We start from the raw sequence: 57671 nt of genomic DNA, 5'->3' as shown, positions 1-57671 counted from the left end.
TGCACGTCGTGGCCCTCGGCCACCTCCGACTCGGCCTCGATGCCGGTGCTCTCCCAGGCCAGCCGCACGGCCAGGGCGAGGTCGTCGCGCAGCTTGCCCTGGTCCTCGGTGCGCAGGTCGAGGGTGATCAGCCGGAGCGGCACGTCGAGCCGCAGTGCCGCCTGCGCCACCCGCTCGACCGCCGCGTCGCACTGCGGCCGGTGGACGTAGGCGAGGGTGAGCCGGGCGGGCTCGTCGGGCGGCACGTAGCCCGAGGGCGCCAGCATCACCGCCTCCGGCGACAGGTGCAGCAGGTGGTCGGCGGTGCTCCCGACGGCGATGCGGCCGTACTGGCCGCCGCTCGCCGAGCCGACCACGATCAGGTCGGCCCTGATCCTGCTGGCCAGCACCGACAGCCCGCGCCCGGGGCCCCGGCTCTCGAACGCCATGTACTCGGCCGGGACGACGCCCAGCTCCTCGCCCGCGTGCGCCAGGTTGGCCTGGGCCTCCACGGCCAGCCCCGGGCTGCCCGGGGGATAGATCGACGCCACCGTGAGCTCGCCCCCGGTGAGCCGGGTGATGGCGGCCCCGAGCGCGAGCGCATCGCGCCCACCGGGGTCGTTGCTGTAGCCGACGATCACGTGCTCTCCGATCACGTTTGCCCTCTTACCCGCTCTGACCTGGGAATACGCGGTCTCTCTCGATGCGTTTGAAACGATTGGAGGCGTAAAAACAGTGAAGATCACCCTTGACACCCGTTTCAACGGGTCACTCGGCCCCGTCACCCTTCGTGAAGCGGTTCAGCAACTCAAAGAGCACGACCTGACGTGCACCGTCCCCGCCGGCGTCGTCGAGCAGAAGGTCACCGTCTTCTCCGACTGCGTGGAGCGCGGTTTCACCCCCTTGCGCAGCGAGATCATGGCCGCCTACTTCGTGGCCGAGCGGGACGCCACCTCCGAGGCGTTCGACCGCGGGCTCATCACCGAAGGCGAGCTGGAGCAGAAGCGCAGCCTGCTCGTACGCCAGTATCTTGCGTAAAACCCGGAATCACCCTTTCGGTCGAAGCATTTGACGATCAAAGTTCATAAGGTCGTGTCCACTACCCGTTCACGGATTGGACACCTGTGTACCGCGACATCGTCGACTTCGCCCTGACCACGCCCGGGTGGTTGCACGCCCTCGCCGAGTTCGGCACGGACGCCGGCCTGTTCATCTTCGCGGCGCTGTTCCTCGTGTGCTGGTGGCGGGCGCGCCAAGCCCCCGCCCGCGACCTCGCGCTCGCCATCGCCGGGCCGGCCGGGGTGGTGGGCGCGTACATCGTGAGCGAGGGCGTGAAGCTGCTGGTCCGGGAGGACCGGCCGTGCCGTGGCGGGATCGCCACGATCGCGGCCTGCCCACCCTCGACGGACTGGTCCTTCCCCAGCAACCACACCGTGATCGCCGCCGGGGCGGCGGGCACGCTCATCCTGGTCTGGCGCGCCCTGGCCTGGGTGGTGCTGCCGCTGGCCGCCCTGATGGGCTTCACCCGGGTGTTCGTCGGCGTGCACTACCCGCACGACGTGGCCGGCGGCTTCCTCCTCGGCCTGGTGCTCGCGCCGCTGTTCGCGCTGCTGCTGGTGGGCGCGGTCACGCCCGCGGTCAGGCTCGCGCGAAGCCGTCTGTCGCCGCGATGAGCCGGTCGACGATGCCGGGCTCGCTCGCCGCGTGCCCGGCGTCGTGCACGACCTGGAAGTCGGCCTCGGGCCACGCCTTGTGCAGGTCCCAGGCGGTGGCCATGGGCGTGCAGGCGTCGTAGCGGCCCTGGATGATCACGGCGGGGATGTGCCGGACGCGGTCGACGTCCCTGATGAGCTGCTCGGGCCCGAACCAGCCGCCGTGGTGGAAGTAGTGGTTCTCGATCCTGGCGAACGACACCGCCATCTTGTCCTCGCCGAACTCCGCCACCAGGCTCGGGTCGGGCAGCAGCGTGATCGTGGCGCCCTCCCACTGGGACCACGCCTTGGCCGCCGCGAGCCGGACCGCCTCGTCGTCGCCTTCGAGCCGGGCGCGGTAGGCGGCCATGAGGTCGTCGCGCTCCTCGGCGGGGATCGGCGCCACGTACGACTCCCACAGGTCGGGGAACAGGTAGCTCGCGCCCTCCTGGTAGAACCAGCGCAGCTCGTGCGGGCGCAGCGTGAAGATCCCGCGCAGCACCAGCTCGGTCGTACGGTCGGGGTGCGTCTGGGCGTAGGCCAGCGACAGCGCGCTGCCCCACGACCCGCCGAACACCTGCCACCGCTCGATGCCCAGGTGCTCGCGCAGGCGTTCCATGTCGGCCACCAGGTTCCAGGTGGTGTTGGCGGCCAGCGACGTGCCCGGCTCGCTGGCGTGCGGCAGGCTGCGACCGCAGTTGCGCTGGTCGAACAGGACGATCCGGTACAGCTCGGGGTTCCACTGCCGGCGGTGATCGGCGCTGCACCCGGCGCCCGGCCCGCCGTGCAGCATGACGGCCGGCTTCCCGTCGGGATTGCCGCAGACCTCCCAGTAGATCTGGTTGCCGTCGCCCACGTCGAGCAGGCCGGACTCGTAGGGTTCGATGGGCGGGTACAGAGTTCTCATGTCTTGCGATCCTGCCATGGACCAGGCACTCGTCGAATTGTGCCGTTCTGAAGCCTAAAGTCATCACATGGACCTGGTGACGATCGACGACATCCGCACGGCGGCCGGGCGCATCAAGGGGATCGCGGTGCGCACCCCGCTCCTGCCGATGGGCGAGGCGTGGCTGAAGCCCGAAAGCCTGCAACCGGTCGGCTCGTTCAAGATCCGCGGCGCCTACAACGCGCTGGCCGCCCTGCGTCCCTCCGGAGTCGTCACGCACTCCTCCGGCAACCACGGCCAGGCGCTGGCGTTCGCGGCGGCCGAGTTCGGCGTGCCGTGCGTGGTCGTCGTGCCCGAGGGCACGCCCGCGGTCAAGGCGGCGGCGATCGAGGGGTGGGGCGCCGAGCTGGTGGTCGTGCCTCCCGACCAGCGCGAGGTGACGGCCGAGCGGCTGGCGGGCGAGCGCGGCCTGACGCTGGTGCCGCCCTACGACCACCGCGCGATCATCGCCGGGCAGGGCACGATCGGCCTGGAGATCGTCGAGGACCTGCCGGACGTCGAGGTGGTGCTCGTCCCGATCAGCGGCGGCGGGCTGGCCGCGGGCGTCGCGGCGGCGGTCAAGGCGCTGCGGCCCGACGTCCGCGTGTACGGCGTGGAGCCCGAGCTGGCCGCCGACGCCGCCGAGAGCCTGGCGGCCGGGCACGTGGTGGCCTGGGAGACCACCCGCACGTTCCGGACCATCGCCGACGGGCTGCGGGTGAACAAGGTGTCCGAGCTCACCTTCGCCCACCTGCGCGAGCACCTCGAAGGCATCGTCACGGTGTCGGAGGAGGAGCTGCGGGCGGCGGTGCGGCACATCGCGCGCACGGCCCGGCTGGTGGCCGAGCCCAGCGGCGCGGCGACCACGGCCGCTCTGCTGTCGGGCCGCGTCCCCGCCGGGCGCACGGTGGCCGTGCTGTCCGGGGGGAACGTCGATCCGGAGCTGTTCGCCCAGGTCTACGCCTGAGCCCAGGTGTGGCGGGTCAGGAACCCGCGCTCGCCGGTGGCGTACTCGGTGAACGCCTGCCGCACCTCCTCCAGCTCGGGCACGACCGCCCGGACCATCGTGCCCTCCTTGTACTCCAGCTCGTAGCCGGGGGAGACCTGGAGGAAGTGGTGGCCGAAGTTCACCAGGGCCACGAACGGGTTCTGCGGCGACAGGGTGGCCAGGACGTCGTGGACCAGGCCGAGGTCGGGGTCGTGGACGACCATCCCGTCGCCGGTGTGGAGCTGCATGCCCTCGTACACGCCGAGCGGGGCCACGTTCTGCACCAGGTCGCGCTGGGGGTCGTAGCAGACCATGCCGTGCGCGCGGGCGGTGGTGAACACCTGGGCCGAGGTCTCGTCCATCGTGTCCAGGTCCATCGTCACCAGGACGTGCCCGGGATACAGGGTGACCTCCCCGGGCAGCTCCTTGGCGACGTCGGGCACGTCCCCCTCGACGGGGTCGCTCCGCTTCACCGCCAGATACGTGGCCCGGGCCTGATCCCTGCTGATCGGCACGGGCTCGTCCCAGACCATCAACTCAACGCTCATCGGTCCATCTTGCCGAACGTCCACCATGCTGGCGCACCACTGGGGTCAAGAGTCCGTGATGTACGGTTCAGCGCGGTTTCTCGGACTCGGGCACCAGCTCGGCCGTGCATTGGGCGCACCGCCTGGCCTCGGACGGGATGTCGGACAGGCATTCGGGGCACTGCTTGGTCGTCGCGGCCTTGTCCCGGTCGAACAGGTGGATCAGCCGCGTCATGGGGGCCACGACCAGCCAGTAGACGACCGCCGCGATGACCATGAAGGTCACCAGGTGGTTGAGGAAGTCGCCGTACTTGAACCGGCTGCCGTTGATCGTGAAGGAGTACTCGGCGAAGTTCGGCTGCCGGCCGCCGGTCACCGCGCCGATGAGCGGGGTGATGAGGTCGGTGACCAGCGCCTGGACGAGCCCGCTGAAGGTCGCCCCGACAATCACGGCGACGGCCAGCTCGACGATGTTGCCACGGAGTAAGAACTTCTTGAAACCGCCCATGGAGTCGGCATATTGCCGGGGGCCGCGGCCTGAAACCCCGATGGCCCCCGACAGAGCCCGATCGAGAACGTCGTGGCCGGTCAGAGCTGGGGCGCGAGCCGTTCGAGATCGAAGAGGCCGCGTCGCACGCCGTCGAGGAACGCGTTCCACTCGTCGATGGTGAACGACAGGACGGCACCGCTGGCGTCCTGACTTCCCCGCACCCAGACCCGGTCGGAGAGCATGGTGACTTCGACGCATTCGCCGTTGTTGCAGCGATGCCACGCAACCTGGTCAAGGGCAGGTGGGCGTTTCATGCACTACCTCCTGGAGGTCGGCTGTAGAGGTATTGCGCCGATGTGATATTACCCCGATCGCCGGATGCCACTCGGGCCGCCGTCGCGCCCCCCGGATCATCCTGGACATGAAAAAAGGCGGACACCCGTGGGATGTCCGCCTCACATGGCCGGCCGGTCGGCTCAGCCGGCCTCCCGGATCTTCCCGATGAACGCATTCCATTCGGTGGCGTCGAAGGTGAGAACGGGACTGTTCGGATTCTTGTTGTCGCGGATGCCGATGGAATCACGCGAGAAATAGGCGACCTCTACGCAGTCGCCATTGTTGCAGCGCGACGAGGCGCGCCAGCGAGGAAATGCACCAAGGTCTTGTTCGTTCGACATTGTCGCTCCCTACGGGCCATCGGCGGCGCCGGGCGGACCGGCGTGCACAGGCGATGTGAGCTCGGCGCTGACGGTCTTGGTGGACCGTTTCACCCGAGGCCACGACCTTACACCCGGGAGCCTGCCGGACTGGGCATCTTGCCGGGCGCGGGACGGTTCTCCCGCGGCGCGCCCACCGGGAGACCGCGGAGCCGGGGGCCGGGGACGGGCGGCGCCGCCGGTGCCCGGTTCTCCTTCTCCGGCGATGCGCAGGGACACGCTCTCCGGCGCGCCTGAATTTCGCCGGAATTACCGCGGGACGGGGTCGCCTCTTTTTCCGGACGGGAAGGGCGCCGGGAAACCCGGCCGTCGGCCATTCGGCTGCCGGACGACAAGGGTGGGACCCGGATCGCCGCAGCCGTCGCGCCGACGTTCGACGCCTTTCTGGCCGGTGGGTTTTTGGCCGGGTGTCTGTGTCATCAGGCGGGCGATATATAGGATATTTCGGGTTTATGGAGTGCCGAGCAAAGCGCTCGAACGGCAATTGCCAAAGGCGATTGCCGGAGGTCGCCCGGAGAGCGTGGCAACTAGGCGAATTTGCGTGCCATTTCGGCCAGCTGTTTCTTCGACTCCTGCGGGTTCAGGGCCTCGGCGCGGAGATGGTTGATCGTCTCCCTGAACGGCTCGACCTTGTCGCCTTCGAGGTAGAACAGGCCCATCTGATGCTCGACGAAGACGGTGTCGGCGATGCCCGACCTCTTGTCGAACTCCAGCAGCCGGAACGTGCTGTCGAACCCCATGTGCGCGCCCACCGTGAAGGGGATCACCTGGATGGTGACCTGCGGCAGCTCCGTGACGGTGAGGAGGTGGCGCAGCTGCTCCAGCATGGTCTGCCGGCCTCCGACGTGGCGGTGCAGCGCCGACTCGTCGAGCAGGACCCAGTAGTCGGGCGGCTCCCTGCCGGTCAGCAGCTCCTGGCGCTTCAGGCGGGCCAGCACCCGGTCCTGGAGGATGTCGTTGTCGATGCGCGGCAGGCAGCCCCGGATGACGGCTCGGGCGTAGTCCTCCGTCTGGAGCAGCCCGGGGATCGTGGTGATCTCGTATTCGGTGATGGCCACGCTGTCGGCCTCCAGCCCGATCATGGGCCGGAAGCTGCGGTTGTCGTAGTCCTGCCACCAGTGTTTCTGTCGCGCGTCCTTGGCCAGGGTCATCAGCTCCGAGGAGTCCTGGACGCCGTAGAGCCTGCACAGGTCGCGGACGTCGCGCAGGCTCACCCTGCGCTGGGCCGTCTCGATGCGGCTGATCTTGGCAGGGGAGCAGAGCAGGTGTTCGGCGACCTCGGCGATGCTCAGGCCCGCCTCGTGGCGCAGCTCGCGCAGCCGCATGGCGAGCTGTCGTTGCCGGAGCGTCGGATTGGGGACGGACATCGCCACGCTCCTTCGACCGTCGCGGCCTGCTGCTCTGGAGCGTACCCCCGCTGCATTCTTTCGAAGTCGTGAGCGGTAGGTAATCGTCACCGGCACGTTCCTATGGCAAGTGCCAAATCGAGGTGGGTTTCTGGCGTTGGAGGGTAAAAGTCAACCAAGCCGTAAGAGAGGGGGATGCCCAGGGCTGATCCACTCGAAACCGCCAGAGATCGAAATGCCGCGTTCATTCCCTGACGTGAAGGCTCACCAGAGGCCGTCCGTCACATAAGGCTGGGCCGATGTCGTCTCGTCGGCCCGGTTCCCCGATCTTTCGCTCCTGCCAGAGCGTGAGGATCGGTTCTCCATGATTGTCCGTCTCCGACGGGCAGGGCCGGCCGCTGCGCCCGTCCTGCCGAGGGGGATCGGGGACGCAGTGTCGCGTCACCCGATCGCGGGTGCGGATCCGGTGCGCAGGGGCCGCGCACCGGATCCGTGAACCCCGCCACACCCCCCACCGGGCCGAACACGTGGGCCGCCGTCGACACCGCGCTGTCGGAGGCGGCCCACTCACATTTCCGAGTATCTCGGACGGACGGGTGGGAAGGAACAGGGTGGCCTTGTCCGTCGGAGCAGGGGAACGGAACATGGGGAGAGACCGCAAGGGAGCCTCGATGATCGAGATCTGGCCTGGAGACCCCTACCCTCTGGGGGCGACGTACGACGGCGCGGGCACGAACTTCTCGCTCTACACCGAGGTGGCCCAGGCGGTGGAGCTGTGCCTGTTCGACGAGGACAACGTCGAGTCGCGGGTGCCGCTCGCGGAGGTCGACGGGTTCATCTGGCACGGCTACCTGCCGGGCATCGGCCCCGGCCAGCGCTACGGCTACCGGGTGCACGGGCCGTACGAGCCGGCGCGGGGGCTGCGCTGCAACCCCAGCAAGCTGCTGCTCGACCCGTACGCGATGGCGATCGAGGGCGGCGTCGACTGGCACGAGGCGGTCTACGGCTACCGGTTCGGCCAGCCGGACACGCGCAACGACGCCGACTCGTCCCCGTACGTGCCGCGGTCCATCGTGATCAACCCGTTCTTCGGGTGGGGGCACGACCGGCCGCCGGCGACGCCGTACCACGACACGGTGATCTACGAGGCGCACGTGCGCGGGCTGACGATAAGCCATCCCAAGATCCCCAAGCACCTGCGCGGCACGTACGCGGCGCTCGGCCACCCCGAGATCCTCGACCACCTCACCAAGCTGGGCGTGACGGCGCTGGAGCTGATGCCGGTGCACCAGTTCGTCACCGACCACATCCTGGAGCAGCGCGGCCTGTCCAACTACTGGGGCTACAACTCCATCGGCTTCTTCGCCCCGCACAACCGCTACTCCAGCACCGGGCAGCGCGGCGGGCAGGTGCTGGAGTTCAAGGCGATGGTGCGCAGCCTGCACGAGGCGGGCATCGAGGTCATCCTCGACGTCGTCTACAACCACACCGCCGAGGGCAACCACCTGGGGCCGACGCTGGGGTTCCGGGGCATCGACAACAGCAACTACTACCGCCTGGTCGAGAACGACAAGCGCTACTACGTCGACACCACCGGCACGGGCAACAGCCTGCTCATGCGCTCCCCGCACGTCCTCCAGATGATCATGGACTCGCTCCGCTACTGGGTCATCGAGATGCACGTCGACGGGTTCCGCTTCGACCTCGCCTCCACCCTCGCCCGCGAGCTGCACGAGGTCGACCGGCTGAGCGCCTTCTTCGACCTGGTGCAGCAGGACCCGGTGCTGTCGCAGGTCAAGCTCATCGCCGAGCCCTGGGACGTCGGCCCCGGCGGCTACCAGGTCGGCAACTTCCCCTCGCGCTGGACCGAGTGGAACGGCCGCTACCGCGACACGATCCGCGACCTGTGGCGCGGGCAGGCCGCCACGCTGCCGGAGTTCGGCTCCCGCTTCACCGGGTCGAGCGACCTGTACAAGGACGACAGCCGCCGCCCGGCCGCCTCGATCAACTTCGTGACCTGCCACGACGGCTTCACCCTCCAGGACCTCGTGGCGTACAACAACAAGCACAACGAGGCGAACAAGGAAGGCAACCGCGACGGCACCGACGACAACAGGTCGTGGAACTGCGGCGAGGAGGGCCCGGCGAGCCTGGCCATCGAGTCGCTGCGCGAGCAGCAGAAGCGCAACTTCCTCACCACGCTGTTCCTGTCGCAGGGCGTGCCGATGCTCTCGCACGGCGACGAGCTGGGCCGCACCCAGAAGGGCAACAACAACGGCTACTGCCAGGACAACGAGCTGACCTGGGTCGACTGGTCCGACATCAGGGAGAACTGGCTGCTGCTGGAGTTCACCCAGGAGCTGGCGGCGCTGCGCAAGAAACATCCGGTCTTCCGGCGCAGGAGGTTCTTCTACGGCAAGCCGGTACGCGGGCTGAGCGACATCGCCTGGCTCACCCCCTCCGGGGAGGAGATGACCGACAGCGACTGGAACGTCGGCTACGCCAAGTCGCTGGCCGTCTTCCTCAACGGCGACGCCATCACCGAGCCCGACCGGCGCGGCCGGCCGATCAGGGACGACTCCTTCCTGGTGCTGTTCAACGCCCACCACGACACGATCAAGTTCACGATCCCCGAGGACTACGGCGAGATGTGGCACACCGAGATCGACACCGCGATGCCCATCAGGCTCGACGTGCGGATGGTGCGCGCGGGCGAGGCGATCGAGGTCCCCGGACGCAGCGTTCGGGTGCTGCGCCGTGTCTAGGCCGGTCTCGACGTACCGGGTGCAGCTCACCCCCGACTTCGGTTTCGCGCAGGTCGCCGAGATCGCCGGTTACCTGCGCGACCTCGGCGTCAGCCACGTCTACCTGTCGCCGATCCTCCAGGCCACGCCCGAGTCGCGGCACGGCTACGACGTCGTCGACCACTCCAGGATTAGGGAGGAGTTCGGCGGGGCCACCGGCTTCCGCGAGATGGCCCGGCAACTGGCCGCCCAGGACCTGGGCATCGTCATCGACATCGTGCCCAACCACATGAACACGATGAACGCCCAGTTCTGGTCGGTGCTCAAGGACGGGCCCGCCTCGCCGTACGCGAACTGGTTCGACATCGAGTGGGTGGACGGGAAGGTGGCGCTGCCGGTGCTCGGCGACGACACCGAGCCCGTGGTGGACGGCGACGTCCTGCGCTACCACGAGCACGCCTTCCCCCACCCCGGCCACTACCGGCTGGTCGACTGGCGCGAGGGCCCCGGCTACCGGCGCTTCTTCGACGTGTCGTCGCTGATCGGGCTGCGCGTGGAGGACCCGTCGGTGCTGTCCGCCACGCACGAGGTGATCTTCTGGCTGTTCGACGAGGGCCTGGTCGACGGGTTGCGCATCGATCACCCCGACGGCCTGGCCGACCCCCGGGGCTACCTCGACCGGCTGCGCGAGCGGATCGGCGCCCCCTGGACGGTCGTGGAGAAGATCCTCATCGGCCCCGAGCGGCTGCAGCCCGACTGGGCCTGCGACGGCTCGACCGGCTACGAGGTGCTCAACCGGGTCAACGGCCTGTTCGTGGACCCTTCGGGCAAGGAACCGCTGGTCCGGCTGTTCAGTGAGCTGACCGGGCAGCCGGAGGAGTACCGTCCGGTCATGGTCGCGGCCAAGCGCGAGGTGCTCGACCTGTTCTTCGGCGCGGAGATCGACCGGCTGGCCAGGGTCACCGGCTGCGACCCCGCCGCCGTGTCGGAGCTGCTGGCCGCGATGCCGCTCTACCGCGCCTACCTGGTGCCGGGGGAGGAGCCGCCGCCCGAGTCGGTCGAGATCGTCGAGCTGGCCGCCGCCGAGTGCTCGCCCGCCGTGCGGCCGCTCGTCCAGGAGGTCCTGTACGGGTCGGCGGAGGCGATCGTCCGTTTCCAGCAGACGTGCGGGCCGGTCATGGCCAAGGGGGTGGAGGACACCGCGCTGTACCGGTGGTATCCGCTGTCCTGCCTCAACGAGGTGGGCGGCGAGCCCGACGCGTTCGGCGTCTCGGTGGAGGAGTTCCATGACTTCTGCGGGGAGATGTCCCCGTACACGATGACGACCTTGTCCACGCACGACACCAAGCGGTCGGAGGACGTGCGCGCCCGGCTGTCGGTGTTGTCGGAGATGCCCAGGGAGTGGGCGTCCGTGGTGGGCGAATGGTCGAGCGAGCTCTCCTTCGACCCCCACCTCGACTACCTGGCCTGGCAGAACCTCATGGCGGCCTGGCCGATCTCCGCAGAACGCTTCGCCGAATACCTGCTCAAGGCGGCTCGCGAGGCCAAGACCGCGATCTCGTGGGTGCGTCCGGACGCCGGCTACGAGCGGCGGCTGCGGGAGTTCGCGCAGGCCGCCGTGCGGTTGCCGGTGGAGGAGTTCACCGAGCGCATCGAGCCGTTCGCGATGTCGAACTCGCTCGGGGCCAAGCTGGTGCAGCTCATGATGCCCGGGGTGCCCGACGTGTACCAGGGCAACGAGACCACCGACTTCTCGCTGGTCGATCCGGACAACCGGCGGCCCGTGACGTACCCGCGCAAGCCCGAGACCTCCTGGGACGCGGCCAAGCTGCTGGTCACGACGCAGGCGTTGCGGCTGCGCAGGCGGCTCGGGGGCGCGGCGCCGTACCTGCCGCTGCGGGCCGAGGGGGAGGCGGCCGAGCACGCGATCGCCTTCGCCAGGGGCGAAGGCCCGCGGGCGGTGGCGGTCGCCACCAGGCTGCCGGTACGCCTCGCGCGCCGGTCCGCGGTCGCCGGCCACTCGGTGTGGGGCGACACCACATTGACCCTGCCCAGCGGATCCTGGCGCGACCTGCTCACCGGCGAGCCGCATTCGGGGACGGTTCCGCTGGCCCGGCTGCTCGATCAGTACCCCGTCTCACTACTGGAGCGACATGATCTTTGAGGTCTGGGCACCGAAGGCCACGGCTGTCGAGGTCGACGTTCTGGACGGACGCCGGCCGATGTCCCCCAGGGAGAGAGGCTGGTGGTGGGCCGAGGTCGCCGAGGCCGGACACGGCACCAGGTACGCCTTCGTCCTCGACGGCGGCGGGCCCTACCCGGACCCGAGGTCCCGGCGGCAGCCGGAGGGGGTGTTCGGGCCGAGCGCGGTCTACGAGCACGCCCGCTTCACCTGGTCCGACCACGACTGGAAGGGCCGCGACCTGCGCGGTTCGGTGATCTACGAGCTGCACGTCGGCACGTTCACCGGCGAGGGCACGTTCGCCGCGGCGGTCGAGCGGCTGGAGCACCTGGTCGAGCTCTGCGTGGACTTCGTGGAGATCATGCCGGTCGCGCCCGTCCCCGGCGGGCGCAACTGGGGGTACGACGGGGTCGACCTCTACGCGGTCAACGAGACGTACGGCGGCCCCGACGGGCTGAAGTCGTTCGTGGACGCGTGCCACCGGGCCGGGATCGGCGTCATCCTGGACGTGGTCTACAACCATCTGGGGCCGTCGGGCAACTTCCTGCACCCCTTTGGTCCGTACTTTTCCGGCTTTGCTGGTAGTTATTGGGGTGAAGCCGTCAATCTGGATGGGCCCGGGTCCGACGAGGTGCGCCGGTACTTCATCGGCAACGCCGTCCAGTGGTTGCGCGACTACCACGTCGACGGCCTGCGCCTGGACGCCGTCCACGCGCTGCACGACAAGCGCGCCCGTCACCTGCTGGCCGAGCTGTCGGAGGAGGTCGACGCGCTGGCCTGCTCGCTCGGCCGGCCGCTGTCGCTGATCGCCGAGTCCGACCTCAACGACCCGCGCATGGTCCGTCCGCTGGAGGCCGGCGGCCTGGGGATGACCGCGCAGTGGAACGACGACGTCCACCACGCCCTGCACACCGCCGTGAGCGGCGAGAGCCACGGCTACTACGAGGACTTCGCCGACCCGTCGGCGCTGGCCAGGGTGCTGACCCAAGGGGTGCTGCACGACGGCGGCTACTCCAGCTTCCGCGACCGGGCCCACGGTCAGTCCTTCGCCGGCGTGCCCGGTCACCGGCTGGTCGCCTGCCTGCAGAACCACGACCAAATCGGCAACCGGCCCGGCGGCGACCGGCTGCCCGTGTCGGCGCTCAGGCTGGGGGCGGGGCTGCTGCTGACCTCGCCGTTCACGCCGATGTTGTTCATGGGGGAGGAGTGGGGTGCTCGCACGCCGTTCCTGTTCTTCTCCGACCACGTGGAGCCCGAGCTGCGGGAGAGCGAGGGGGCGCGGCGCGAGCGCGAGTTCGACGGCTTCGGGTACGCCTGGGACGCGCCCGACCCGTCCGACGAGGAGGCGTTCCTGCGGTCCAAGCTGGACTGGGGCGAACTGAAGGAGGAGGAGAACTGGTCCCTGCTGTGCTGGTACCGGGACCTGATCGCCCTCCGCAAGGCGCTGCCGGAGCTGTCGGACCCGAGGCTGGAGCGGGTGCGGGTGGAGGCGGACCCGGACGGGAAGTGGCTGGTCATGTGGCGCGGGACGGTGTGCGTCAGCGTCAACCTCTCCCCCGAGACGCTGACGTTGCCTCCGGCGGGCGCGGTCGTCCTGCTCGCCTCCGACGACCCGGTCTCCGCCGGGCCCGACGGCCTGCGCCTTCCCGGCCAGACCCTCGCCATCTCCCGTACCGTCCCCTAAGTCGTCCACAGGGTGGGGGCGGTATGGCGGAGTTGTCCCCAGAACGGGGTTCGGCCGCATCGGGGGCGGTCGGGTTCCGGATTCTGGGTGCCTCACCACGTTCCGAAGGCGAGGCACCTCATGAAGATCGTTCTGCCGCTCCCCGCCACGCTGACCTCCCTGTTCGTCGTAGCCGTGGAGCATCTGCCGTTCGACGTCGGCACCTTCGTGCCCTGGCGGGTCCCCGGGCCGTACCGGAAGGCGGCCCGTGACGCGCTCGACACCCCGCCGGGCCTGACGGTCTCCCTCGAACCGACCCCCTGGCGACCGGCCGGGCTCGCCCTCGCGGGCGACGAACGCCGGCGCCTGCGCCGGGCCGGGCAGCACGTCCTGGTGTCCACCACGGCGCCGCCGCACCGCCTGCCGGGCAACGTCCAGACCGCCAGGGCCGTCGCCCGTGCCCTCGCCCTCCAGGGCGGCGGCCTGCTGATCGACCCGCTGACCGCCTCGGCCGTGCCCGCCAGCCCGAGGTGTCCGGGCGAGCCGCGCGACTTCCGCCTCGGCGACGACTGGCTCACCTGGGACGTGCGGATCCACGACGACGCCACCTGCCCGCCGTGGGACCCGTCCGACACGGCGGCCTGTGACTGCCTGCGCGTCACCTCGCGCGGCCTGAGCCGCTTCGCGCTGCCGGAGATCACGCTCGACGGCGCCGCCTGCGCCCACAGCCTGTGCGCGACCGGCCTTCTGCGTTCGGTGGCCCACCGCCTGGTCACCGACCAGCTCGCCCACCTGAAGGCGCACCCGCTGGCCACCTGCCACGAGATCGACGACCTCCTGCGGATCCAGCCGTCCGGCGCCTTCCGGGGCGGCCCGCCGTTCGGCGTCCGGCTGACCCCGTGCGAGGCGGACCTCGGCGAGCCGGGCAGGGCGGGCGGTGTCCGCCGTCTGAAGGTCGGTCCCGATCCCGGCTCGGGCCGGCTCACCTGCCTCAAGGTCGGGCCGCCTTCCGGCTTCACCGGCTCGCTCAACGACTGGCTCTGCACCACCCGGAGTGCCGACCTGACCAGCCTCGGGCCCACCGCACGCCCGGCTCTCGCCGCCTGACCCCCGCCCCCGCGAGACGGCCAGACCCCCAGGAGAGGCAGGTGGTCCAGCGGCGGTCTAGCGGTGGAGGATCTGGGTGAGGGCCTGGTCGAGGGTGGACGTGGGGTCCGAGGTCGGGCGAGGGGCTCGCCAGGCCACGTACCCGTCGGGCCGTACCAGCACCGCGCCGCCTTCCCGCACGCCGTACCGCTCCCGCCAGCGGCCTTCCACGTCCACCAGTTCATCGTCCACCAGGATGCGGGTGAGCTGCACGCCCAGACGCTCCTTGACCAGGCGGCCGGCGTCCATCCAGACCTGGCCGCCGCTCTTGTCGGCCAGCAGCACGAAGCCCGAGCCGAACAGGTCGATGGTCGAGATGCGCTGCCCCTCCCAGTCGAGCACGACGTGCGGGGCGCGGCTGCCGGGGCGGCCGTCGGGGTTGCGCGGGTCCTCCAGGAGCGAGCCGTCGTCGCCGGGCTCCTCCAGGACGGCGGCGGAGTGGTACCGGTAGCCGAGCATCGCCTGCAGGAAGTCCTCCAGGGGCTCGGGGTAGTCGGAGCGCTCGTCCACGGGCATCCGTACGCCGAGGTTGGCGAGCTGGGCGTCGGCGGTCAGGGCGCCGATCGGGCGGCGTTCGGCGTCGTAGGTGTCCAGGAAGCCGGGGCCGGCCTGCCCGCTGAGCACCAGCCAGAGGCGCCAGGCGATGTCGCAGCCGTCCTGGAGGGCGGTGCTGCCGCCCTGGCCGCCGGTGGGCGGCATGGTGTGGGCGGCGTCGCCGGCGAAGAAGACGCGTCCGGCGCGGAAGGTGTCGGCCACGACGTGCGCCAGGCTGAACGTCGCCGTGTCGAGCACCTGCACGTCCAGGTCCGGGATGCCGGTGCCGACGCGGATGAGCTCGATGCAGCGTTCCTCGGTGAGGTCGTCGGCCCGGCCCTCCTCGGACGGGGGCTGGTTGACGCCGAGCACGTGCGCGCCCACGCCCGTGCCGGTCACGATCACGCCGGTGAACGCGTCGTTGTGGAGGTACCAGACGATGACCTCGCGCTCGTTCACCAGGCCGGTCAGGTCGGCGTCGAACATGATCGAGCGCATCTGCACGAGGTCGCCCTTGCCGGAGGTGGGCACGGCCAGTCGCTCGCGCAACGGGCTCCGGTGGCCGTCGGCCGCCACCACGTAGTCGGCCCGTACGACGCTCTCGACCCCGTCGGCGGCGCGGATCACGGCGGTGACGCCGTCGTCGTCCTGGTCGAGGGAGATCAGCTCTGTGGAGAAGCGCAGGTCCGCTCCGAGCTCGTCGGCGTAGGCGCGGAGCACCCGCTCGACCTCCGACTGGGGGGCGCCCACGCGGGGCACGGGGGTGAGGCCGGCGAGGGCGTTGGACTCGTCCGATTCCTCGAAGATCATGTGGGGCTCGGGGTCGGCGAGGGTCTTGGCGATCGCGATGCGCATGGAGTCGCCGATGCCGGTCCAGATGTCGGCGAACGTCTGCTCGATGCCCGGCAGCGGGCGCAGCAGCTCGACCGCTCGCGGCCCCATGCCGAACGCCTTGGGCTGGATCGACGTGCTCGGGTGCCGTTCGACCAGCATGACGGGCACTTCGCGCCACGCCAGCAACGCGGCAGCGCTCAGGCCCGCGTACCCGCCGCCGACCACCAGCACGGGCACTCGCTCTTGTCTCATTGCCTCCACCTCCGGGCACGAGTAGTATCGCGTTTGTCGATCACGCAACACGATATGTCGCGTCTACGGAGACGGTCAAGACATATCGCGAATCCCCGCATTCGTCGGACCTCTCCACCGGCGCCGCCGGGCCGGCCACGGGCCGAACCGCCTTCCTTCACATGCAGGAGTAGTCGGCATCAAGCTTCTGGCCGCGAGAACGCCGCACGGGAACCGAGCCGCGTGCCGGCGCGCGGCCGCCTGCCCCGCGGCTCAGGCTGCGACTACCCGTGGAGGAGTCTCCTGGCCTCGGCTCGCGACGTGCTGTCTGTGATCCGCTGAGTGGTGTGAGATCCGCGCAAGCGGCGGAGACGGCTTTCTGAACCGTCCTGAAAGGCGCGCGTTATGCACGGCTGGACGGCCTCGCCCAGCGCGTGCCACACGGCGATGCGGCCCTGCATGGCGGCGGAGGGGGGCGTTCGTGCCAGGGGACGTGGCTCTGCCCCATTCGTGTGCCCGGTTCACGCCCCGATTGCTGTAGTAGCCCTCTGACCTGCTTCGTGGCTCATGGGAGCCGTCAGATGCTCAGGGGAGGTGGCGTTCGAGGCTTTGGAGTTTGGTGGTCATGCCGTCCGTCACGCCCGGGCGGAGGTCGGCTTTCAGGACCAGGCTGACTCGCGGGGCGACTTCGGAGACGGCGTCGACCGCGCGCCTGACGACGTCCATGACCTCGTCCCACTCGCCCTCGATGGTGGTGAACATCGCGTCCGTGCGGTTGGGCAGGCCGCTCTCGCGGACCACCTTGACGGCGCGGGCGACCGGTTCGGCGACCCCTTCGCCGACGCCCAGCGGGGTGATGGAGAAGGCCACGATCATGGCGACAGATCCCTCAGCAGACGGAAACAGCCCGGACGAACCGATCGTAGCCGGGGCGAAGAGCCACGACGCGGGTGGGGCGTCGTGGCTGATCGCCGTACGTCACACGTCACACGTGGTCGTGGTCGTGCTCTTCCTCGTCCTCGTCCTCGCTCGGCCCCTCGGACGGCTCCACCCCGAGAACGGCCTCACGCGGCTCGATCTCGGTGATGTGCTCCACGAGCTGCAGCACGTGGTCAGGCTCGATCAGCCACTGGAGCGCCGAGGCTCCGGTCTCGTCGGAGTTGACGAGGTCGGCCTGCTCGGAGCGCTCCTCGTCGCTGAGGTCGGCGTCGGGGTGCCTGATCTCGGCCAGCGCCGCCGCCTGCAGCGCGTTCACGTCGAGCACCTCCACGGTCAGTTCGACCGTAAGGCGCAGGTACTTCGGTTCATCACTCATGGCGACGATGCTAGGGCAGCTTCCACTCGACAGGTGCGGCGCCTTGCTGGGTGAGCAGCTCATTGGCGCGGCTGAACGGCCGTGAGCCGAAGAAGCCGCTGCGCGCCGACAACGGGGACGGATGCGCCGACTCGATGCGCGGCACGCTGCCCAGCATCGGGGCGAGGTTGCGGGCGTCGCGGCCCCACAGGATGGCGACCATCGGCTTGTCGCGGGCCACGAGGGCGCGGATGGCCTGCTCGGTGACCTGCTCCCACCCCTTGCCCCGGTGGGAGGCGGGCTTGCCCGGCATGACCGTCAGAACCCTGTTGAGCAGCAGCACGCCCTGCTCGGCCCACGGGGTCAGGTCGCCGTTGGCGGGGCGGGGGAGGCCGAGGTCGGACTCCATCTCCTTGTAGATGTTGAGCAGGCTCCCGGGTATCGGCCGCACCTCGGGCGCCACCGAGAACGACAGCCCGACGGGGTGGCCGGGCGTGGGGTAGGGGTCCTGGCCCACGATCAGCACCCTGACGTCGTCGAAGGGCTGGTTGAACGCGCGCAGGACGTTGGGACCCGCGGGCAGGTACTGCCTGCCCTCGGTGATCTCGTTGCGCAGGAACTCACCCATCAAGGAGATCTGCTCGGATACGGGCTCAAGAGCCTGAGCCCATCCGGCTTCGACGACTTCATGCAAAGGACGACCGGCCATGGCCGTGAAGCTTATCTAGGTCTGGTACGGCTTGCCGCCCAAACGGGCACGCAGGCCGTACCGGAATGATCACAACGACGGCTTTCCGGGCTGGAAGAGCCAGGCGTCGAAGAGGGCGTCGAGCCGCCTGCCGGACACGCGTTCGGACAGGGCGACGAAGGCGGCGGTGTCGGCGTTGCCGTACTTGTGCTCGCTCGCCCAGGTACGCAGGATCGTGAAGAACGCGCTGTCGCCGACGGTCCGGCGCAGGACGTGCAGGGTCGCCGCGCCGCGGTCGTAGACGGGGTCGTGGAAGAGCGCGGCGGCGCCGCCGGGGTCGGCGGTGGGCGTCTGCCAGAACTCGTCGCCGGCGGGCCTGGCGTAGACGCCGTCGAAGGACGTCTGCACGGTACGGCTGCCGGTCTTCTCCAGCCAGAGCCATTCCGCGTACGTCGCGAAGCCCTCGTTCAGCCAGATGTCACGCCATAAGGTGGGCGTCACCGAGTCGCCGAACCACTGGTGGGCCAGCTCGTGGGCGAGCAGCGACTCGCTGGGAGCCACGGGGTAGATGGGCCGGGTCTGGGTCTCCAGGGCGTAGCCGACGTTCGGCTCGTGGTCGACGATCCCGCCGGTGGAGGAGAACGGGTACGGGCCGAAGAGCGAGCTGAAGTAGTCGAGGACGGGCGCGTGGCGGGCGGCGAAGTCCGTCGCCTTGCCGGCGAGCTTGGGGTCCACGGCGGTGATCACGCGGTAGCCGCCGATCCTGGCGTCGGTGAGCTGGAACTTGCCGATCGACACCGTGGTCAGGTAGCTCGCCATGGGTTCGCGGGCGTCCCACACGTACGTGGTCCGGCCGCCGGCCGATGTTCTGGCCACCAGGTCGCCGTTGGCCACCGCGACCCTCGTGCTGGGCACGGTCACGGTGAACCGGTACGTCGCCTTGTCCGACAGGTGGTGGTTGCCGGGGTACCAGGTCATCGCGCCCTGCGGCTCGTTGGCGTTGAAGACGCCGTCGCTGGTCCTGATCCAGCCGTCCCTGGAGCCGTCGGGGTCGAGGACGTGGGTGGGCCTGCCGTCGTACCGGACGACGACGGAGAAGTTCTGCCCGGAGGCCAGCGTGGCGGCGGGGGTGACGACCAGCTCATCGCCGGCGCGCGTGACGGCGGCGGGCCTGCCGTCCACGGTGACCGAGCGTACGGACAGCGAGCCGGACAGGTCGAGGTCGAAGCGGCTCAGCGCCTGGGTGGCACGGGCGGCGACGGTGGCCACGCCGGTCAGGACGTTCGAGGACGGGTCGTAGTCCAGGGCGAGGTCGTAGTGGCCGGCGTCGTAGCCGCCGTTCCCCTGACCGGGGAAGTACGGATCACCCGCCCCGGGAGCACCGGGGGTGCCGCCGAGCGCGGCGGCGGGGGCGAGGGGGAGGGAGATGAAGGCTGCTGCGGCGAGGGCGAGAAGACGCTTCATGAACAATCATCGGAGGTCCGCGATCAGGTGTTACGGGCGCCCGCCTGCCCCCCTAGGGAGGCGGGCGCCCGCGGGGGACGGCCTACTTGACGGAACCGGCCATCATGCCCTGGACGAAGTACCGCTGGAAGGCGAAGAACAGCACCAGCGGGATGATCAGCGACAGGAACGCCCCGGAGGAGAGGATGTCGACGTTCGATCCGAACTGCCGCATCTGAGACTGCAGGGCCTTGGTCATCGGCTGGTTGTCGGTGTTGGCGAACACGAGCGCGATGAGCATGTCGTTCCACACCCACAGGAACTGGAAGATCCCCAGCGAGGCGATGGCCGGCTTGCCCAGCGGGAACACGACCTGGGCGAAGATCTTCCATTCGGGTGCGCCGTCCATCCTGGCCGCCTCCAGCAGCGACGACGGGATGCCGACGAAGAAGTTGCGCAGCAGGAAGATGGCGAACGGCAGGCCGAACGCCGTGTGGAACAGCACCACGCCGGGGATCGTGCCGAAGATCCCGACGCCGCCGTAGAAGGCCGCGACGGGGATCAGCGCGATCTGGATGGGCACGATCAGCAGCCCGACCACGACCAGGAACGCCGTGTCCCGCCCGCGGAACTCCATCCACGCGAACGCGTACGCCGCCATGGCCGCGATGCCGATCACCAGGATCGTGGTCGGCACGGTGATGAGCACCGTGTTCCAGAACGACGAGGTGAAGCCGCTGGCCAGCAGGTTCTTGTAGTTGGCGATGGTCAGCTCGGCGGGCTTGGTGAAGATCGTCCACCAGCCCTCGGCGTTGTTCACCTTCACCGTGCGCAGGGAGACGACCAGCAGGCCCAGCGTCGGCACCAGCCAGAACAGGCCGAGCACGATCATGACCACCTGGACGGCGCCGCCGCCGAGGCGGTCCACGATCCTGCTCGCCACGCCTCTGCGCGGCGCGCCCGACTCCAGTCCGTGAGGTGCGCTCACGCTCGCGGTCGTCATGTGTCTTCCCTTCTGAACCGGCGGATGTTCATGATCATGAAGGGCAGAACCAGGATGAGCAGGAACACCGCGAGTGCGCTGCCGAGCCCCTGGTTGTTCCCGCCGCCGAACGACACGCGCCACATCTCCAGCGCGACCACGTTCGACTGCGGCTGAACCGAGGCCGGCGCGATGATGTAGACCAGGTCGAAGACCTTGAGCGTATTGATGATCATCGTCACGAAGACGACGAGCAGCACCGGCGACAGCAGCGGCACGGTGATCCGCCGGAACACCTGCCACTCGGTCGCGCCGTCGATGCGGGCGGCCTCCAGGGCGTCCCGCGGGATGGCGGCGAGCCCGGCGGCGATCAGCACCATCGCGAACCCGGCCCACACCCAGACGAACGCGCCGATGATGGCCGGCGTGATGAGCGTCTGGCCGAGCCAGGTCAGGCCGCCGTAGCTGGCCTGGAAGTTCGACTGCGGCAGCCGTACGACGTAGGAGCCGGCCGGCAGGCCGGCGAAGCTGAAGCTGCCGTCGTCGGCGGTCGTGGCGGTGGCCGCGACCTGGCCGTCCTTGACCGCCTCGACGGTCACGCCGGGCAGCCCCTTCTCGGTCGGGTCCACGGCGCCGCTCTGGCCGCCGCCGCCCTGCGTGAAGTCGAACCACACCGTCCCCGACACCGCCGAGCCGCCGGTGGGGGCGTGGGCGGGCTGGGCGTTGGACGGCATGATCTGCGGCTTGACGCCGACGATCGGGATCAGCACCGGCGTGCCCGCCTGGACGGGCTGCTTGGTGACGACCGCGCCGTTCTGCTCGGTCACGGGAGACTGGTCGCCGCCGCGTGCCCGTGCCTCGGGGTAGCCCTGCGAGGAGGAGAACGTGTCGTGCACGGTGGTGAGCACCGCGTTGGCCAGGCCCTTGTCGGGGTCCTCCTCGTAGACGAGGCGGAAGATCACGCCGGCGGCCATCAGCGAGACGGCCATCGGCATGAACACGATCAGCTTGAAGGCCGTCGCCCACCGGATGCGCTCGGTCAGCACCGCGAAGATCAGGCCGATCGTGGTGACCACGATCGGGGCCACGACCACCCAGATGAGGTTGTTGCGGATCGTGACGAGCATGCCGTTGTCGCTGAAGATCGTGGTGTAGTTGCCCAGCCCCACGAACCCGCTGCCCGAGGCGTCGAACAGGCTGCGGAAGATGGAGTAGACGATGGGGTAGACCACCCAGACGCCGAGCAGCAGGGCCGCCGGCAGGAGGAAGGCGATGGCGACCGCCGGCGATGGGCCGAGGCGTCGTCTCGTACGGGGGGTTTCAGCCGGTCCTGCGGAGGGCCCGCCCGCGGTCTTCGCGGGCGGGGCCGCCGGGCCGTCCAACCGTTCGGTCACGGCCTTACCTCTTTACTTCCAGGCCTTCTTGGCCTCGGCCTCGAGCGCCGCCTGGGCGCCCTTGACGTCGCTGGGGTCGCGCAGGAAGTCCTGCAGCACCTTCCACTCGCCCTTGCCGTCGGTGCCGCCGAAGGCGCTCGGGGCCAGGTCCGACATGTCGTAGCGGACGGCGTCACCGGCGGAGACGATCGTCTGGCCGAGCTGCTTGGTCAGCTCGTCGGGGTAGTTGTCGGGGGAGACGTTCTTGTTGGGCGACAGGTAGCCGGGGAGCTTGGCCCAGATCTCGCCGCCCTCCTTGGAGGCCAGGAACTGCACCAGGGCCATCGCGCCGGGGGATTCCTTCATGACCACGGCCACGTCGCCGCCGAGCACGACCGGAGCGGTGTCCCCGGCCTTCGGGAACGGGAAGTACTTGGCGCCCTCGCCGACCTTGGCGCCGTCCTGGGTGGCCTGGGTGGCGACGAAGTCGGCCTCGATGACCATGGCGGCCTTCTTGTTGCCGTACACCTTGGTCACGCAGGTCGGGAAGTCGGTCTGCAGCGCGCCGGAGGCGCCGTCGAGCACGAACTCCTTCTTGCCCGCGATCTGCGCGATCTTCTCCAGGGCGGTGGCGACGCTGGGGTCGGTCCACGGGATCTCGTGCTTGGAGAGCTTGTCGTAGTTCTCCGGGCCGGCGCTGGACAGGTAGACGTTCTCGAACAGGTCGGTCAGCGTCCAGCCCGAGGCGCCGCAGAGGGAGAAGGGCGGGGTGCCGGAGTCGGCGATGGTCTGGCCGGCCTTGATCAGCTCGTCCCAGGTCGTCGGCACCTGGACGCCGGCCTCCTCGAAGGCGTCGGAGCGGTACCAGACCAGCGACTTGTGCGCCGCCTTGATCAGCACGCCGTACACCTTGCCGTCGGCGGAGCCCAGCTCCTTCCAGTACGGCGTGTAGTTGGTGTCGATCTCCTGGGTGACCTCGGCGGACAGCGGCTTGAGCGCGTCCTGCTTGGCGTACTGCTGCACCAGACCCGGCTGCGGCAGGATCGCGACGTCCGGCGGGTTCTTGCCCTGGATGCGCGGGCCGAGGTAGGCGCCGGTGTCCTCACCCGTGGAGGCGTAGGTGACCGTGGCGCCGGTCTTGTCGGAGAAGGCCTTGAGCACCTGCTCGAAGTTCTTCTGCTCGGCGCCGGTCCACTTGGCCGCCACCTCCAGCTTGACGCCTTCGAGGGTCTTGCCGCCGCCGGCGTTGCTGGCCGGCGCGGACTCCGAGGCGGTGGGGGTGGTCGTCGTCGGGGCGTTGCCGCAGGCGGCGACGGCGACCGCGAGCCCTGCCAGGACTACTGCTGCTCTGGCTTTACGCATGGCTTTGCCTCACTGGGTTCTGATGATCTCTTCGAGTTCTGACTTCATGGAGACCGCGACGTCGTCGGCGGACTCTTTCGAGGGAGCGGCCAGGGCCTTGGCGACCGAGCTGGCGATCACCAGGCTCACCTGGTTGTAGTTGGCGCTCACCGGCCGTGGTTTGGCGGCGAGGATGCTCTCCTTGAGCACGGGCAGGTACGGGAACCGCTTGATCAGGGCCGGGTCGTCGTACAGCTCGGTCCACACGGGCGGGAAGGAGCCCTCGGTGAGGACGCGGCGTTCGTTCTCCAGGCTGGTGAAGTAGCGGATGAACTGCTGTGCGGTCTGCTGGTGCTTGGAGTAGGCGCTGACGGCCAGGTTGATCCCGCCGAGGGAGCTGGATCCCTGACCGTTCAGGCCGGGCAGCCGGGTCACCGCGAAACGGTCACCCAGTTTGGCCCTGGCCGGGCCGTAGGCGTGCGGCCAGTTGCGGGCGAAGGCCAGCTTCCCGTCCTGGAAGGCCAGCCGGGTCTCCTCCTCCTTGAAGGTCAGGGAGTCGCCGGTGATCCAGCCCTCCCGCAGCCCTTGCATCAGGAAGTCGAGCGCGATCTTCCCCTTGGCCGGATCGAGGGTCACTTCCGTGCCGTCGTGGTTGAGAATCTGCCCGCCCGCCGACTGCACTGCCTCGGAGAAGTTCACCGTCAAGCCTTCGTAGGCCAGGAGTTGGGCCGCATAGCCTCCGATGTCACGCTTTTTCGTTATTTTTCGTGCTTCGTCGCGAAGTTCCGCCCAGGTCTGCGGCGGCTTCTTGACGAGATCGGTCCGGTAGTAGAGCAGTCCCGCGTTGCTGGTGTACGGGACGGCCCAGAGCTTGCCCTTGTAGACGGCCGTGTCCACGACGGGCGGCAGGAACCTGTCGAGCGGGAACAACCCGCGCTCCAGGGGGATGATCCAGCCGTTCTCCGCGAACTCGGCGGTCCACACCACGTCGAGCCCCAGCACGTCGTAGCGGTTGCTCTGGGCCTGGAGGTTGGCCACCATCTGGGCGCGTTGCTCGTCGGCGGCCTCGGGCAGCTCCAGCAGCGTCACCTTCTCGGCCGGGTGGGCCTGGTTCCAGCGGTCCAGCAAGGGTTGCAGGTACGCCGTGGTGTCGCGTCCGGTGGCGAAGGTGATCGGGCCTGTGCCGCCCATTCCCGTCTCGCCGCCGCCCTCGTCACCCGCCGCCGCGCATCCGGCCGCCAGCAGGACGACCAGAACGAACGAAAGCGGGCGCAGCACTCTGTTTCCTCCACATTCAGCGGGGTTACATACGTGTTAGGTAGATGCATTCATGTTATGCACACCTGTAATCTGATGGTCAACGGATACCTACGTAACGCTCACGTAACACAAAGCGGGGAGGTGAGGCGTGCGGCTTCACCTGCTGGCGCTCCTGGCCAAGGAACCGGCCCACGGCTACGAGCTCAAACAGGCCCTTGAACAGACGTTCGGCAGCGCCTACCCCTCCCCGAACATCGGGCAGATATACGTGACGCTCGGCCGGCTGGAGAAGGACGGGCTCGTCAGGGCCGTCGACGTCGAACAGTCCAACCGGCCGAACAAGAAGGTCTACTACCTGACCGCCAAGGGCCGCGACCTGCTCACCATCTGGGTCGACGAGCCCACCGAAGGTCCCCGGGTGCGCGACGAGTTCTTCATGAAGCTCGTGCTCGCGCCGCTCACCGGCATCGCCGACCGGATGGCGCTGATCAACCGCCAGCGCCGCCACTACCTGTCGCTCATGGGCGACCTCAATGAGCTGCTCTCCCGTACGGCGCCCACCGACCGGGTGGCGCTGCTGCTGATCGAAGGGGCCATGCTGCACCTGCAGGCCGATCTTGACTGGCTGGAGCGATGCCAGGAGGATCTGGCATGAGCTCGGTCCTAAAAACGGTCAATCTGGTTAAAATCTACCAAGACGGCGCGGTCCCGGTGCCGGCCGTGCGCGGGGTGGACCTCCAGGTCGAGCCGGGCGAGTTCGTCGCGATCATGGGGCCGTCCGGCTCCGGCAAGTCCACGCTCGTGCACATGCTCGGCGGCCTCGACGCGCGCACCAGCGGCGAGATCTGGCTCGACGGGCAGCGGGTCGACACCCTCTCCGAGAGCGCCTGGGCGCTGCTGCGGCGCAAGAAGGTCGGCTTCGTCTTCCAGTTCTTCAACCTGGTCGCCAACATGACCGTCGGCGACAACGTCGAGCTGCCCGCGCTGCTGGCCGGAGCCTCGCCCAAGGTGGCGCGCGAGCGGCGCGAGAGCCTGCTCGGCGCGCTCAACCTCGCCGACCGCGCCGGAGCCTCGCCCGCCCAGCTGTCCGGCGGCGAGCAGCAGCGCGTCGCGCTGGCCAGGGCCCTGGCCAACAAGCCCAGCCTGCTGCTGGCCGACGAGCCGACCGGCAACCTCGACAGCCGCAACACGCGCGACGTGCTGCGCCTGCTCAGCGACGTGCACAAAGAGGGGCAGACGATCGTCATGGTCACCCACGACGCCCGGGTGGCCGGCCTGGCCGACCGGCTGGTGTCGCTGTTCGACGGCGCCATCGTCGACGACGGCCGCATCGCCCGCCGCCGCACCCGCACCGCCGGCGAGGTGATCGACCTCCGATGAGCGCGAAGCGAACCCGACGCGGCGAGCGGACCGGAGGCCCGACCGGGGAGGGGCTCCGCGGAGTGAGCGACCAGTGAGCGCCGCTCTGGCCGGAAGCCGCTGGATCAAGGCCGACCTGCGGGCCAGGAAGGGCCAGGCGGTGCTCACCGTGCTGGTCGTGGCCGGGATCGTGGCCGCCCTGATCACCGCGGCGACCCTCCTGGAGGACGGCACCAACCCGTGGCGCAGCCTGTCGGCCCAGACCGACGGCGCCCACGTCTGGGTCTACACCGACGACGACCCGAACGTCGCCCTGGGCGACATCGACGGCGTCACCGGCACCACCGGTCCCTACCGCTCGGCCCCCGTGACCGTGGCGCAGGAGGGCAAGAAGGAGCCCGCGTCGCTGCGCGCGATGCCCGCCGCGCCGCCCGCGGTGGCCCATCCCGTGCTGGCCGAGGGCAGGTGGCTCGACGGCACGCAGCCCGACGGCGTGGTCGTCGAGCACTCCTACGCCAGGTCGCTGGGCCTGGCGATCGGCTCGCCGTTCACGGTCATCGCGCTCAACGGCGAGCGCCACACCCTCTACGTACGCGGCATCGCCGACTCCGCCGACCAGGGCTTCTACCCCGAATGGACCCCGGGGCTGGCCTGGGTGCTGCCCGCCACGCTCGACCGCGTCGAGCCCATGCTGGGCCGCAGCGAATGGGTGACCGGGCTGCGCCTGGCCGACCCCGACGCCAGCCAGGTCGTGGCCCAGCGCGTCGTGGTGATGCTGGAGGACAAGCTCCAGCGCGTCTACACCTGGCGCGAGGTCAGGGCCGCGATGGAGCTGGACAACCGGCTGCTCGGCACCCTGCTCGCGCTGTTCGGCGTGGTCGGCATGGTCGCGGCGGCGCTCGCGCTGGCCAACGCGGCCGGCGGCCGGGTGCTCGGCCAGCTCCGCGACCTGGCCACGCTCAAGTCGATGGGCTTCACCGGCGGCCAGGTCGCCCTGCTGCTCCTGGTCGAGCACGGCGCGCTCGGCCTGCTCGGCGTCGCGCTCGGCGCGCTGGCGGGCTGGGGGGCGACGGCGGTGGTGCTCGGCACGTACTCGGCCGCGCCGGTGCCGGTGCTGGCCATCGTGGCGGGCACGACGCTGGTGGTGCTGGGGGCGGTGGGGGTGCCCGCCTGGCGGGGCGCGCGCACGCCGCCGATCCCCGCCGTGCCGGCCTCGCCGCCGCGCGGCCACCTGTCCCGGCTGGCCCGGCTCGGCCTGCTCGTACGCCTCCCGCCCGCCCTGATCCTGGGCACCCGCGACGCCTTCACCAGGCGCGTTCCGGCGTTCCTGACGGCGTTCGGCCTGGCCGTGCCGATGATGATGATCACGATCGGCCTCGGCGTCTGGTCCACCATGGACAACTTCCTCAGCCACCCCGAGCAGGTCGGCCAGCACGCCAGCCTGTACGTCCGCCCCGGCAAGCTGATGGAGTCGGCCGAGGCCCAGCGCATCGCCGAACGCGACCGCGACGTGCGCTCGGTCTACCCGGGCACCGACGTGAACGCCCTGGCCCCGGGCGAGGCCCGTTCGGTCAGGGTACGGGCGGTCGGCAGTTCCACCGACCCCTACCCGTTCCCCGTCGTGGAGGGCCGGAGCTACACCGAGCCCGGTGAGGCGGTCGCCGGGCAGGGCCTGCTCGACCTCCTGGGGGTCAGGATCGGCGACCGGGTGCGCCTGACCGTGGGCGGCTCGCCGCTGATCGTCCGGATCGTGGGCCGTACCGTCGAGCCCGACCTGGACGGCGAGGTGCTCTCGGTGGGCCTGGACAGCCTGGCCGCCAAGGACTCCGTGCCGCCCCAGTACTACGCGCTGGCCCTGCGGCCGGGCGCGGACAAGGCGGAGGTGCGGGCCCGGCTGCTGGCCGAGTCGGCGGAGGGCCTCGACGTGCAGGCCGCGGTCAACCCGGCCGACCGGCTGTCGATCATCAGAGTGGTGATCGTGGCGCTGATCGCCGTGCTGGCCCTGATCGGGCTGGCGAACCTGCTCACGGCGAGCGCGATCGGGCTGCGCGACCACGCCTTCGACCTGGCCGTCCTCAAGGCCATGGGGCTGACGCCACGCCAGGTCATGGCCACGCTGGTGACCGGCACGGGCCTGCTGGTCGTGCTCGGCGTCGGCGCCGGCACGGCGGTGGGGGCGTCGGTGGTGGTGGGGCTGATCGACCTGCAGGGTCACACGAGCGGCGTGGGCGCGGGCATCGGCCGCGCGCCCTCGCCGGTGACGCTGGCGGTGGCCGTGGTGACGGCCGTGGGCACGGCCCTCGCGGTGGCGATCATTCCCGCCCGCCGCGCGGCCCGTGCCCAGGTGCCCGTCACTTCGCGCTGATCTCCTCGGGCTTCAGCGCGAACCAGTAGAACCCGTGGCCCGGCAGGGTCAGCAGGTAGGGCAGCTCGCCGATGCGCGGGAAGCGCACCCCGCCGCGGGCCTCGACCGGCACCATGCCCTCGAACCTGCGCAGGTCCAGCTCGACGGGCTGCGGGAACTTCGACAGGTTGTTGACGCAGAGCATCACGTCGTCGCGGTCCTCGCGCACGTACGTGAGCACGCACGGGTTGGAGGACCACATTTCGGTGTAGGCGCCGAGGCCGAACACCGGGTGGTTCTTGCGGATCTCCAGCATGCGCCGGGTGAAGTGCAGCAGGGAGCCCTCGTGGCGCTGCTGGGCCTCCACGTTGACCGCCTGGAAGCCGTAGATCGGGTCCATGACGGCCGGCAGGTAGAGGCGGCCCGGGTCGGCCTGGGAGAACCCGGCGTTGCGGTCGGGGCTCCACTGCATCGGCGTGCGGACCGAGTCGCGGTCCTCCAGCCAGATGTTGTCGCCCATGCCGATCTCGTCGCCGTAGTACATGACCGGCGAGCCCGGCAGCGACAGCAGCAGCGCCGTGAACAGCTCGATCAGGTCCCGGTTGTTGTCCAGCAGGGGCGCCAGCCGCCGCCGGATGCCGAGGTAGGCCCGCATGCGCGGGTCCTTGGCGTACTCCTTGTGCATGTAGTCGCGCTCTTCCTCGGTCACCGTCTCGAGCGTGAGCTCGTCGTGGTTGCGCAGGAAGATGCCCCACTGGGCCGTGTCGGGCAGCTTGGGCGTGCGGGACATGATCTCGGAGATCGGCTCGCGGGTCTCCTTCTTCACCGCCATGTAGATGCGCGGCATCAGCGGGAAGTGGAAGGCCATGTGGCACTCGTCGCCGCCGACGGTGGGGTCGCCGAAGTACTCCACGACGTCCTCGGGCCAGCCGTTGGCCTCGGCCAGCAGCACCCGGTCGGGGTAGAGCCGGTCGACCTCCGCGCGGATCTTCTTCAGGTACGCGTGCGTCTCGGGCAGCCCGGAGCACGCCGTGCCCTCACGCTCGAACAGGTACGGCACCGCGTCGAGGCGGAAGCCGTCGATGCCCAGGTCGAGCCAGAACCGCAGCACCTCCAGCATGGCCTCCTGCACCGCCGGGTTGTCATAGTTCAGGTCCGGCTGGTGGTGGAAGAAACGGTGCCAGTAGTACTGCTTGCGCACCGGGTCGTACGTCCAGTTGGACTCCTCGGCGCCGATGAAGATGATGGGCGCGTCCGGATAGCCCGTGGGCTCGTCCGACCAGACGTAGAAGTCCCCGTAGGGGCCCTCCGGGTCGTGCCGGGAGGCCTGGAACCACGGGTGTCTGTCGCTGGTGTGGTTCATGACCAGGTCGGTGATGATCCGAAGACCTCGCTCGTGCGCGGCCTCGATCAACTGGACAAAGTCTCCCAGATCGCCAAAATCCGGAAGGATCTTCATGTAGTCCGAAATGTCATAACCGCCATCGCGCAGCGGGGACTCGTACAGCGGCAACAGCCAGAGGCAGTCGACGCCGAGCCATTCCAGGTACCCGAGCTTCTCGATGAGACCGCGCAGGTCCCCCGTGCCATCACCGTTGGAGTCCTTGAACCCCCGGACGAGAACCTCGTAGAACACCGCCCGCTTGTACCATCGCGGATCTTCCGAGACGAAAGCCTCAGAGATCGACTCCGGTGATGGGGATGCGTTGATCATGATGTCGCTCACAGGAAGAGATGTGGGCAGGACGAAGTCACCGGTTACCCCGGCGTTCTTAGCTGGTGACCGCGCCGCGTGGAGTCGTCATCCCTGCGAACTCCATGCCCTCGAACGAGACCGGATTTGTGATCTGGTGCCCGTTTGTTGCGGCGCTTACGGGCCGAACACTACCAGCCCGGTGGCTTTCCGGAACCCGCTTCTGCTGTGCGACGTGTAATACCCGCGAGATCCGTATGTAATCGCCCTGTTACCCAGAGTTCACTAAAAAGGTGCCGTGACGTCCGTGAGGTCGTTCTCGAAGTCGTTCAGCCAGAGTCCGAAAAGCACCAGGCCGCGCACCCAGAACCGGTCGTTCCAGCCGTTGAACCGGGTCAGTGCGTCGGGTCCGCCGGCGATCACCTCGTGCAGCTCGTCGGAGAGCAGGCCGGGCACGCGCCCGGCCACGACTTCGAGCATGGCGTGGGAGTAGGCCCGCGCCGGGGCGGCCGTGGAGCGCAGAGGCACCCGCCGGAGCGGCTGCTTGACCACGTTCGTCGAGGGCAGCGCGGCCACCCTCGGATTGGCCGCGTGCAGCACCTCGCGGTAGAAGCGGCCCTTGTCCTTGCGCGCGACGCCGACGCTGAGCGCGGCGTCGAAGAAGGCGGGATGGATGAACGGCGCCGCGAACGACGCCTCCGGGCCCACCAGGTTGACCGCCGACCGCGCGATGCCGCGCACGGTCCTGGTGTGCAGCACCGACAGCGGCAGCTCGGCCCGATGGCCGTGGAGCATCGAGGTGGCCGCCGCGAACTGGTCGCGCACGGTCTCCTCCATCCACTGCGCGGCGGCCTTGGACAGGAACGGCTGCGCGGGCGCGCCCAGCGACAACGAGCCCAGCAGCGCCGCCGACCGTTCGGCCTGCGTCCTGGCCTCCAGGGCGGCGCCGCTGACCATGAAGTTCTTCAGCAGCGGGCCGCCGGCCAGGCCGTCCACCAGGACGCGGCCCGAGCCGTGCACCTCCTTGGCGAAGGGCGCGTACCAGGCGTGGTGCGGCGTCAGGTACTCCAGCCTGCGGGCCACCTCGGCGGCGTCGCCGGGGTAGGCGGCCGCGTCCTGGGTGACGATCCGGTGCGGGATGCCCAGCTCGCGGGTGATCGCCTGGGCGAAGGCGATGTCGGTGTCGGTGCCGTCGTCGGGGCTGGTGGTCCACGACTCGACGTCGGCGCCGCGGGCCATGGCCACGCTCGCCAGCAGCCGCGAGTCGTAGCCGCCGCTGACCGGCACGAGGAGCCTGCGCCCGTCGTAGTCCTCGTAGACGTGGTGCAGCAGCTCGACGATCTCCTCGGGGCTCGTCCACGCCTCGTACGGCTCGGTGCGCAGCCAGCGCGGCAGCCGGCGCTCGGTGGCCAGGCGGCCGTGCTCGAACACCAGCGCGCTCGACCCCGGCAGCCGCCTGACCTCCCGGTACGGGGTCGCCTCGCCCAGCGGGAACGTCACCTGGATGATCGAGGCCCACGCGGCCCAGTCGATCTCGACGGGCACCAGGCTGAGCAGCGGCTGGATCAGCGAGGAGAAGTAGACGGCGTCGCCCTGGCGCACGTAGTAGACGTCGACCAGGCCGAGCGCGCCCGCGTGCAGCGTCACCCGCGCGTCGTCGCCGATCAGGCCGGGCGTCTCGTACGTCTCCGCGACCGTCATCCAGTCCTCGGCTGCGGCGGGCCTGCGCTCGCCCCACGAGAACGCGAACGCGCCGCCCGCCCGGTGGTAGGGCGGCAGCGGCGCGGAGCTGAACAGCGCGGCCTCGTCCGTCTGGAGCGCGGGCCGCACTTTGGGGCCCGCGGCGGTGAGTTTGCCCAGTATGGAGGTGTCGATCCGGCCGAGAGCGCCGCATACGTAGGGTCGCACGTTGAACTGCACCGGATCTCATCCCTTCGAGACGCTTCCTGCAAAAGAGTATCCTTTGCCGGGCTGAGAGAGCGGAGGTCCGGTTGTCTACCGAGCTGGAAAGCACGCGTCGGGCGTTGCGGGAAGCTGTCGCGCAGGCCGAGCGCGCGGCCGAACTGGCCAGGCTGCTGGACGCCGCGCAGTCCAGGCTGGCGGCCGCCGAGGAGAACGCCGAGGAGGTCAGGAAGCTGGCCGAGCGGCTCGACGAGGCCGAGGAGCGGCTGGAGACCGAGCGGGCCGCGGCCGACAAGCTGCGCAGGGAGCTGGCCGAGCAGCGGTTCCAGGCCGAGGTGGCCAACTGGAAGCTGTCCTCGATCAAGGTCGCCCGCTGGAACCGGCTGGGCGACGCCATCAAGAGCGGCAGGAACAACCCGATGCGCCTGGCCAAGGGGCTCAGGGGCGCGGCGAAGCCGGTCAAGCGGCCCAGCGCGCCCAAGCGCCGGCCGGTGGCCGTCCAGGGGGCCAAGGAGGCTCGTCCGGGGGCGTCGTTCCAGGCCACCAGCACGACCAGGACGCTGGGCGGGGCCTCGTTCAAGCTCAAGCCGTACCGGATCCCCACCGGGCCCAACACCCGCCCGCACCTGACCGCCGCCGTGATCGCCGACCCGCACGTCGAGGCGCTGCTGCGCTACGAGTGGCGCCAGACGACCGGGTTCACGCCGCGCGACTTCGCCCGCGTGCTGCCGCTGGAGGTGCCCCACCTGCTCGTGGTGGAGTCCGTCACGCAGGGGCCGTGGCTGGAGGAGCTGACCGGCGAGCCGGGTGAGGGGCTCAGGGCCCTGCTGGCCTGGTGCGCCGAGCGCGGCATCCGCACCGTCTTCTGGCACACCCAGGGCGACGTGGCGGACTACGCCGCCGCGGCCGAGCTGTTCGAGCACCGCTTCACCGGCGACACCACCGTCCCGTGGCCGCGCCTGCACTTCGGCGTGCAGCCGCGGGTGCACAACCCGCTGCCGCTGGCCGGCGGACGGGTCGACCGGGTGCTCACGCTCGACCAGCTCCTGCCGCCGCACCTGGCCTATCCCGACGTGCTCACCTCCTACCGCTGGCCCGCCGCGGCCGAGTGCCCGCCCGGCACGCCGCAGTGGCGGCTGGCCGAGATCGCCGCCTGCGGCACGCCGATCGGCGCCGAGCCCGACTCGCGCCGGGCGCACGTGGCGCTGCGCCGGGCCTACAACATGGGGACGATGACCGAACGCGTGGACGAGCTGCTGGAGGCCGTCGGCCTGCCGAGCGCCCGCGCCACCCTCGACACCTCCGTGCTGCTGCCCATCCTCGACCCGTCGCTCATGGAGCACGCGCTGGCCCAGGTGGCCAGGCAGTCGGGCGTGGCCCAGGTGATCGTCATCGGCCCGCCCGAGGCCGAGCTGCGCGCCCGCGACGTGCTGACCGACGCCGAGGTCCTGTACCGGCGGCCCCACCCGGCCATGTCCGAGGGCGCGATGCTGGCCAAGGGCCTCGACCTGTGCGAGGCCGACCTCGTCGCGGTCATGGACCCGCGCGACGTCTACGGCCCGCACTACCTGACGGACCTGCGCCGGGCCTTCCTGTTCAGCACGGCCGACATCGTCGGCAAGGCCGCCTTCTACGCCCACCTGCGCAAGCCCCAGGCGACCCTGCTCAAGCAGCCCGAGGCCGAGTACGCCTACCTCCCCGAGATCGCCGGGTCCACCCTGCTCGCGCGCAGGAACGCCCTGCGCGAGGTGGGCTTCGCCGACCTCACCGAGGGCTGGGACGAGGTCATGATGCGCCAGTGCCGCACCGACGGCGTCAAGGTCTTCTCCGCCGACCGGTTCGGCTACGTACGGGTGCGCGACGAGGACCGCTGGCTGCTCGGCGCGGCCCACCTGGTCGAGTACGGCTCGGCCGAGCCGCACGCGCTGATCTGACGCCTACGCTGGGGCCCATGATCGACCTGCTGGCCGAGGTGCTGGGGGAGCCGCCGGTGCCCGAGGGCACGTGGGAGCGGGAGGCCGTCTACGTGTCGGCCGCCGCGCTCCGCCGCCGGATCCCCCCGTCCGACCTGGCCGCGCGGGTGCGGGCCGTGGAAGGGGTGGCCGGGGCCGAGGCGCGGCCGAACGGCTTCCTGCGCATCGTCGTGGACGTGCCGGGACGGCTGGTCGAGTCGCCGCAGGCCGTGCCGGACCTGCCCGACCCCGGCTGGCCCGACTTCCCGCGCACGTGGGACAACCCCGGCTTCGTCGTCCGGTACGGCCACGCCCGCGCCTGCGCGGTACGGCGGTGGGCGGGCGAGCTGGGGGTGCCGCTCACCGGGTTCCGGCCCGAGCTGCTCGACGGCCCCTACGACCGCGGGGTGCTGCGGGTGCTGGCCGAGCTGCCGGGACGGGCCGTCAGCCGCGCCCCCGCCTGGGACAACTTCCTGGTCCGGCTGGCGCTGGCCTACCACGACGCCCATGAGCACGCGCCCGCCGTCCCCGTGGGGGACGAGCCGGTCCGGCCGGTGCACACGGCGCGGCTGCGGCTGGCGGAGGCCGTACGGGAGGTGCTGGTGGGACCGGAAAGATTGTGACGGCTCGTAAAATATCCGGCCAAACCGCGAAAAATCGTAAAAATATCCCTTGTGGACCTTGATCGCGTCTCGATACGTGGGCAGCGGTCCAAGAAGGGGCGGCGATTCCGATAGCCTCGATCGGGTGAGCTTCGTCCATCCAGCCGGGGACCGGCACGCCGAGATGCTGCCCCACGAGCGCCCCCCGATGGCGCCCGCCGACCTCAACCGGATCGACCCCGCGATCTGGCCCCGAACGTCGGCCCGGACCGACGGCACGCTCACGGTCGGCGGCGTCGACGTGCGCGACCTCGCCCGCGAGCACGGCACGCCGCTCTACGTGCTCGACGAGGCCGACGTGCGCTCACGTATGCGCGACTACGCCACGGCCTTCCAGGGCTCGGAGGTCCACTACGCGGGCAAGGCGTTCCTGTGCAAGGAGATCGTGCGCTGGCTGGCCGAGGAGGGCCTCGGGCTCGACGTCGCCAGCGGCGGCGAGCTGGCGGTGGCGCTCAGCGTCGGCTTCCCGCCCGAGCGCATCACCCTCCACGGCAACAACAAGTCCAAGGCCGAGCTGACCCGCGCCCTGGAGTGCGGCGTCGGGCACATCGTGGTCGACTCCTACGAGGAGATCGCCCGCCTCGGCTACCTCGCCGAACAGCTCGGCAAGCGGCCCAAGGTGATGATCCGGGTGACCACCGGGGTCGAGGCCCACACCCACGAGTTCATCGCCACGGCCCACGACGACCAGAAGTTCGGCCTGTCGCTCAACACCGGCGCCGCCGCCGAGGCCGTGCGCCGCATCCTCGCGCTGCCGCAGCTCGACCTGGTCGGCCTCCACTCCCACATCGGGTCGCAGATCGTCGACACCGCCGGGTTCGAGGTGGCCGCGCGGCGGCTGGCCTCGCTGCTCGTCCAGATCAAGGACGAGCACGACGTCGTCCTGCCCGAGCTCGACCTCGGCGGCGGCTACGGCATCGCCTACGTCGAGGGCGACGAGGCCCCCGACATCAAGGAGCTGGCCGACGGCCTGCGCGAGATCGTCACCAAGGTCTGCGTCGACGCCGGCCTGCCGGTGCCGCGCCTGACCGTCGAGCCGGGCCGCACCATCGTGGGCCCGGGCGGCATCACCCTCTACGAGGTCGGCACGGTCAAGGACGTCGAGGGGCTGCGCACGTACGTCAGCGTCGACGGCGGCATGAGCGACAACGTGCGCACCGCCCTCTACGGCGCCGAGTACACCGCCACCCTCGTCAGCCGGGCCAGCGACGCCGAGCCCATGCTCAGCCGCCTGGTCGGCAAGCACTGCGAGAGCGGCGACATCATCGTGCGCGACTGCCACCTGCCCGCCGACCTGGCGCCCGGCGACCTGGTCGCCGTGGCCGCGACCGGCGCCTACTGCCGCTCGCTGGCCAGCAACTACAACTACCTGCCCAGGCCCGCCGTGGTCGCCGTCGCCGACGGCGCGGCCCGGGTGATCGTGGCGGGCGAGACCGAGGACGACCTGTTGAGGGGGCAGCTGTGAAACCGCTGAAAGTGGCTCTGCTGGGCTGCGGCGTCGTCGGCTCGCAGGTCATCAGGCTCCTGCACGAGCAGGCCGACGACCTGGCCGCGCGCATCGGCGCCCCGCTTGAGCTGGCCGGCGTGGCCGTGCGCAGGCTCGGGCGCAAGCGCGACATCGAGGTCGACCCGGCGCTGCTGACCACCGACGCCGAGTCCCTGGTCACCCGCGACGACATCGACATCGTCGTCGAGGTGATCGGCGGCATCGAACCGGCCCGCACGCTCATCGTGGCCGCCCTCGAACGCGGTAAGTCGGTCGTCACGGCCAACAAGGCCCTGCTGGCGGAGGACGGCTCGGCCCTGCACGAGGCGGCCCGGCGTGGCAAGGGCGACCTCTACTTCGAGGCCAGCGTCGCCGGCGCCATCCCGCTGCTGCGCCCGCTGCGCGAGTCGCTGGCCGGCGACCACGTCAAGCGCGTGCTCGGCATCGTCAACGGCACCACCAACTACATCCTCGACAAGATGGACAGCACGGGCGCGTCCTTCACCGACGCCCTGGAGGAGGCCCAGACGCTCGGCTACGCCGAGGCCGACCCGACGGCCGACGTCGAGGGCTTCGACGCCGCCGCCAAGGCCGCCATCCTGGCCGGTCTGGCCTTCCACAGCCGGGTCACCGCCGACAAGGTGCACCGCGAGGGCATCACCGAGATCACCGCCACCGACGTCGCCTCCGCCAAGGCCATGGGCTACGTCATCAAGCTGCTGGCCATCTGCCAGCGCTCCGACGACGGCCGTTCGTTCGGCGTGCGGGTGCACCCGGCGATGATCCCGCGCACCCATCCGCTCGCGGGGGTGCGCGAGGCGTACAACGCGGTGTTCGTGGAGGCCGAGTCGGCCGGGCAGCTCATGTTCTACGGCAAGGGCGCCGGTGGCGCGCCCACGGCCTCGGCCGTGCTCGGCGACCTCGTGGCCGTCGGCCGCAACCGCCTGGCCGGCACCCACGGGCCCGAGGAGTCCACCTACGCCGACCTGGCCGTCCATCCGATGGGCGACACGGTCACGCGCTGCCACGTGGCGCTCGACGTGGCCGACAAGCCGGGCGTGCTGGCCCGGGTGGCCGACCTGTTCGCCCAGCACGACGTGTCGATCCAGACCGTCCGCCAGGAGGGCCACGGCGACGACGCCCAGCTCGTCATCGTCACCCACCGCGCCACCGACGCCGCCCTCACGGCGACCATGGAGGGGCTGCGCGGGCTCGACATCGTCCGGGCGGTCGCCAGTGTGATGCGCGTGGAGGGCGACGACTGACGCCTGCCCCGCCCAGGTCTCAGTGGGTGCGGAAGGCCAGGTCGCGGACGCGGCGCACGGCCCGTTTCAGGACCGTGCGGTCCTGCTCGCGGGCCAGCCGCACCGCCTCGCGCCGCCAGCTCTCGGCCTTCTCCCGCCAGCGGGAGGCGTCCCTGCCGTTCTTGGCGGACTCCCGGCGGAGCTGGGCGATCTCGGCGCGCAGGGCGGCCACGCGCTTGCGGTGGAGGGTCAGGTCCTTCTCGTGGCGGGCGGCCAGCCGGGCGAGTTCCGCGACCGGCGGCCTGCTGGGCGGGTAGACGCCGGGGCGGCGGTGGAGGCCCCACGACGCGCCGTCCGCCCATTCCACGCCGTACAGGGCGTCGATCAGGTCGTCCGGGTGGTCGTCGGGGGTGGCGACCAGGGCGGCTCTGGACAGGGCGGCCGTCCGGTCGAGGCGGGCGGCGACCACGCCGTGCCCGGTCTCGTCCAGGGCCAGGCAGAGGCTGCCGAGGTCGTGCTCCTCCAGGTGGGCGATCAGGCGTTCGAGCGTGCCGGGGGAGAGCGTCCAGCCGGGCGGCACGCTCAGCCGGAAGGGGGCCGTCGTGCCGGCGGGCGGCCCAGGAGGCGGTTCGGTGGCCAGCCGGACCCGCGGGTCGTGCTCGAAGGTGGCCTTGACCAGGCGCAGGTCCAGGTCGGGGTCGTTCAGGGGGGACCGGCGTCCGGTGGGCAGCGCGGGCCACGGGCCCGTGAGGGTGAGGCGCACGTCGGGGATGGAGGAGGCGAGCAGGGCGTCCGCGGTGGCGCGGGTGTCCTCGTAGCCGCCCGCCGGCACCACCGCCTCCACGTACGGCACCAGCCACTGCCGCCCCGCCTCCGTACGCAGGTACCGCCGGTACGGAACCCGGTCGGCCACGTAGGGATCGTTGTACCGCTTCAACGCGGCCACGTCGCGCATCGCGGTCGGCAGGCCGACGTGCCAGGCCCGTGCCTCGGGGTCCGGGACGAAGACCGCCCCCGCCTGCGTGAGCCGGTATCCCAGCTCGGTGTCCTCGGCCAGCACCAGCGAGGTGTCCAGGCCGCCGATCGAGCGCAGCAACGCCGCCGGGTACGACGCCGTCGCCCCCACGTGGACGCGGGCGGCCGTCGCGCCGGACGCCGTGCGCAGGCCGTCGTGGTCGTGGATGATCTTCTCGGCCCAGTCGTGCCGGTGCGGTGACAGGGGGAACAGGCCGTCCTCGGCGCCGTCGTCCAGCGCCTGGACGACCTGGCCGGGCGTGGGCAGCTCGGCGGCCGAGGTGAAGTCGATCCAGCCGAGCACCACCACGTACGGGGCCAGGTGGTGCCACCGGAGCTGGGCCTCGACGTGCCGCCGGTACGGGACCATGTCGGCGTCCAGCACGAGGACGACCTCGCCGGAGGCGGCGTCCAGGCCCGCCTGGACGGCCCAGGCGCGCCCCCAGCCGCCCGGTGGACCGGAGATCAGCTTGGTGCCGCCCGGGACGAGTTCGGGCAGGCGGATGGGGGTGGCGCTGCCGTCGTCCACCACGATCACGTCGAGCAGGTGGGCCGGGTAGCTCTGCGCGGACAGGGCGGCGAGCGTCAGGTCCAGGGTCTCCTGGCGGTCGTGCGCCGGGACGACGACCGTGACGGTGAGCTCCGGCTCCCAGGCCCCCAGCTCGGGAGGGTCCAGGACGCCGAAGTCGTTCCCGCGGATCCGGGGCACGGTCATGGGCGGCTGCTCCCCTCCAGCTCCATCAGGGCGTTCGGGCGGAACCCGCGCCACTGGCGTCTGTTGCGCCGCAGGAATGTGCCGATCGGCTCCTGCCAGGTGTGGGCGGAGGCCGGGCCCCGGCGCAGGATGTAGCCCAGGCCGTGGGTGCGGTAGATCTGGCCGCCCGCCGCCTGGAGGGCCTCCTGGAACTGGGTGTCCACCGAGCGGCGCAGCGGCCGGAAGCCGCCCACGGCCTGGAACGCCGAGCGCTCCACCAGGATCGTGCCGCCCGCCACGAAGCTGGTGATCTGCTCGGTGACCTGGCTGCGGTGCACGGTGACGTCGATCGAGGCCAGGTAGACGAACTCGGGCACCGTGCCGACCACCTGGGCCCCCGAGTAGGCGTGGGCGAGCAGCAGGTCGGCCAGGAAGTCGGGGCCGTACCAGTCGTCGTCGTCCATCTTCAGCAGGAACGAGCCGGAGGCCCTGGCGGCGGCCTCGTTCAGCACCTCGCCGAAGACGGCTCCGGGGTCGGCCTCGTACACGGTCAGCGGACCGTCGAAGGCGGCCAGGGCGGCGGCGACGTCGGGATGCTCCCGGGGCACGCCGTGCAGCGCGAGCACCACTTCGAGCTGGGCGTCGCGCTGGCGGGCGATCTGCCGCAGGGCGAACGGCACCATGTCCGCGCGGCGGGTGGCCAGCAGGACGGAGGTGAGCGGAGGAGCGGGGGCGGGCGCGCCGAGCTGCTCCCACCGCGCCGCCACGCCATGGGTACGCAGGGCGGCCCGGCGCAACCGGATGCTGTGCTCCTCGCGCCGCAGGTCGTCGGACAGGTCGGGCGCGGCGGGCAGGAGCGTGACCAGCTCGTCCCCGAGAGCCCCCGCCCAGCGCGGCACGGCCCCGGTCACCAGCGGCACCCCGGCGGCGGACAGACCGGCCAGCACCCGTACGGCCGCCAGCGGGCCGCTGTGCGGATGGTGCCAGCTCACCTCGACGCCCCGGATCTGCCGCAGCCTGGCCACGTCGGCGTCGGTGACCCCGCCGGACTCGGCGAATGTCGTGACGACCTTGCCGTCCAGCAGCACCGACCAGCGGCCGTCGCGCTCGGCCAGCGCGGCCGTGCCCCGGGACGGCGTGGTCACGAAACCCTGGGGGTTGACCAGGCGCTCGTCCACGGGCGGGACCATCGACGGCTCGGCGAGCACGTCGGGATCGGCCAGCGGCGACCCGGCCCCACCGGGACGCCCGATGCTCTCCCAGCTCGCGGCCACGATCGTGGGCCGCTCGACGGGCGCCTGATCACCGGCCCAGCCGATCCCGCCCGGCTCTCCGGCCCCGCCCGGCGTCAGGGCCGGGGACGCGTCCGGGGCGCGGCCGTCGCCCGGCAGGCGCAGGGCGTCGCCGGCCAGGCCGCGGAGGGCGACGTCGCCCAGCGTGCGGAGCACGACGTCGCTGCCGGGGGCGCCGACGCGTTCCGGGACCGGGCCGGTGACCTCGGCGGGGGTCGCGTTCGGGTCGCCTGGACGCCAGTCGGCCGAGCCGATCCCGGCGATCCCGGCGGCCGGCGCGGCGATCACGTCCAGCCGGTGCCCGGCGAAGGCCCGCGCGGTCGCGGTCACCGTACGGCCGGCGGGCGTCGCGGCGGAGAAACGGGCGTCCACCACCCACACCCGGCTCCTGGGCTGGTACACCCGCAGGTCCGTCAGCGACCGCCAGCGATGCGCCGGGGTCGGCGTGGGCACGGGGGCCGGATGCGAGGCCGGGGCGTCGAGCACGCACACCACCACCCGCCCGGCCAGCGGGAGCAGCTTGTGCAGGGTCGCCACCCTGCGCAGGTCGGCGGGCGTCCTGGCGAGCACGAGGACGTGGTCGGCCGACTCCGGCTCGGCGGGCGGCTCCAGCAGGTCCCGGTCCAGATCCACGACGCCGCCCGTCCCGGTCTGCCCGGTCAGGAGGGACCGGCTCTCGATGCCGGCCAGGAACACCCGGGCGCCCGGCAGCTCCGCCAGCAGCGCGGAGACCGTCCGCCGCTCGGCGGGCGGCTGGTCAGCGATCATCCGGCGCTCCGCAGGTGCCGGATCAGGGAGCTCAGCGGCCCGGGAGCGGAGGGCTCCTCGTCCTGCGGGCCGGACAGGCGCTCGACCTCGGCGGCGAGCCGGTCGGCCGCGGCCCGCAACTCCTTGATCTCGGCCAGCCGCCGGGCCGCCAGCGCGCGCCACTTGGCCGGGTCGCCGCCCAGCGGCGGCGCCTCTTCGGCGGTGCCGAAGCCGTGCTCGCCGCCCTCGACCCACAGGACGCCGAACAGGGCGTCCACCAGGTCGTCGGCCCGCTCGTCGGCCCGGTTGTCGGCCCGGTTGTCGGCGGGGTGGTCGGCCTGGTCATCAGCGGCGCCGTCGAGGCGTGCGGCGCGGGCGAAGGCGGCCGTGCGCTCCAGCCGGGCGGCCACGACCTCCCCGCCGTCCTCGGCCAGCGCGATGCAGACCAGGCCGAGCAGGTCCTCGTCGGCCAGCCGGACGAGCCGGGCGAGGGTGTCGGCCCCCAGGACCCAGCCGGCGGGCAGCCGCAGCAGGAACGGCGTGGGGGCGGCCGAGACCGGTTCGCTCTCCGCGAACGTGACGCGCGGCTCGTGGGCGTACAGGTTGTGCAGCAGGCGCAGGTCGAGCAGCGGATCGTCGAGGCTGGACCGGCGTTCGCCGGTCAGCTTGCCCCAGGGGCCGACGATGGTGACGGCGGCGTCGGGCAGCGTGCCCGCGAGCGCCGCGTCCACGCTCGCCCGGGTCTCCTCGTACGTGGTCGCGCCCACCACGACCCGCACGTACGGCACCCGCCAGTGTCGCCGGGGATGGCCCCGCAGCCAGCGCAGATCCGGGACGAGGTCGCCCAGGTAGGACCAGTTGTGCCGGTGGACCTCCTTCTCCCGCAGCATCACCGTGGACGGCCCGACGTGCCACGCCCTGGCCTGCGGATCGGGCACGAACACCGCGCCCGCCTGGGCCAGCCGGTAGCCCAGCTCGGTGTCCTCGGCCATGTTGAGTGAGACGTCCACGCCGCCCGCCGCGCGCAGCAGCTCCGCGCGCACCGACGTGGAGGCCCCCGTGTGCAGCAGGTACGCGCTCGTGCCCGCGTCCTTGAGCATCCGGGTCGACTCCAGCGTCTTCCTCGTGTACTCCGGCCGCGTGCCCTCCTCGCCGGGCTCCGTCACGAACCGGATGTCGCCGATCACCACCACGTGGTCGAGCAGGTGGTGCCAGCGCATGTGCGCCTCAAGGTGGTCGGGGGCCAGGATCATGTCGGAGTCCAGCCAGTGGATCACCTCGCCGGTGGCGGCCAGTTGCCCGGTCTGCCGGGCCGCGCCGCGTCCCCAGCCGTCGGTCACCCGTACGACGCGGGCCCCCGGCAGCTCGACCGGCGGCGTGCTGCCGTCGTCGGCGACCACGATCTCGACGAGTTCGGCCGGGTACGTCTGTGCGGCCAGCGCGGACGCCGTACGCTCCAGCGCCTCCTGGCAGTCGTAGGCCGGGATGACCACGGACACGCTCAGCGACGGCTCCCAGGCCCCGATCGCGGGCGGGCGCAGCACCCCGTAGTCGTTGTGCCGGACGCGGGTCATGCCAGGCCCTTGGCCAGCGCGCGAACCTCCTCGCGCAGTTCCTCGACCTCGCGGGCCCTGGTCATGGCGTGCACGCGGTCCTCGCCGAGCGAGGCCAGGATCGCCCCGATGTCGTCGGCGCGCCGCGCGGCCGACTCCTCGACGGCCTGGACCAGCAGCTCCACCCGGGATTCGAGGTTCCTGAGCGCGGTCGTGGCGCGGGCGAGCTCGGCCTCGTGCTTCTTCATCCGCAGGTCGATCCGGTGCGCCTTGCCGTCCACGCGGCGGACGGTGAGCAGCAGGAGGGCGAGGGCGGCCAGGGTGACCGCGAACGCCGCGACGGTCGCCGCCGCGCCGAGTGTGAGCAGGCCGGCCAGGACGAGGAGCACGAGCACCCCGGTGGCCACAACTGCGAGAAGTGCGGCGGTCGCGGCCAGTCGGCGGGGCGAGAGCATCCGCGCAAACCTTTCATAGTCACGACGAGTCGGGCATAGGAGTCGGAGCGGGATTATTGCCACCCTAATAAATCCTGGCCACTACCGTGCCATAAGTTCCTGGAGGAAAACTGGGAACCGGCTGCCCCACGGCCTGCGTCGCCCGCCATGCGAAAGCTGCCTGTCCGTCTACTGATGTGTAAAAACGGGCGTAAGGTAGGCGCCGATCCCGTCCCGACCGGAGGAGCGCCGTTCCATGTCCGTCACCCCCTGCGGCTTCACGCGTACGCCGGGCAAGGGGTTCGCCCGGCTGCACTGGGCGGGCGGATGGCAGGTCGACGACGGGCCGCCCGAGGTGCCCGAGCTGCACTCGCGGCGCGGGCTGGAGATCGACTGGCCCGCCGCGCCGGTGCCGCTCGACTGCCTGACGGCCCTGGCCGGCGCGGGGATACCGCTGACCGCCAAGGACGCCCCCGCGTGGGTGCCGGGCGACCTGGCCGCGCTGCTCACCGACCGTGACTGGCTCGCCGAGCCCGACGGCACCGCGCGCTGCCTGGCCGACCTGCGGCGGGAGGAGCACAGCGTACGCCTGCGCCGCCTGGCGCACCGGCCGGCCCGCACGTCGGTCAGCCCGACGGTCAGTGTCGTCATGTCGACCAAGCGGCCCGCCCTGGTCGGCGCGGCGCTGGCGCAGATGGAGCGGCAGCGCGGCGTCGAGGCCGAGGTCCTGCTCGGGCTGCACGGGGTGGCCTTCGAGCAGGTACGCGCGGCCGTCGAGGCGTGCTCGCTGCCCGTGCGATGGGTCGAGGCGGAGCAGACGGTGCCGTTCGGCGAGGTGCTGAACCGGGCCGCCGCCCCGGCGTCGGGCGACCATCTCGCCAAGTGGGACGACGACGACTGGTACGGCCCCGACCACCTGGCCGACCTCCTCATGGCCCGCTCGTACGCGGGGGCCGACGTGGTGGGCACGACGGCCGAGTTCTTCTACCTGGAGCCGTTGCGCGCCACGATCCGGCGGACGACGTTCGCGAGCGGGGCGGCGTACCCCAGCGAGGTCTGGGCAGATCATGTGGCCGGAGGCACCATTTTGCTCGAAACGGCGAAATTTCGGGAAATTGGAGGATTTCCCGCACTGCCACGGGCGGTCGATCTGGAGTTCCTGAAAGCGGCGCAAAAGATCGGCGCGCGCACCTATCGCACGCACGGCCTCGGCTACGTGCTGCGCAGGGCGCTCACCGCCGAGCACACCTGGCAGCTGCCGCTGGCCCATTTCGTCAGGATCGCCACGAACCAATGGCACGGCTTCCGGCCGAGCCTGCTGATGGAACCGCATGAACTCGCATGAACCCACACGTGCCTGTATGGACCCGCTGAACCTGTTGAACCCCCGCCCGATGGACCCCGCATGAACCCGTGCTCGATGGAAGCCGCATGAACCCGTGCCTGCCGATGGACCCCGCATGAAGCCCGGCCAGAACCCCCCGGTGCGCGGCAACGACTACCGCGTGCTGCGTCCGGGCGAGGACCTCACCCCGTCGCTCAAGGTCAGCGTGATCGTCCCGGCCTACGGCGGCCAGGACAAGCTGGACCTGGTGCTGGCCGCCCTCGCCCGCCAGACCTACCCGGCCGCGCTCACCGAGGTCATCGTCGTGGACAACGGCAGCTCACCGCCGCTGCGGCTGCCCACCACCCGGCCCGAGGGCGCCCGCCTGATCGTCTGCTCCCAGCCCGGCCGCGCGAACGCCCGCAACGCCGGCCTGGCCGAGGCCACCGGCGACGTGATCCACTGGCTCGACTCCGACGTCGTCCTCACCCCGGGCGCGATCGAGGCCCACATGCGCTGGCATCACGCGGCCCCGTACCTGGTGGTGACCGGCTACATCAGGTTCACCGACGCGCCGGTCCCCGCCGAGCTGCCCGCCGACCTGGAGAATCACTTCGAGCCCGCCGAGCCGCACACCTGGATCGTCGACCTCGTCGAACGCACCGACGGCCTCACCGCCAACCCCCAGCGCCCCTTCAGCCTGCACGTCGGCGGCGCCACCTCCGTGGGCGCCCGCCTGATCGAGGCCGCCGGGCCCATGGACGACGAGCTGATCCTCGGCCAGGACACCGAGATGGGCTACCGGCTGGGCCAGGCCGGCGCGGTGTTCGTGCCCGAGCCGCGCGCCCGCGCCTACCATCTCGGCCCGACCATGCGCATGCGCGACAAGGAGTCCATCGACCGGGTGAGCCACGCGTTCGTGGCCGACCGCATCCCGGCGTACCGGTGGTTGCGCTCTCATCCGTCCAGGCACTGGAAGATCCCGTACGTCACCGCCGTCGTGGACGGCACGGCCGGCTACGACAGCGTGCGCGCGACGGTGGACGCGCTGCTCGCGGGCACCGTCCCCGACCTGTCGGTGCTCCTGCTCGGCCCCTGGGACGAGCTGGGCCGCGAACGCCGCTCCCCGCTCAAGGACCCCGACCTCGACCTGGCGCTGGTCCAGGGCCACTACCGGCACGAAGGCCGGGTGCGCCTGGCCGTCTCCGAGGAGGCCGCGCAGATCGATCCGGCCACGCCCTTCGTGCTGCGCCTGCCGCCCGGCTGGATCCCCGGCGAGGACACCGTCGCCGGCCTGCTCGACCTGGCCCGCGACGAGGGGCTCGGGCTGGTCTCCGTGCTGCTGCGGGAGTCGTCCCAAGGGGTCGTCGCGGCCCGTCTGGAGCGCCGGTCGTCCTTCGCCAGGGCCCGCATGGTCGCCGCCGACGACCCCGACGACCTTGACGACGTGGTGGATGCCGTGTCCGGCGTGTCCTGGGTCGAGGGCGAGACCTACGGGTTCACCACGGAGGCGGCGCCCCTGGTCGGGCGGCGCGGGGCGTACCGGGCACGGATGGAGGCCCAGGCCGAGGCCGAACGGCTGACCAGGGAGGCCGACCGCCTGCGCGCCCAGGTGAGCAAGTGGAAGGACGAGGCCACACGGTGGCGCAAAACGGCCGTCGAGCTGCGGCGCGACGTGAGCACCCTGCGCCGCCAGCTCGCCGCCGCGAACCGCGCCCAGCAGAGCCTGCGCACACTGCTGTCCGCCACGATGAAACGAGCACTGGGCCGCCGCCTGCGCGGCTGACCCCCGACACAGCCAGGCCCCGGGGCGGTCGGTGACCTTCGACACGACCAGGCCCCGGGCCGCGCGGGCGTCCGCGTCCCCGGCGTCCAGGGAGGTCAGTTCGGGCGCAGGGCTGACTTCAGTCGTCGGAACAGGGTGTTCTCGGCGGACTCGGCCGGGACCGCCACCGTCGCGGGGATGGTGACCGGCTCCGGCTGCGGCGGCGCGGGCCAGTAGCGGTCCGGCGGCTCGTGGCGCACCCCGTGGGTGGTGTCGATGACGTCGTCGAGGTCGGCGCCGGGATCGGCGAGCAGCAGCGCCCGGCCCAGCGCCGAGGTGCGTTCGAGCCGGGCCGTGCGCCCGTCGGGCAGGTCCACGACGAGCACCCCCGCCAGGTCCTTCTGCACCGACTCGACCATGCGCTCAAGCGTCGCCCGGTGCAGCGGCACGTCCACCGGCCCCCGGTAGCGGAACGGCGTGGGCGCGGGCGTCGGCGCGGCCTCGTCGATGAGCCGGATGCGTTCGTCGTGCGCGAACAGGTCGCGCATGAGCCGCAGTTCGAAGCACGGGTCCGACAACACCGCGCGCCGGCCGTCGTCGAGCCTCGACCACGGGCCCACCAGCGTCAGCACGACGTCCTGGAGCTTGCCGTCCAGGGCCGCCGCCACCGCCCGCCGCACCACCGACTCGGAGGTGTCGGTGACGTCCAGCACGATCTCCACGTACGGCACCAGCCACCGCCGCCCCCGGTCCTTGCGCAGGTCCCGGCGGAGCGGGATCCGGTGCGCCAGGTACGGCTCCACCGCCCGCACGGCCCGCTCCCGGTCGCGGTGCTGCGCCGGCAGCCCGAGATGCACGGCCTGGGCGGCCGGGTCCGGCACGAACACCACGCCGTGCATGGCCAGCCGGTAGGAGAACTCGGTGTCCTCGCCGCGCACCACGGTCGGGTCGAGGCCGCCCACGGCGTCGAAGACCTCGCGGGGGAGTGCGAAGGTCGGCCCGGTGCACACGTGGTACGGGTTGCGGCTCCTGCGCAGCCCGTCGGTCTTCTCGATCGTCGCCTCGGTCGAGCTCGACACGGCCCCGGCCAGGTCGAACACCTCGTCCAGACGTCCGGCGCCGAAGACCTGGCGCGCGGTGACCGGCGGCGCGTCGACGAACTTCTTCATCCCGATGGTGACCAGGTAGTCGGTCACGTGGTGCCAGCGGGCCAGGGCCTCGATGTGCTCGCGGCAGGCGACCATGTCGGCGTCGAGCCGCTGGATGATCTCACCGTCGGCGGCCTTCGCACCCGTGTTGACCGCGTTCGAGATGCCCCAGCCGTCGCGTACCGGGACGAGCCTGGTGTTGACCGGCCGGATCTCCGGCAACCGGACGGGCGGCGCGCTGCCGTCGTCCACGACCAGGACCTCCATCAGCTGGTCCGGGTACGTCTGCGCGGCCAGCGCGGCCAGCGCCAGATCGAGTTTGTCCTGCCCGCCGTGCGCCGGTATCACCACGCTCACGGACAACCCCGGCGACCAGGCCCCGAGCTCCGGCGGCACTACTGGTGAATAGTCGTTCTGCCTCAAAGCAGGACGCGCGTTCATGGTGACCCCCTGCCGAGACCTTATCGGGAGATGCTGAGAATTTCCTGAATAGTGCCGCTGTCCAACGACCTGTCCACACAGTGGACTCGGCTCCGCGTCACCGCCGCGCACCCCGTACACTCGGTGGCCAACACCGCAGGTAGGGAGTCATCATGGGCAGGTCATGGCGTGGCCTCATCGAGGAGTACCGAGAGCGTCTTCCGGTCACCACGAAGACGCCCGTCATCACGCTCCTGGAAGGCGGCACCCCGCTCGTCCCGGCGCACCGCGTGTCGGCGCTGACGGGCTGCGAGGTCTATCTGAAGGTCGAGGGGGCCAACCCGACCGGCAGCTTCAAGGACCGTGGCATGACCATGGCCATCAGCAAGGCGGTCGAAGAGGGCGCCAAGGCGGTCATCTGCGCCTCCACCGGCAACACCTCGGCCAGCGCGGCGGCCTACGCCGTACGCGCGGGGCTGACCTGCGCCGTCCTGGTGCCCAAGGGCAAGATCGCGATGGGCAAGCTGGCGCAGGCGCTCGTCCACGGGGCCACGCTGCTGCAGGTCGAAGGGTCGTTCGACGACTGCCTGGAGATGACCCGCAAGCTGTCCTCCAGCTACCCGATCGCGCTGGTCAACTCGGTCAACCCGTTCCGGCTGCAGGGCCAGAAGACGGCCGCGTTCGAGATCGTCGACACGCTCGGCGACGCGCCCGACATCCACTGCATCCCGGTGGGCAACGCGGGCAACATCTCGGCCTACTGGATGGGCTACCAGGAGTACGCCGCCGACGGGGTCTCGACGAAGCGTCCGCGCATGTTCGGCTTCCAGGCCAGCGGCTCCGCGCCGATCGTCGAGGGCGCCCCGGTGACCCATCCCCACACGATCGCCACCGCCATCCGCATCGGAAACCCGGCGTCCTGGGGCCTGGCCACGGCGGCGCGCGACGAGTCCGGCGGCGTCATCCAGGCGGTGACCGACCGGCAGATCGCGGCGGCGTACAAGCTGCTGGCCCAGGAAGAGGGCGTGTTCGTGGAGCTGGCCTCGGCGGCGAGCGTCGCGGGGCTGCTCCAGGCCCACTCCCAGGGGCTCGTGGAGCCCGGGCGGCGCATCGTGTGCACCGTCACCGGCAACGGCCTGAAGGACCCCGACTGGGCCATCGCGGGCGCGCCCGCCCCGGTGGTCATCCCGATCGACGTGCACGCCGCCGCCGCGGCGCTCAACCTCGCCTGAGGCCCGCACGGGCAGTGAGCGAACGACGAGGGAATCGTGAACCAATGACGACGGTGCGGATCCGCGTGCCGGCCACGTCGGCCAACCTGGGGCCCGGCTTCGACGCGCTGGGCCTCGCGCTCACCCTCTACGACGACGTGGAGGCCACGCTCACCGCCGAGCCGGGCGTGCGCGTGAGCGTGGAGGGCGAAGGCGCGGGCGAGGTGGACCTCGGCGAGGGACACCTCGTCATCAGGGCGATGCGCGAGGCGTACACCCGCATGGGAGCGCCGCAGCCCGAGGGCATCAGCCTGCGCTGCGTCAACCGCATCCCGCACGCCCGCGGCCTCGGCTCGTCCTCCGCGGCCGTCTGCGCCGGCATCCTGGCCGCCCGCGCGCTGAGCGACGCCGTCCTGTCCGACGACGACGTCTTCGCGCTGGCCACCGAGATGGAGGGCCACCCGGACAACGTCGCTCCGTGCCTGGCCGGGGGCCTGACGGTGGCCTGGACCGACCACGCCGGAGCGCCGCGTATGGTGAAGCTGGCCCCCGACGAGAGGGTCCGCCCGGTCGCCGTCGTCCCGACGACGCGGCTGGCCACGGAGACCGCTCGGGGGCTCTTGCCGAAGGACGTGCCCCACAAGGACGCCTCCTTCAACGCCGGCAGGGCCGCGTTGCTGATCGCCGCGCTGACCTCGCGGCCGGAACCAGAGCTGTTGCTCGCCGCCACCGAAGACCGTCTCCACCAGCCCTACCGCGCGCCTGCCATGCCGGAGAGCGCACGTCTGGTAGAACGTCTGCGTGCAGTCGGCGTGCCCGCGGTCGTTTCGGGGGCGGGTCCCACGGTTCTTGCGTTTTCGTCACCGGATACGCAGGATTTGATCGCGCCAGAAGTGGGTAATGACTGGCACATCCAGCAAATGGACGTCGACCCGGTTGGTGCGAACGTTCAGTTCCCCGAGACACGCTGATGCCTCTTTAGACCTTCAGGGAATAGCCGTGTGCGCTGGTGATGTTAGGCTGATAGCCGCACCAGATGCCCCCTTGGTGGGTGCGTGCTTGTCAGCCATACATCGCTGCATCATGTTTCACGTCGCGAGGCGTGAGCAGCGCGGCTGTCTCCCCGGAATCCGTTGCCTCCGGTTGGCCCACACCCGGTTGGCTCAACGTGAGGCGGCGACGACGGGGACCTGCGCGTTCGACGCACATCGACATCTGGTTGGCGACAGCAATCTGGGGGGTGTCAGCCACGCGCCACGGTCCTGTGGCGGCCTGGACGAACCCCTCCCCAAGAGTGGCGGCCGTCCGCGACAGCCGAAGATCGCAACGTGCACCCCGACCCGGTCTGTCCCGCCGGGTCGCAAGCACCTCCGGGACGCCCGGCAGAACAAAACCGGCGCCCGACCCCTGGGAAGGACCTTTTAGTTGAGCGACACCACCGAACTCCTCTCCGACGCACCAGGCGTTCAGCCCGCGTCCGGCGACACCCCCACCCGCGCCGCGGCCAAGCCTCGTGCGCGTCGCTCCGGCACCGGCCTGTCCGCCAAGGTGCTGCCCGAGCTGCAGAAGATGGCCGCTGAGCTGGGCATCAGCGGCACCGGGCGCATGCGGAAGAGCCAGCTCATCGCGGCCATCCAGGAGAAGCAGGGTGGCGCCTCCGGAGACGGCGCTCCGGCGGCACCCGCGGTGGAGGCTGCGCCCGTCACGACGGAGGCGGCGCCTCCCGTGGCCGAGCGGCCCACCCGTACGCGCAGGGAACGTTCCCGCACCAAGCCCGCCGAGGAGGCCGCACCGCAGGCCGCCGAGCCGGTGGCCGCGGCCCCCGAGCCCGTGGCCGCGCCGGCCGAGCCGGCCGTCGAGCAGCAGGCCCAGGTCGTGGACGCCGGTCAGGCCGACACGCGGGGCGAGCGTGAGAGCCGTCGCGAGCGGCGCAGCCGCGGCGAGCGCCGCGAGCGTGGCGAGCGCAGTGACCGCGGCGACCGCAGTGACCGCGGTGACCGTGGCGAGCGCAGTGAGCGCAGCGACCGCGGTGACCGTGCCGACCGCGGTGAGGGCGGCCGCGCCGAGAGCGGCCGTGGCGACCAGCGCGGTGACCAGCGTGGCGACCAGCGCGGTGACCAGCGCGGTGACCAGCGCGGTGACCAGCGCGGTGACCAGCGCGGTGACCAGCGTGGCGACCAGCGCGGTGACCAGCGCGGCGGCGTCGACGACGACGGCAGCGGCCGTGGCCGCAGGGGCCGTTTCCGTGAGCGCAACCGCGGCCGCGGCCGTGACCGCTTCGACAGCACCGAGCCCGTCATCGGCGACGACGACGTGCTCATCCCGATCGCCGGCATCCTCGACATCCTCGACAACTACGCGTTCGTCAGGACCAGCGGCTACCTGCCGGGCAGCAACGACGTCTACGTCTCGCTGGCCCAGATCCGCCGCAACGGCCTGCGCAAGGGCGACGTCATCACCGGCGCGGTGCGCCAGCCGCGCGACGGCGAGCGCCGCGAGAAGTTCAACGCCCTCGTCCGCCTCGACACCGTCAACGGCATGGACCCGGAGCAGGCCCGCAACCGGCCCGACTTCAACAAGCTGACGCCGCTCTACCCGCAGGAGCGCCTGCGCCTGGAGACCGAGCACAACATCCTCACCACGCGGATCATCGACCTCGTCTCGCCGATCGGCAAGGGCCAGCGCGGTCTGATCGTCTCGCCGCCGAAGGCCGGCAAGACGATGGTGCTGCAGGCGATCGCCAACGCGATCACCCGCAACAACCCCGAGTGCCACCTGATGGTCGTGCTCGTGGACGAGCGTCCCGAAGAGGTCACCGACATGCAGCGGTCGGTCAAGGGCGAGGTCATCCACTCGACCTTCGACCGTCCGGCCGAGGACCACACCACGGTCGCGGAGCTGGCCATCGAGCGCGCCAAGCGCCTGGTGGAGCTGGGTCACGACGTGGTCGTCCTGCTCGACTCGATCACGCGACTCGGCCGTGCCTACAACCTGGCGGCCCCGGCCTCCGGTCGTATCCTGTCGGGTGGTGTCGACTCCACGGCGCTCTACCCGCCCAAGCGCTTCTTCGGCGCCGCCCGCAACATCGAGAACGGCGGCTCGCTGACGATCCTCGCCACGGCCCTGGTCGAGACCGGGTCCAAGATGGACGAGGTCATCTTCGAGGAGTTCAAGGGCACCGGCAACATGGAGCTCAAGCTCAACCGCTCCCTGGCCGACAAGCGCATCTTCCCCGCGGTCGACGTCGACGCGTCCGGCACGCGTAAGGAAGAGATCCTCATGGGCAAGGACGAGCTGCAGATCGTCTGGAAGCTGCGGCGGGTGCTGCACGCTCTGGACATGCAGCAGGCTCTGGAGCTTCTCCTGGAGAAGATGAAGGAGACCAAGTCCAACGCCGAGTTCCTCATGCAGGTCCAGAAGACCACGGTGAGCAACGACCGCGACTAGCGGCCGCGCGCCTTGAGGGGCGGTGGGGAGTTCTCCCCGCCGCCCCTTTCGCGTTCGCGCGGGGCCGAAGGGGTGGGGTTAACCCCACCCGTGGACCGGACGCCTGCTCCATTCACCCCGCCCGCGCCGCCGGGCAGGCTGGAGGCATGCGATCGGTGAGGCTGAAGGACAGGGTGCGGTTCGGGCCGATGGGGCCGTTAGGGGTGCTGGTGGACCCCATGACCTGGCGCGCGGCTCCGTACCTGCTGGTCAGCGCGGGGTTCGGGGTGGCCTGGTTCGTCGTCGTGGCTCTGGCGACGACGGTCGCGGTGCCGCTGGTGATCGTCTGGGTGGGGTTGCCGCTGACGATGGCGGCCGTGCTGATGTGGCGCGGCGGGGCGATGCTGGAGCGGCGGCTGATGGGGGCGGCGTTCGGGGTGCGGATCGCGGACCCGTACCGGAGCAGGCCCGAGGGCGGGCTGCTGGCGCACCTCACCTGGCTGCTGGGTGACAAGGCCACCTGGCAGGACCTCGGCTACCTCCTCATGCTGGTGCCGCTGGGCCTGGTCGAGTCCGCGTTGTCGGTCGCGTTGTGGACGGCCACGGGGATGCTGCTGCTCGCGCCCTTCGCACGCGTCCTGTACGTCCTGGGCGACGTGCGCAGCGGCCTGGTCATCGACGACTGGACGGGCGCGCTGGTGGCGGGCGCGTTCGGGGTGCTGCTGCTCGTCGTGACGGCCTATCTCGTACGGGGGATGGCCTGGTTGCACGGCACGCTCGCCACGGTGCTGCTCGGCGGCAGCGAGGAGGAGCGGCTGCGGGCCAGCAGGGCCAGGGGCATCGACGCGGCCGAGGCCGAACGCCGCAGGATCGAGCGCGACCTGCACGACGGCGCGCAGCAGCGGCTGCTGTCGGTGGCGGTGGACCTCGGACGGGCGCAGGCCAAGTTCGACACCGAGCCGGAGGCGGCCAGGACGCTGATCGTGCAGGCCCACGCGGGCACGAAGGCGGCCATCGCCGAGCTGCGCAACCTCGCCCGCGGCATCCATCCGGCCATCCTCACCGACCGCGGGCTCGACGCGGCACTGTCGGGGCTGGCCGCGCGGGCCCCGGTGCACGTGGACGTCTCCGTCGAGCTGTCCGAACGGCCGCCCCCGGCGGTGGAGAGCATCGCGTACTTCATCGTCGCCGAGGCCCTGACCAACCTGGCCAAGCACTCGGGCGCGACGGAGGCGTCGGTGGCGGTGTTCAGGGACGACCGCGGCGTGGTCGTGGACGTGTGGGACAACGGCATCGGCGGCGCCCTCGTCACGCCGGGCGGCGGCCTGTCGGGGCTGGCCGACCGGGCGGCCACCATCGACGGCGTGCTCGTGCTGCACAGCCCCGTCGGCGGGCCGACGATCGTGCGCGCGGAGCTGCCCTGCGAATGGTAGTCATGTGCTCATGCGCGTGGTCATCGCCGAGGATTCCGTACTGTTACGCGAGGGGCTGGCGCGGCTGCTCGCCGACGGCGGCTTCGAGACCGTGGCCGCCGTGTCCGACGGGCCGGCGCTGGTGGCCGCGGTCCTCGAACACGAGCCCGACCTGGCGATCGTCGACGTGCGCATGCCGCCCACCCACACCGACGAGGGGCTGAAGGCGGCGCTGAGGGTCCGCGCGGCCCGGCCCGACTTCCCGATCCTGGTGCTGTCCCAGTACGTCGAGGAGCGTTACGCGGGCGAGCTGATCGGCCGCGCCGTCGGCTACCTGCTGAAGGAGCGGGTGGCCGACGTGGCCGAGTTCATGGAGGCGGTGCGCCAGGTGGCGGCGGGCGGCACGGTCGTCGACCCGGAGGTCGTCGTGCAACTGCTCAGCCGCAGGCGCAGGGGCGCGCCGCTCGACCTGCTCTCCCCCCGGGAGCGCGAGGTCCTGGCCCTGATGGCCGAGGGCCGTTCGAACACCGCCATCGCCTCCAGGCTGGTCGTCACCGAAGGCGCGGTGGAGAAACACGTGTCCGGCATCTTCACCAAGCTGGCCCTCGGGCCGGCGCCCGAGGACCATCGGCGGGTACTCGCCGTCCTGACGTACCTGGGTCGCTGATACGGCCTGCACCCGGGGTTGGGGATGCGGGCCGTACCCGCTACCTGACGTCCACGAACTCCTGCGGCGACAGGGAGGTGCGCGTCTTGCTCGTGCCGGGCACCTTGACCTGGAAGTAGCCGTCCTTCTTGCCCTTGAACGTCTTGCTGTACTTGCCGGTCGAGGTGGCCTTGGCGTAACCCATGAACTTGTACGTCTTGGTGCCCTTGGTCTTGAAGTACACCTCGACGATCTTGCCCTTGTACGCCTTGGTGCCGCGGTAGACCTTGCCGTACACCTTGAACGCGCGGCCCTTGGTGACCTTGTTCGGGGCCGAGATCGTCACCCGGGTCTTGACCTTCTTCGACGCGCCGCCGGTCGGGGCGACGACCGAGAACGACGCCTCGCCCTTGAGCGTCTGGCCGCCGCGGGTGGCGTACACCTCAAGGGTCCAGGAGCCCTCGGTGGTGTCGTCGGTGAAGTACGTGACGCCCCGGTAGTAGGTGTCCGACTCCTTGGCCAGCTCACCGAGGTCGTAGTACTCGCTGGTGGTGTCGCTGACGAGCTTGGCCGAGACCGTGCCCGCGTCCTTCACCGACGCCTCGACCGTGACCTTGGTGTCCCTGCCCTTGACGAGCTGGACCGGGTCGGGCGTGACGTTCGCGCCGGAGATGCCCTGCTTGCCGGAGACCTTGACGGTGAAGGTGCTCGGGCTGCTCCCGCCCGACCGGGCGACGTTGACGGTGAGCTTCCAGTCGCCCGCCGGGTCGTCCTTGCCGATCGTCCACTTGCCGGTGATCGTCTTGTCGGCGACAGGGGACGGCGTGGTGGTCGGCGTGGCGGTGGGGGTGGACGTGCTCGGCGTGCTCGGCGTGAAGTCGAACGTCACCGTCTTGGCCGTCTTGCCGGGCGGCTCGATGGTCCCGGTCACGCCGGTGACGGTGTCCGGGTTCTTGAGCTTGAGCGTGACGGTCGCGTCGACGTCCTTCTCCAGGGGGATGTACGCGTTCGCCGACGCGTCTCCCGTGAAGTCGTCCGCCAGCGCGTACGCCGAGGCCGACGCGCCGGTGGCCGAGAGACCGGCGCCTCCGAGGAGAACGGCGGCCCCCGTGGCGGCCGCGAGGAGCAGCCGCACCCTTCTCTTCATCAGTTGGGTGATCCTTTGGCTAAGTCCCATTTGAGGGGAAAGTGATAGTTTGTGCGTGGGAGCCTAGTGTGACGCGTGCGGCCGCGTCATGAAGATCGTGGGAATGCCTCATGGCCTGGGGAGGTTGCACGATCTGGCACACTGGTAGCTGACCATTTTGCGGTTCCGGTTCACGCCATGCGTGAAGGCGACCCGGCGGCCGCAGCCCGAAAGGACAGCCATGAAGCCCGACATCCACCCCGATTACCACGTGACGCAGGTCTCCTGCTCCTGCGGGAACACGTTCACGACCCGCAGCACCGCGAAGAACGGCGTCATCCACGCCGACGTGTGCTCCGCCTGCCACCCGTTCTACACGGGCAAGCAGAAGATCCTCGACACCGGCGGCCGGGTGGCTCGCTTCGAGAAGCGCTTCGGCAAGAAGGCCACGGGCAAGTAGCTTCACCGACGCCGACCCGGCCCGCACCACGTGCGCCGGGTCGGCGTTCTTGGTGAAACGGCATTCAAACCACTGAAGGACCCACGGTGAACCTCGACGAGTTGCTCAAGGAGTATTCCGAGCTGGAGCTGCAGCTTGCCGACCCCGCCGTGCACGCCGACCAGAACAAGGCCCGCACCTTCGGCCGGCGCTACAGCCAGCTCACCCCGATCGTCAGCACCTACCGCGAGCTCGACTCCGCCCGCGACGACCTGACCGCGGCCAAGGAACTGGCCGGCGAGGACGAGGCGTTCGCCGCCGAGGCGGCCGAGCTCGAAGAGCGCATCCCGCAGCTTGAGGAGAAGCTCAGGCACCTGCTCATCCCGCGCGACCCCAACGATGACAAAGACATCATCATGGAGATCAAGGCGGGCGAGGGCGGCGAGGAGTCCGCGCTGTTCGCCGGCGACCTGCTGCGCATGTACCTCCGGTACGCCGAGCGCCTGGGCTGGAAGACCGAGATCATCGACACCCAGCCCTCCGACCTCGGCGGCTACAAGGACGTCACGGTCGGCATCAAGGCCAAGGGCGACGAGGGCGTGTGGTCCAGGCTCAAGTTCGAGGGCGGCGTCCACCGCGTGCAGCGGGTGCCCGTCACCGAGTCCCAGGGCCGCATCCACACGAGCGCCGCGGGCGTGCTGGTCTACCCGGAGGCGGAGGAGGTCGAGGTCCAGATCGACCCCAACGACCTGCGCATCGACGTCTACCGCTCCAGCGGTCCCGGCGGCCAGAGCGTCAACACGACCGACTCGGCCGTCCGCATCACCCACCTGCCCACGGGCGTGGTCGTCTCCTGCCAGAACGAGAAGAGCCAGCTCCAGAACAAGGAGTCGGCGATGCGCATCCTGCGTGCCCGCCTGCTGGCCGTGGCCCAGGAGCAGGCCGACGCCGCGGCGCAGGCCGAGCGCAAGTCGCAGGTTCGCACGGTCGACCGTTCCGAGCGCATCCGCACGTACAACTTTCCCGAGAACCGGATTTCCGACCACCGCGTAGGCTTCAAGGCGTATAACCTCGACCAGGTTCTCGACGGCGAGCTCACCGCCGTCACCCAGGCACTCATCGACGCCGAGATGGCGGAGAAGCTCGCACAACACTCATGACATTTCTGCTGGACGAGATCGCTCTAGCCACCGCCCGGCTGGCCGAGGCAGGTGTGCCTTCGCCGCGCACCGACGCGGAGGAGATCGCGGCGTTCGTCCACGGCGTGCGCAGGAGCGAGCTCCACACGGTCAAGGACTCCGACTTCGACGCGCTGTTCTGGGAGGGCGTCGCCCGGCGCGAGGCGCGTGAGCCGCTGCAGCACATCACCGGCCACGCCTACTTCCGTTACCTGGAACTGGCGGTCGGCCCCGGCGTGTTCGTGCCGCGGCCGGAGACCGAGGTCATGGCCGGGTGGGCGATCGAGACTCTGCGCGCCATGGACGTGACGGCCCCGCTCGTCGTCGACCTCGGCACCGGCTCGGGGGCCATCGCGCTGTCGATCGCCCAGGAGGTCGCGCTCGCCGAGGTGCACGCCGTCGAGGTCGACCCGGCGGCCTACACCTGGGCCAAGCGCAACATCTCCGAGCTGGGCCAGGGGCGTACGCACCTGCACCCGGAAGACCTCGCCGGAGCCCTTCCCGAGCTCAACGGCAAGGTCGACCTGGTGATCTCCAACCCGCCGTACATCCCGCCCGGCGCCATCCCGCGCGACCCCGAGGTCCGCGACTACGACCCCTCCAGGGCCCTGTACGGCTCCGGCGACGACGGGCTGGGCGAGGTGCGCGCGGTCGAACGCACCGCCCGCCGCCTGCTGCGCCCCGGCGGCTGGGTGGCCGTCGAACACGCCGACGAGCAGGGCAGGGCCGTCTACCTGACCTTCCCCGAGGACAACGGTTGGCGCGACGTCCGCCTGCGCCAGGACCTCACCCGAAGGGACCGCTTCGTCACGGCCAGACTCGG

The 57671-nt window shown here is 70.9% G+C and carries 48 protein-coding genes (2 of these 48 running past the window's edge); 24 read left to right on the top strand and 24 right to left on the bottom strand.

What is annotated here, in order from left to right:
- Positions 1 to 635: the 5' portion of a universal stress protein gene (locus tag AB0J97_RS16640; RefSeq protein WP_364089140.1), read on the bottom strand. It extends 160 nt beyond the left edge of the window; the window shows 635 of its 795 coding nt (coding positions 1-635); the start codon lies at positions 633 to 635; the stop codon falls past the left edge of the window.
- A gap of 79 nt (positions 636 to 714) precedes the next feature.
- On the opposite strand from AB0J97_RS16640, the gene AB0J97_RS16635 reads away from it, so the two are divergent.
- Positions 715 to 1017, top strand: a complete 303-nt coding sequence (locus AB0J97_RS16635; protein WP_364089137.1) for a hypothetical protein — start codon at positions 715 to 717, stop codon at positions 1015 to 1017.
- An 86-nt stretch (positions 1018 to 1103) separates the two neighbouring features.
- Positions 1104 to 1652, top strand: coding sequence for a phosphatase PAP2 family protein (locus AB0J97_RS16630; RefSeq protein WP_357971010.1), 549 nt, complete (start codon positions 1104 to 1106; stop codon positions 1650 to 1652).
- Here AB0J97_RS16630 and pip read toward each other — a convergent pair.
- Positions 1618 to 2577, bottom strand: coding sequence for a prolyl aminopeptidase (gene pip / locus AB0J97_RS16625; protein WP_357694997.1), 960 nt, complete (start codon positions 2575 to 2577; stop codon positions 1618 to 1620). The genes AB0J97_RS16630 and pip overlap by 35 nt on opposite strands.
- Positions 2578 to 2644: 67 nt before the next feature.
- On the opposite strand from pip, the gene AB0J97_RS16620 reads away from it, so the two are divergent.
- Entirely contained in the window at positions 2645 to 3562 is a 918-nt protein-coding gene (locus AB0J97_RS16620) for a threonine/serine dehydratase (RefSeq protein ID WP_364089133.1), read from the top strand.
- Here AB0J97_RS16620 and AB0J97_RS16615 read toward each other — a convergent pair.
- From AB0J97_RS16615 to AB0J97_RS16595, 5 genes are all read right to left on the bottom strand, one after another.
- Positions 3553 to 4131 (bottom strand): hypothetical protein, encoded by a 579-nt coding sequence (locus AB0J97_RS16615; RefSeq protein ID WP_364089130.1) that lies wholly within the window; start codon positions 4129 to 4131, stop codon positions 3553 to 3555. The genes AB0J97_RS16620 and AB0J97_RS16615 overlap by 10 nt on opposite strands.
- Positions 4132 to 4198: 67 nt before the next feature.
- The gene (gene mscL / locus AB0J97_RS16610) at positions 4199 to 4618 is read right to left on the bottom strand and encodes a large conductance mechanosensitive channel protein MscL (protein WP_364089127.1); all 420 of its coding nucleotides are present in this window, start codon (positions 4616 to 4618) and stop codon (positions 4199 to 4201) included.
- Between the two features lie 80 nt (positions 4619 to 4698).
- Positions 4699 to 4914, bottom strand: a complete 216-nt coding sequence (locus AB0J97_RS16605; RefSeq protein WP_357695005.1) for a DUF397 domain-containing protein — start codon at positions 4912 to 4914, stop codon at positions 4699 to 4701.
- 162 nt (positions 4915 to 5076) lie between these two features.
- On the bottom strand, positions 5077 to 5277 hold the full coding sequence (locus tag AB0J97_RS16600; RefSeq protein WP_357695007.1) for a DUF397 domain-containing protein: 201 nt from the start codon (positions 5275 to 5277) through the stop codon (positions 5077 to 5079).
- A 566-nt stretch (positions 5278 to 5843) separates the two neighbouring features.
- Positions 5844 to 6683, bottom strand: a complete 840-nt coding sequence (locus AB0J97_RS16595; protein WP_357695009.1) for a helix-turn-helix transcriptional regulator — start codon at positions 6681 to 6683, stop codon at positions 5844 to 5846.
- A gap of 650 nt (positions 6684 to 7333) precedes the next feature.
- On the opposite strand from AB0J97_RS16595, the gene glgX reads away from it, so the two are divergent.
- From glgX to AB0J97_RS16575, 4 genes are all read left to right on the top strand, one after another.
- Positions 7334 to 9427, top strand: a complete 2094-nt coding sequence (gene glgX, locus AB0J97_RS16590) for a glycogen debranching protein GlgX (RefSeq protein ID WP_357695011.1) — start codon at positions 7334 to 7336, stop codon at positions 9425 to 9427.
- The gene (treY, locus tag AB0J97_RS16585) at positions 9420 to 11570 is read left to right on the top strand and encodes a malto-oligosyltrehalose synthase (protein ID WP_364089122.1); all 2151 of its coding nucleotides are present in this window, start codon (positions 9420 to 9422) and stop codon (positions 11568 to 11570) included. Before glgX ends, treY begins: the two co-directional genes overlap by 8 nt.
- A complete protein-coding gene (gene treZ / locus AB0J97_RS16580) occupies positions 11560 to 13272 on the top strand; it encodes a malto-oligosyltrehalose trehalohydrolase (RefSeq protein ID WP_364089119.1) in 1713 nt (570 codons plus the stop codon). Before treY ends, treZ begins: the two co-directional genes overlap by 11 nt.
- A gap of 120 nt (positions 13273 to 13392) precedes the next feature.
- Positions 13393 to 14358, top strand: coding sequence for a hypothetical protein (locus AB0J97_RS16575; protein WP_364089116.1), 966 nt, complete (start codon positions 13393 to 13395; stop codon positions 14356 to 14358).
- A 57-nt stretch (positions 14359 to 14415) separates the two neighbouring features.
- Here the strand turns inward: AB0J97_RS16575 and AB0J97_RS16570 are convergent, their stop codons facing one another.
- The 9 genes from AB0J97_RS16570 to AB0J97_RS16530 all read right to left on the bottom strand — a co-directional run bounded on the left by AB0J97_RS16570 (position 14416) and on the right by AB0J97_RS16530 (position 24395).
- Positions 14416 to 16017: an FAD-dependent monooxygenase gene (locus AB0J97_RS16570; RefSeq protein ID WP_364089113.1), complete on the bottom strand. Its 1602-nt coding sequence runs from the start codon at positions 16015 to 16017 to the stop codon at positions 14416 to 14418.
- Positions 16018 to 16581: 564 nt separating this feature from the next.
- Positions 16582 to 16872, bottom strand: coding sequence for an MTH1187 family thiamine-binding protein (locus AB0J97_RS16565; RefSeq protein WP_352320345.1), 291 nt, complete (start codon positions 16870 to 16872; stop codon positions 16582 to 16584).
- Between the two features lie 109 nt (positions 16873 to 16981).
- On the bottom strand, positions 16982 to 17311 hold the full coding sequence (locus AB0J97_RS16560; protein WP_357695023.1) for a hypothetical protein: 330 nt from the start codon (positions 17309 to 17311) through the stop codon (positions 16982 to 16984).
- A 10-nt stretch (positions 17312 to 17321) separates the two neighbouring features.
- Positions 17322 to 17999, bottom strand: coding sequence for a uracil-DNA glycosylase (locus AB0J97_RS16555; protein WP_364089109.1), 678 nt, complete (start codon positions 17997 to 17999; stop codon positions 17322 to 17324).
- Between the two features lie 69 nt (positions 18000 to 18068).
- A complete protein-coding gene (locus AB0J97_RS16550; RefSeq protein WP_364089106.1) occupies positions 18069 to 19442 on the bottom strand; it encodes a M1 family metallopeptidase in 1374 nt (457 codons plus the stop codon).
- Between the two features lie 82 nt (positions 19443 to 19524).
- A complete protein-coding gene (locus AB0J97_RS16545) occupies positions 19525 to 20424 on the bottom strand; it encodes a carbohydrate ABC transporter permease (RefSeq protein WP_357695029.1) in 900 nt (299 codons plus the stop codon).
- Positions 20421 to 21797, bottom strand: a complete 1377-nt coding sequence (locus AB0J97_RS16540) for an ABC transporter permease subunit (protein ID WP_364089103.1) — start codon at positions 21795 to 21797, stop codon at positions 20421 to 20423. The genes AB0J97_RS16545 and AB0J97_RS16540 overlap by 4 nt, the downstream gene beginning before the upstream one ends.
- Before the next feature lie 12 nt (positions 21798 to 21809).
- Positions 21810 to 23138, bottom strand: a complete 1329-nt coding sequence (locus AB0J97_RS16535) for an ABC transporter substrate-binding protein (RefSeq protein ID WP_357695033.1) — start codon at positions 23136 to 23138, stop codon at positions 21810 to 21812.
- A 9-nt stretch (positions 23139 to 23147) separates the two neighbouring features.
- A complete protein-coding gene (locus AB0J97_RS16530) occupies positions 23148 to 24395 on the bottom strand; it encodes an ABC transporter substrate-binding protein (protein WP_357695035.1) in 1248 nt (415 codons plus the stop codon).
- A 130-nt stretch (positions 24396 to 24525) separates the two neighbouring features.
- Between AB0J97_RS16530 and AB0J97_RS16525 the strand changes: the two genes are divergently transcribed.
- The 3 genes from AB0J97_RS16525 (at position 24526) to AB0J97_RS16515 (ending at position 28101) form a co-directional block, all read left to right on the top strand.
- Positions 24526 to 25032, top strand: coding sequence for a PadR family transcriptional regulator (locus tag AB0J97_RS16525; protein ID WP_357695037.1), 507 nt, complete (start codon positions 24526 to 24528; stop codon positions 25030 to 25032).
- A complete protein-coding gene (locus AB0J97_RS16520) occupies positions 25029 to 25757 on the top strand; it encodes an ABC transporter ATP-binding protein (RefSeq protein ID WP_357695039.1) in 729 nt (242 codons plus the stop codon). Before AB0J97_RS16525 ends, AB0J97_RS16520 begins: the two co-directional genes overlap by 4 nt.
- A 73-nt stretch (positions 25758 to 25830) precedes the next feature.
- Complete coding sequence (locus tag AB0J97_RS16515; protein ID WP_364089096.1) at positions 25831 to 28101, top strand: FtsX-like permease family protein; 2271 nt, start codon at positions 25831 to 25833, stop codon at positions 28099 to 28101.
- On the opposite strand, the gene treS is transcribed toward AB0J97_RS16515, so the two are convergent.
- Positions 28088 to 29794 (bottom strand): maltose alpha-D-glucosyltransferase, encoded by a 1707-nt coding sequence (treS, locus tag AB0J97_RS16510; protein ID WP_357695043.1) that lies wholly within the window; start codon positions 29792 to 29794, stop codon positions 28088 to 28090. The genes AB0J97_RS16515 and treS overlap by 14 nt on opposite strands.
- A 264-nt stretch (positions 29795 to 30058) precedes the next feature.
- Complete coding sequence (locus AB0J97_RS16505) at positions 30059 to 31681, bottom strand: asparagine synthetase B family protein (RefSeq protein WP_364089092.1); 1623 nt, start codon at positions 31679 to 31681, stop codon at positions 30059 to 30061.
- Positions 31682 to 31797: 116 nt separating this feature from the next.
- Here AB0J97_RS16505 and AB0J97_RS16500 point away from each other — a divergent pair, with 116 nt between their 5' ends.
- The 4 genes from AB0J97_RS16500 (at position 31798) to AB0J97_RS16485 (ending at position 37040) form a co-directional block, all read left to right on the top strand.
- On the top strand, positions 31798 to 33609 hold the full coding sequence (locus AB0J97_RS16500; protein WP_364089089.1) for a hypothetical protein: 1812 nt from the start codon (positions 31798 to 31800) through the stop codon (positions 33607 to 33609).
- A gap of 17 nt (positions 33610 to 33626) precedes the next feature.
- Positions 33627 to 34250, top strand: a complete 624-nt coding sequence (locus AB0J97_RS16495; protein ID WP_364089086.1) for an anticodon-binding protein — start codon at positions 33627 to 33629, stop codon at positions 34248 to 34250.
- A 163-nt stretch (positions 34251 to 34413) separates the two neighbouring features.
- Positions 34414 to 35754, top strand: a complete 1341-nt coding sequence (gene lysA / locus AB0J97_RS16490; protein ID WP_357695416.1) for a diaminopimelate decarboxylase — start codon at positions 34414 to 34416, stop codon at positions 35752 to 35754.
- Positions 35751 to 37040 (top strand): homoserine dehydrogenase, encoded by a 1290-nt coding sequence (locus AB0J97_RS16485; protein WP_364089083.1) that lies wholly within the window; start codon positions 35751 to 35753, stop codon positions 37038 to 37040. The genes lysA and AB0J97_RS16485 overlap by 4 nt, the downstream gene beginning before the upstream one ends.
- A gap of 19 nt (positions 37041 to 37059) precedes the next feature.
- Here AB0J97_RS16485 and AB0J97_RS16480 read toward each other — a convergent pair whose 3' ends face one another.
- The 4 genes from AB0J97_RS16480 to AB0J97_RS16465 are packed head-to-tail and all read right to left on the bottom strand — an operon-like array spanning position 37060 to position 42774.
- On the bottom strand, positions 37060 to 38748 hold the full coding sequence (locus AB0J97_RS16480) for a glycosyltransferase (protein WP_364089080.1): 1689 nt from the start codon (positions 38746 to 38748) through the stop codon (positions 37060 to 37062).
- Positions 38745 to 40787 carry a glycosyltransferase family 2 protein gene (locus AB0J97_RS16475; protein WP_364089077.1) on the bottom strand — a complete coding sequence of 681 codons (2043 nt, stop codon included), beginning with the start codon at positions 40785 to 40787 and terminating at the stop codon, positions 38745 to 38747. The genes AB0J97_RS16480 and AB0J97_RS16475 overlap by 4 nt, the downstream gene beginning before the upstream one ends.
- A complete protein-coding gene (locus tag AB0J97_RS16470) occupies positions 40784 to 42340 on the bottom strand; it encodes a glycosyltransferase family 2 protein (RefSeq protein ID WP_364089074.1) in 1557 nt (518 codons plus the stop codon). The genes AB0J97_RS16475 and AB0J97_RS16470 overlap by 4 nt, the downstream gene beginning before the upstream one ends.
- The gene (locus AB0J97_RS16465) at positions 42337 to 42774 is read right to left on the bottom strand and encodes a hypothetical protein (RefSeq protein WP_357695059.1); all 438 of its coding nucleotides are present in this window, start codon (positions 42772 to 42774) and stop codon (positions 42337 to 42339) included. The genes AB0J97_RS16470 and AB0J97_RS16465 overlap by 4 nt, the downstream gene beginning before the upstream one ends.
- Before the next feature lie 235 nt (positions 42775 to 43009).
- On the opposite strand from AB0J97_RS16465, the gene AB0J97_RS16460 reads away from it, so the two are divergent.
- Complete coding sequence (locus AB0J97_RS16460) at positions 43010 to 44098, top strand: family 2 glycosyl transferase (protein ID WP_364089070.1); 1089 nt, start codon at positions 43010 to 43012, stop codon at positions 44096 to 44098.
- A 115-nt stretch (positions 44099 to 44213) separates the two neighbouring features.
- On the top strand, positions 44214 to 45863 hold the full coding sequence (locus tag AB0J97_RS16455) for a glycosyltransferase (protein WP_364089067.1): 1650 nt from the start codon (positions 44214 to 44216) through the stop codon (positions 45861 to 45863).
- A 95-nt stretch (positions 45864 to 45958) separates the two neighbouring features.
- On the opposite strand, the gene AB0J97_RS16450 is transcribed toward AB0J97_RS16455, so the two are convergent.
- The gene (locus tag AB0J97_RS16450; protein ID WP_357695065.1) at positions 45959 to 47347 is read right to left on the bottom strand and encodes a glycosyltransferase; all 1389 of its coding nucleotides are present in this window, start codon (positions 47345 to 47347) and stop codon (positions 45959 to 45961) included.
- Between the two features lie 236 nt (positions 47348 to 47583).
- On the opposite strand from AB0J97_RS16450, the gene thrC reads away from it, so the two are divergent.
- The 5 genes from thrC to AB0J97_RS16425 all read left to right on the top strand — a co-directional run bounded on the left by thrC (position 47584) and on the right by AB0J97_RS16425 (position 54126).
- Positions 47584 to 48642 (top strand): threonine synthase, encoded by a 1059-nt coding sequence (thrC, locus tag AB0J97_RS16445; RefSeq protein WP_357695067.1) that lies wholly within the window; start codon positions 47584 to 47586, stop codon positions 48640 to 48642.
- A 44-nt stretch (positions 48643 to 48686) separates the two neighbouring features.
- The gene (thrB, locus tag AB0J97_RS16440; RefSeq protein WP_364089063.1) at positions 48687 to 49592 is read left to right on the top strand and encodes a homoserine kinase; all 906 of its coding nucleotides are present in this window, start codon (positions 48687 to 48689) and stop codon (positions 49590 to 49592) included.
- A 454-nt stretch (positions 49593 to 50046) separates the two neighbouring features.
- The gene (gene rho / locus AB0J97_RS16435; protein ID WP_364089060.1) at positions 50047 to 52068 is read left to right on the top strand and encodes a transcription termination factor Rho; all 2022 of its coding nucleotides are present in this window, start codon (positions 50047 to 50049) and stop codon (positions 52066 to 52068) included.
- Between the two features lie 146 nt (positions 52069 to 52214).
- Positions 52215 to 53480 (top strand): sensor domain-containing protein, encoded by a 1266-nt coding sequence (locus AB0J97_RS16430; protein ID WP_364089057.1) that lies wholly within the window; start codon positions 52215 to 52217, stop codon positions 53478 to 53480.
- 10 nt (positions 53481 to 53490) lie between these two features.
- Positions 53491 to 54126: a response regulator transcription factor gene (locus AB0J97_RS16425; protein ID WP_357695075.1), complete on the top strand. Its 636-nt coding sequence runs from the start codon at positions 53491 to 53493 to the stop codon at positions 54124 to 54126.
- 40 nt (positions 54127 to 54166) lie between these two features.
- Here AB0J97_RS16425 and AB0J97_RS16420 read toward each other — a convergent pair whose 3' ends face one another.
- The gene (locus AB0J97_RS16420; RefSeq protein ID WP_357695077.1) at positions 54167 to 55252 is read right to left on the bottom strand and encodes a hypothetical protein; all 1086 of its coding nucleotides are present in this window, start codon (positions 55250 to 55252) and stop codon (positions 54167 to 54169) included.
- Between the two features lie 220 nt (positions 55253 to 55472).
- On the opposite strand from AB0J97_RS16420, the gene rpmE reads away from it, so the two are divergent.
- From rpmE to prmC, 3 genes are all read left to right on the top strand, one after another.
- Positions 55473 to 55691 (top strand): 50S ribosomal protein L31, encoded by a 219-nt coding sequence (gene rpmE / locus AB0J97_RS16415; RefSeq protein WP_352320396.1) that lies wholly within the window; start codon positions 55473 to 55475, stop codon positions 55689 to 55691.
- A gap of 86 nt (positions 55692 to 55777) precedes the next feature.
- On the top strand, positions 55778 to 56830 hold the full coding sequence (gene prfA / locus AB0J97_RS16410) for a peptide chain release factor 1 (RefSeq protein WP_357695079.1): 1053 nt from the start codon (positions 55778 to 55780) through the stop codon (positions 56828 to 56830).
- Positions 56827 to 57671: the 5' portion of a peptide chain release factor N(5)-glutamine methyltransferase gene (prmC, locus tag AB0J97_RS16405; protein ID WP_364089052.1), read on the top strand. The gene runs 10 nt beyond the window's last position; only the first 845 of its 855 coding nucleotides appear in the window; it begins with the start codon at positions 56827 to 56829; the stop codon falls past the right edge of the window. Before prfA ends, prmC begins: the two co-directional genes overlap by 4 nt.

Origin of the sequence: Nonomuraea sp. NPDC049607 (assembly GCF_040675375.1) — a bacterium.
Taxonomy (GTDB): Bacteria; Actinomycetota; Actinomycetes; order Streptosporangiales; family Streptosporangiaceae; genus Nonomuraea.
This window is presented reverse-complemented; position numbering and strand designations above follow the sequence as displayed.

Coding starts and splice junctions, on each gene's coding strand:
- AB0J97_RS16460 (WP_364089070.1), top strand. CDS start 43,010: ATGTCCGTCACCCCCTGCGGCTTCACGCGTACGCCGGGCAAGGGGTTC.
- AB0J97_RS16470 (WP_364089074.1), bottom strand. CDS start 42,340: ATGACCCGCGTCCGGCACAACGACTACGGGGTGCTGCGCCCGCCCGCG.
- AB0J97_RS16480 (WP_364089080.1), bottom strand. CDS start 38,748: ATGACCGTGCCCCGGATCCGCGGGAACGACTTCGGCGTCCTGGACCCT.
- AB0J97_RS16465 (WP_357695059.1), bottom strand. CDS start 42,774: ATGCTCTCGCCCCGCCGACTGGCCGCGACCGCCGCACTTCTCGCAGTT.
- AB0J97_RS16550 (WP_364089106.1), bottom strand. CDS start 19,442: ATGAAGCGTCTTCTCGCCCTCGCCGCAGCAGCCTTCATCTCCCTCCCC.
- AB0J97_RS16615 (WP_364089130.1), bottom strand. CDS start 4,131: ATGAGCGTTGAGTTGATGGTCTGGGACGAGCCCGTGCCGATCAGCAGG.
- mscL (WP_364089127.1), bottom strand. CDS start 4,618: ATGGGCGGTTTCAAGAAGTTCTTACTCCGTGGCAACATCGTCGAGCTG.
- AB0J97_RS16495 (WP_364089086.1), top strand. CDS start 33,627: ATGATCGACCTGCTGGCCGAGGTGCTGGGGGAGCCGCCGGTGCCCGAG.
- lysA (WP_357695416.1), top strand. CDS start 34,414: ATGCTGCCCCACGAGCGCCCCCCGATGGCGCCCGCCGACCTCAACCGG.
- treS (WP_357695043.1), bottom strand. CDS start 29,794: ATGATCAACGCATCCCCATCACCGGAGTCGATCTCTGAGGCTTTCGTC.
- AB0J97_RS16555 (WP_364089109.1), bottom strand. CDS start 17,999: ATGGCCGGTCGTCCTTTGCATGAAGTCGTCGAAGCCGGATGGGCTCAG.
- AB0J97_RS16600 (WP_357695007.1), bottom strand. CDS start 5,277: ATGTCGAACGAACAAGACCTTGGTGCATTTCCTCGCTGGCGCGCCTCG.
- AB0J97_RS16520 (WP_357695039.1), top strand. CDS start 25,029: ATGAGCTCGGTCCTAAAAACGGTCAATCTGGTTAAAATCTACCAAGAC.
- AB0J97_RS16620 (WP_364089133.1), top strand. CDS start 2,645: ATGGACCTGGTGACGATCGACGACATCCGCACGGCGGCCGGGCGCATC.
- AB0J97_RS16430 (WP_364089057.1), top strand. CDS start 52,215: ATGCGATCGGTGAGGCTGAAGGACAGGGTGCGGTTCGGGCCGATGGGG.
- thrB (WP_364089063.1), top strand. CDS start 48,687: ATGACGACGGTGCGGATCCGCGTGCCGGCCACGTCGGCCAACCTGGGG.
- AB0J97_RS16595 (WP_357695009.1), bottom strand. CDS start 6,683: ATGTCCGTCCCCAATCCGACGCTCCGGCAACGACAGCTCGCCATGCGG.
- AB0J97_RS16425 (WP_357695075.1), top strand. CDS start 53,491: ATGCGCGTGGTCATCGCCGAGGATTCCGTACTGTTACGCGAGGGGCTG.
- treZ (WP_364089119.1), top strand. CDS start 11,560: ATGATCTTTGAGGTCTGGGCACCGAAGGCCACGGCTGTCGAGGTCGAC.
- AB0J97_RS16475 (WP_364089077.1), bottom strand. CDS start 40,787: ATGATCGCTGACCAGCCGCCCGCCGAGCGGCGGACGGTCTCCGCGCTG.
- AB0J97_RS16575 (WP_364089116.1), top strand. CDS start 13,393: ATGAAGATCGTTCTGCCGCTCCCCGCCACGCTGACCTCCCTGTTCGTC.
- rpmE (WP_352320396.1), top strand. CDS start 55,473: ATGAAGCCCGACATCCACCCCGATTACCACGTGACGCAGGTCTCCTGC.
- AB0J97_RS16535 (WP_357695033.1), bottom strand. CDS start 23,138: ATGCGTAAAGCCAGAGCAGCAGTAGTCCTGGCAGGGCTCGCGGTCGCC.
- AB0J97_RS16605 (WP_357695005.1), bottom strand. CDS start 4,914: ATGAAACGCCCACCTGCCCTTGACCAGGTTGCGTGGCATCGCTGCAAC.
- AB0J97_RS16570 (WP_364089113.1), bottom strand. CDS start 16,017: ATGAGACAAGAGCGAGTGCCCGTGCTGGTGGTCGGCGGCGGGTACGCG.
- AB0J97_RS16420 (WP_357695077.1), bottom strand. CDS start 55,252: ATGAAGAGAAGGGTGCGGCTGCTCCTCGCGGCCGCCACGGGGGCCGCC.
- AB0J97_RS16545 (WP_357695029.1), bottom strand. CDS start 20,424: ATGACGACCGCGAGCGTGAGCGCACCTCACGGACTGGAGTCGGGCGCG.
- glgX (WP_357695011.1), top strand. CDS start 7,334: ATGATCGAGATCTGGCCTGGAGACCCCTACCCTCTGGGGGCGACGTAC.
- AB0J97_RS16565 (WP_352320345.1), bottom strand. CDS start 16,872: ATGATCGTGGCCTTCTCCATCACCCCGCTGGGCGTCGGCGAAGGGGTC.
- thrC (WP_357695067.1), top strand. CDS start 47,584: ATGGGCAGGTCATGGCGTGGCCTCATCGAGGAGTACCGAGAGCGTCTT.
- AB0J97_RS16560 (WP_357695023.1), bottom strand. CDS start 17,311: ATGAGTGATGAACCGAAGTACCTGCGCCTTACGGTCGAACTGACCGTG.
- pip (WP_357694997.1), bottom strand. CDS start 2,577: ATGAGAACTCTGTACCCGCCCATCGAACCCTACGAGTCCGGCCTGCTC.
- AB0J97_RS16455 (WP_364089067.1), top strand. CDS start 44,214: ATGAAGCCCGGCCAGAACCCCCCGGTGCGCGGCAACGACTACCGCGTG.